This window comes from Pseudoxanthomonas kaohsiungensis (assembly GCF_010211765.1).
Classification (GTDB): Bacteria; Pseudomonadota; Gammaproteobacteria; order Xanthomonadales; family Xanthomonadaceae; genus Pseudoxanthomonas; species Pseudoxanthomonas kaohsiungensis.
In genome coordinates, this window is record NZ_PDWO01000003.1 from 57,672 (window position 1) to 114,340 (window position 56,669).

Here is a 56,669-nt window from a genome sequence, read left to right on the forward strand (position 1 = left end):
ATTCCGGCTCGACGACCTGTAGGTGTCCATCTTCATCGGCGACCCGGCATCGGGCCTGCGAGGCCGTCGCCCGGGCCGACGGCGCCGGGTCGCCGATGAATCGGCTCCGACAACGATGCGCCGCCGTGGCCCGGCCATGCCGGCGCCACCTACAATCGCGCCATGGCTTCCACGCTGCCCGCCCCGCTCGATGCCGCACTGGCCGCCCTGCTCGGCCCCGACAGCTGGCTGACCGGCGAGCAGATGCGCCGCGCGCACGCCGAGGATGATTCGCGCCTGTCGGCGATGCCTGACGCGGTCGCGTTGCCGCGCGATCGCGAGCAGGTCGCGGCGATCGTGCGGGCCTGCCGGGCGCATCGCGTGCCGGTGGTCGCACGCGGTGCGGGCACCGCCACGACCGGCGCGGCGGTGCCGTTCGCCGGCGGCGTGGTGGTGTCCTTCGCGCGCATGGACCGGATCGTCGAGATCCGCCCCGGCGACCGCTGCGCGGTGGTCGAACCGGGCGTGCTCAACGGCGACCTGCAGCAGGCGCTGCAACCGCACGGCCTGTTCTGGCCCCCGGACCCCTCCAGCGCCGACCGCTGCACGATCGGCGGCAACCTCGCCTGCAACGCCGGCGGCCCGCGGGCGGTGAAGTACGGCGCCACCCGCGACAACGTGCTCGGCCTGGTCGCGGTCACCGGCGAAGGCGAGATCATCCGCTGCGGTGGTCCGTGGACCAAGGATGCCACCGGCTACGACCTCACCCACCTGCTGGTCGGCAGCGAAGGCACGCTGGCGCTGGTGGTGGAAGCCACGCTGAAACTGGCCCCGCGGCCGAAGGCGCAGGCCGGGCTGCGCGCCTTCTACCGCGATGCAGCGGCCGCAGCGGCGGCGGTCGCGCGGCTGATGGCGCAGCCGCAGGTGCCGGCGATGCTCGAGTTCATGGATGCCAGCGCTATCGCTCTGCTGCGGCGCAACGGCAGCGACGTGCCCGACGCCGGCGCGATGCTGCTGGTGGAAGCCGATGGCGACGACGACACCCTGTTGCCGGCGCTGCAGGCCCTGGCCGACGCGGCCGAAGGCGACGGACTGGTCGCGCTGGACGTGGCCGTCGACGGCAGCGCACGCGATCGGCTCTGGGCGGCGCGGCGCGCGCTTTCGCCGGCGCTGCGCACGATCGCGCCGGGCAAGATCAACGAGGACGTGGTGGTGCCGGTGTCCCGCATCCCGGACCTGGTAGCGGGGGTCGAGGCGCTGTCGGCGGAGGCGTCGTTGCCGATCGTGGTGTTCGGCCATGCCGGCAATGGCAACCTGCACGTCAACATCATGTACCGCCCCGACGACGCGTCCGAAACCGCGCGCGCGCAGGCCGCGCTGCCCCGGGTGTTCGCACTGGTGCTGTCGCTGGGCGGCACCCTGTCCGGGGAGCATGGCATCGGCGTGGCCAAGCGCGACTGGATGGAACGCGCCTTCGACGCGCCGACCCTGGCGGCGATGCGGGCGATCAAGGCCGCCCTGGATCCGGACGGGATCCTCAACCCCGGCAAGGTGCTGCCGCCGTTGTAGGAGCCCATGCCCATGGGCGACAGGGCGACTCGGTTAGCGAGACGAGGCGGGCACCGACGGGGCATCGGGTCGCCGATAAGGATCGGCTCCTACAATGAGGGCGCAGACGGACGGAGAATGGCGCTGGACACCTCGGCATTCGACGCGATCACGCTGGACCAGCTGCGCGCCGGCGGCGGGCTGAAGTGGCGCGCCTTCCCGGACTGCATCGGCGCCTTCGTCGCCGAGATGGACTTCGGCATCGCGCCGCCGATCCGCGATGCGCTGCACGAGGCGGTGGAGCGCGGCCAGGTCGGCTACCTTTCCGCCCCGCCCTTGCGCGCCATGGCCGAAGCCTGCGCACGCTGGCAGCAGCGGCACCATGGATGGGACGTGCCGGCCGACATGATCCGCGCGGTTCCCGACGTGCTCGGGGCGCTGGAAGTCGCCTGCCGCCATTACCTGCCGGCCGGCGCGACGGTCGCGGTGCCGGTCCCGTGCTACATGCCCTTCCTGCCCCTGCTGGCACTGCTCGGCCATCCGGTGGTGCAGGTGCCGATGCTGCGCGGTGAAGGCGACTGGAGCCTCGACGAAGCCGCGCTCGACGCCGCCTTCGCCGCCGGCGCGCGCATGCTGCTGCTGTGCAATCCGCACAACCCGATCGGCAAGGTCTACGCGCGCGCGGAACTGCAACGCATCGACACGATCGCCGCGCGCCACGACGCGCGGGTGTTCGCCGACGAGATCCACGCGCCGCTGGTCTACCCGGGACATCGGCACGTGCCCTATGCCACCGTCTCGGCCGATGCCGCGCGGCAGGCGATCACCGCCGTCTCCGCCTTCCAAGGCCTGGAACCTGGCCGGCCTGAAATGCGCGCAATTGGTATTCACCCGGCCGGACGACCTGCAGCGCTGGCGCGAGGTGGGCCATTTCGCCGGCAACAGCACCTCGACCCTCGGGGTCGTGGCCCATACCGCCGCCTGGCGCGACGGCGATGCGTGGCTGGAACCGGTGCTGGGTTACCTGCAGGGCAACCGCGACCTGCTCGGCAGGCTGCTGCGCCAGCACCTGCCGCAGGTCGGATACATCGAAGCGCAGGGCACGTACCTGGCCTGGCTGGACTGTCGCGCACTTCGGCTCGATGGCGCGCCGCACCTGTTCTTCCGCCGGCACGCCCGGGTCGCGCTGACCGACGGCGCCGAATGCGGCGATGGCGGCGAAGGCCATGTACGCCTGAACTTCGCGATGCCGCGGCCGCTGCTGGTCGAGGCCGTCGAACGCATGGCGGCCGCCGTCGCCGCATTGTAGGAGCCGATTGATCGGCGACCCGACGCCGCCGGCACAGGCGACGCCCGGCTTCTCCAGACTCCCGGCCCGCCCCTCGATGGGCTCCAGCAGGCAAGCCGCCACGACGGTGGCGGGAGCCGATCCCATTGGCGACATGGGCATCGGGATACGTGCGAGTCGCGCGTGCCGACCGCGTCGGGTCGCCGATGAAATCGGCTCCTACAAGCGGGAGGCGCCGCGAAGGAGCAGGTCAGCCGAAATGCACGTATCCGGACTGCGGCGAGCGCCATTGCGTGCCGTCGGCCGCCAGCGCACGCACGCCTTCGCCGGCCACGATGCGACCGATCCGGGTGGCCTCGACGCCGGCCTGTTCCAGCGCCAGGCTGACCGGTTCGCGCAGGTTGGCCGGTGCGGTGAAGCACAGCTCGTAATCGTCGCCGCCGGTGGCCTGGAACGATGTCCGCCGCGCGCCGAAGGCGCGCTGCAGCGCCACCGACGCCGGCAGCCGCTCGAGCCACACTTCGGCGCCGACGCCGCTGCGCTCGCACACGTGACCCAGGTCGGCCAGCAATCCGTCGGACACGTCGACGCAGGCATGCGCCAGGCCCATCAGCGCACGGCCCGCGGCAACCCGAGGCAGAGGCCGCCGCAGGCGGTCGCCCAGCCAGGCGGCGATGGCTGGATCGACCGCCGGCAGCGGCTCGCCGGAGGCCGGCGGCACATGTCCGTCGAGCGCCAGCGAAGCCGCCGCGTCGCCCAACGTGCCGCTGACCCAGACGTCATCGCCCGGACGGGCGCGGTCGCGCCGCAGCGCCGCGCCGCATTCCACCCAACCCATCGCGGTGACCGCGATCGACAGCGGCCCCCGGGTCGTATCGCCACCCACCAGCGCGATGCCGTGCATCGCGGCCAGTTCCTGGAATCCGTCGACGAAGGCCGATACCCAGCCGGCGTCCTCCCGTGGAAGCGACAGCGACAACGTGCACCAGGCCGGCCGCGCGCCCATCGACGCCAGGTCGGACAGGTTCACCGCCAGCGCCTTCCAGCCGATGTCGGCCGGTGCCGTGCCGGCCGGGAAGTGCACGCCCTCGTTCAAGGTGTCGGCGGTGACCACCAGCTCGTGGCCGGCGGGCATGCGCAACAGCGCGGCATCGTCGCCGATGCCCAGGACGACGCCTTCGCCGCTTCCGGGCATGGAGCCCGCGCTGGCGGCGGCGCGCGAGCGGATGAGTGCGATGAGGTCGAATTCGGCCATGGCGCCATCTTGCCCGCATTCACCGGACGGGGGTGGCGGGCGTTCCCTGCCACCGTCGGCGGCGGGCGGAACGCGCGCCCCGGAGCGACGACCGCGGCCGCCGCGGGCAATCTCAGCCGCGGCTGTTGCGCCCGGCCTGCACCTCGACCGCGCGCCAGTCGGCGCTGGCCCGGTCCAGCACGCCGTTGACGTAGGTATGGCCGTGTTCGGAACCGAAGCGCTTGGCGATCTCGATGGCCTCGTTGAGGACCACGCGATAGGGCACGTCGGGACGGTGCAGCAGCTCGTAGGCCGCCAGCCGCAGCACCGCGCGCTCGATCGCGTCGACCTCCTCGACCGTGCGGTCCAGATGCGGCGCCAGCGCCGCGTCCAGGCCCGCGCGTTCGGCCAGCACGCCGCGGACCAGGTCCTCGAAGTACTCCAGGTCGGCCACTTCATGCGCCTGCTCGTGGGCGAACTGGGCGATCACCTGCTGGGTCGTGCCGCCGGAGATCTGCCAGGCATAGATGGCCTGCAACGCGCGGCGGCGTGCGCGCCCGCGCAGCACCGGATCGACACCCGTGCGCGGGCGGTAGGGACGGTTCATCGCAGGTGCTCCAGCAGGTTGACCATTTCCAGCGCGGCCAGCGCCGCTTCCTCGCCCTTGTTGCCGTGGCTGCCGCCGGCGCGCGCCTCGGCATCCTCGAACTTCTCCACCGCCAGCACGCCATTGAGCACCGGCACGCCGGTGTCCAGCGCCACCCGCATCAGGCCCTGCGCGCAGAGGTCGGCGACGTGTTCGTAATGGCGGGTGTCGCCGCGGACCACGCACCCGAGCACGATCAGCGCCCGATGGGCACCAGCGGTGGCCAGGCGCTGGGCGGCCAGCGGCAGTTCCCAGGCCCCCGGCAGCCGGACCACGTCCACCGCCTCGTCGGGCACGCCGTTCCCGGCCAGGCAGCGGCGGGCGCCGGCGACCAGGGCGTCGGTGATGCGTGCGTTCCAGCGGCTGGCCAGGATCGCGAAGCGGGCGTCGGCCGGCAGACGCAGGTCGCCTTCGTACAGGGTCATGGGGACGTGGATTCCTCGGGGGTCGGACAGTTTAACGGAGCCGGGCGCAGCCGTAGCGCGGCGCCCTGCCCCGCGGCCAGGTCCGGCGAGCCCGGCGTAGAGCCGGGCTCTGCCCGGCTGCGCACGTCCGACGGAGCGACGTCGTAGAGCCGGGCTCCGCCCGGCTGCCCACGTCCGACGGAGCGACGTCCCGGCAAGCAGCGGGGCAGAGCCCCGCTCTACAGGGTGACGTACTCGACGACCTCCAGGCCGTAGCCGGCCAGCCCGACCTGCCTGCGCGGGGTGCCCAGCACCCGCAGCCGGCCCAGGCCCAGGTCGGCCAGGATCTGGGCGCCGGCGCCGTTGCGACGCCACTGGCCGACGTCCTTGGTGTTGGTCTTCAGCTCCGGCTGCTTGCGCAGCCGGGCCAGCAGCGCTTCGGCGTTGCGCGGCTCGGACAGCACGACCATGACCCCCTGCCCTTCGGCGGCGATCGCCCGCAGCGCATCGGTGGCGTGCACGCCGAAATCGTCGCGGCGCCAGTGCAACAGGTCGCTGAGCGGGTTTTCCACCTGCACCCGCACCAGGGTCGGCACGTCCCGCCCGGGGGTGCCGCGGACCAGGGCGAAGTGCAGCTCGTGGGCGATGCGGTCGCGGTAGGTCAGCAGCCGGAACGGACCGAACTCGGTATCGATCTCGCGCTCGTCGATGCGCTCCACGGTGTGCTCGGTGGCCAGCCGCCAGGCGATCAGGTCGGCGATCGAACCCATCTTCAGGCCGTGCTCGCGCGCGAACACTTCCAGCTCCGGGCGCCGGGCCATGCTGCCGTCGGCGTTCATCACCTCCACCAGCACCCCGGCCGGCTCCAGCCCCGCCAGCATCGGCAGGTCGCTGGCCGCCTCGGTGTGGCCGGCGCGGGTCAGCACCCCGCCGGGCTGGGCGGCCAGGGGGAAGATGTGGCCGGGCTGGCTCAGGTCGGACGGCCTGGCATCCGGACGGACCGCGGTGCGGATAGTGTGCGCCCGGTCGTAGGCGGAGATGCCGGTGGTCACGCCCTCGGCCGCCTCGATGCTGACGGTGAAGTTGGTCTGGAACTGCGCGGTATTGGTCTGCACCATCGGCGCCAGGCCCAGCTGCGCGCAGCGCTCGCGGGTCAGCGACAGGCAGACCAGGCCGCGGGCGTGGGTGACCATGAAGTTGATGTCGGCCGGGCGCACCAGCTCGGCGGCCATGATCAGGTCGCCTTCGTTCTCGCGGTCCTCGTCGTCGACGATCACTACCATGCGGCCGGCGCGGATCTCTTCCAGCAGCTCGGGAACGGGTGCGAAGTTCATGCCTGCGCTCCCTCGCCGCCGACGGCATCGACGGCCGCGCGCGCGCCGAGCAGGCGCTCGACGTAGCGCGCAACCAGGTCGATCTCCAGGTTCACCGCATCGCCCACCGCCGTTTCGGCGAAGCGCGTGTGCGCCACGGTGTGCGGGATCAGCGCGACCTCGAACCCCTCGCCATCGACCGCGTTGACGGTCAGGCTGACCCCGTCCACGCAGATCGAGCCCTTCTTCGCGACGTACTTCAGCAGCGGCGCCGGCGCGGCGAAGCGCCAGCGCTGCGCACGCGCATCGTCATGCACCGCCAGCACCCGGCCGATGCCGTCGACATGGCCGCTGACCAGGTGGCCGCCGAGCCGGTCGCTCGGTCGCATAGCCCGTTCCAGGTTCAGCGCGGCGCCTTCGGCCAGCGTGCCGAGCGTGGTCAGCACCAGGGTCTCGGTGGACGCGTCGGCCTGGAACGAGCCGGCGTCGAACGCGACCACGGTCAGGCAGACGCCGTTCACCGCGATGCTTTCGCCCAGGCGCACGTCTTCCCCACGCTCGCCCAACCAAGGCAGCGATCCGGTGGCGAAGGTGAAGCGGACGTCGCCACCGCGCGGCTCGCGCGCGGCCAGGCGGCCGACGCCCTCGATGATTCCGGTGAACATCAGCAGGCCTCCGTGGCGACGACGGGCCTGGCGCGGTGCGGCCGGTCGGCCACGCGGACGGAGAAGGCAGAGGGGGCGAGGTACATGTACGTCTTCCGCTGGAGGGGGAAGACGTCCCAGGGACGCGCACGCGCCGCCCCGCACGGGCCGGGCGACGGTGTCTTCTTTCATCCGGACTCTAGGACGTGGCCAGGGGCCACGCCGCAACCGTCGGCTCCGGCATCGGACCGGATCTGCTGACCTCCCGGCGATGGCCGGGAGCGCTCGCGGGCTCGCGCCGCATCCCTCGCGGGACCGCGCCTACCGCCGGTGGGGAATTCCACCCCGCCCTGAAGACGTCTGGTTTTTTCTGGCATGCCGGCGAACCGGCGGCGGCATTCTACACCGCGGGCCAGGTACGCCCGAATTGTGAAATTACGGTTAAAATGTGCGCGCGGTCATGGGGATCGCCTGCCTCCCGGCAATCGGGCGGCTACAGGGACTTCACTTCGGAGATTCAAGCACCATGCGCAACCTGCTTCTGGCCGCCCTGCTGGGCGCGCTGCCGTTCACCGCGTCCGCCGCCGACGGCATCAGCTACGACTACATCGAAGCCGGCTGGACCCAATTCGAGATCAACGACGACTGGCTGGGCGACCCGGACGGCGACGGCGGCTACCTCCGCGGCTCGTTCTCGATCGCCCGCAACGTGCACCTGTTCGGCGCGTACGCGACGGTGTCCACCACCTACGACTACGACGACGCGCGGATCAAGTACGAGCTGGCGCAGCCGGAGTTCGGCATCGGTTACCACCAGGAAATGACCGGCAACCTCGACTTCACCGCCGACCTGGCCTGGGTGCGCGTGAACGGCGAGGTGAAGGTGTCCGGTACCGGCGACCCGGACCTCGATGGCACCTACAAGGACCACACCAACGCCGGCCGCGTGACCACCGGCGTGCGCGGCAAGCCTTCGCCGCGCACCGAGCTGTGGCTGAAGGGCGGCTACCTGGACGGCAGCGACCTGGATGGCTCGTTCGTCGGCACCCTCGGCGGCCAGCTGGCCTTCACCCCCGCCTGGGGCCTGGTCGGCGAAGTGGAAGTCATCGAAGACACCACCCGCTTCAACGTGGGCATCCGCGCCAGCTTCTGAGCCGGGCGCTTGCGGTATTGCGGCGACGGGCCCTGCGGGGCCCGTCGCTTTTTCAGGCCACCGGGCGCAGCAGCAGGCGGCGGTCGTCGCCGAGGCGGGCCTCGTCGACCAGGCTCAAACGCAGGCGCTCGGCCATCGCCTCGATGCCCAGCCCGGCGAACAGCGGCCGGGCGCCGTCGCCGAGCAGCAGCGGCGCCTGGTAGAGCAGCAGTTCGTCGACCAGGCCGGCCCGCAGCAAGGCCCCGCACAGCACCGGCCCGGCCTCGACCTGGACCTCGTTGATGCCGCGCCCGGCGAGCAGCTGCAGCGCCGCCGCCAGGTCGGGCCGGCCATCGCGCAGCGGCAGCGCCGCGAACTCGGCCGCGGTGCCGGGCGGCGGGAGCGCGCCCGGTCCATGCAGGTAGAGGGTGGGCGCGGCGGTATCGCGCACCCGTCCCCGGGCCAGGCTGCGCAGGCCGGTGTCGAGCACCACCCGCAGCGGCGGCACGAAATCGGCCGCCGGATCCAGGCGCACCGTCAGCGCGGGATCGTCGGCCAGCACGGTGTCGGCGCCGGTGAGGATGGCCGCGCTGCGCGCGCGCCAGCGCTGCACGTCGGCGCGCGCGGCCTCGCCGGTGATCCACTTCGATTCGCCGCTGGACATCGCCGTGCGTCCATCCAGGCTGGCGGCCAGCTTGATCCGCAGCCATGGCCGGCCACGCTCGATGCGCGAGAGGAAGCCGCGGTTGAGCTCGCGCGCCTGCGTCTCCATCAGGCCGGCGGCCACTTCGATTCCGGCGGACTGCAGGCGGGCGAAGCCGGCGCCGTCCACGCGCGGGAACGGGTCGCGCATCGCCGCCACGACCCGCGACACGCCCGCGGCGACCAGCGCTTCGGCGCAGGGCGGCGTGCGGCCGTGGTGGGCGCAAGGCTCCAGGGTCACGTATGCGGTCGCGCCGCGCGCACGGTCGCCGGCCGCGCGCAGCGCGAACACCTCCGCGTGCGGCTGCCCGGTACGCGGATGCCAGCCCTCGCCGACGACCTCGCCGTCGCGCACGATCACGCAGCCGACCATCGGGTTGGGGCGGGCGGTGTACAGGCCGCGCGCGGCCAGCGCCAGCGCATGCGCCATCGCCTGCTGGTCGGCAGGATCGAACCGGTTCACCGCTCCGGCCCTGCGCAGTCCACCGCCATCACCTGCACCTGCAGCGGACCGAGCACCACCGTGGCGTGGTCGCGCCAGCCCAGCCTGCGGTACCAGTCCGCCACGGTCCCGGTGCAGTACAGGTACAACCGGGCCACGCCGAGCGCGGCCGCCTCGGCGACGCAGCGGGCGACCAGCGCCGCGCCGACGCCCTGGCCGCGCGCCTGTGGCCGCACGTACAGGCTGGCCAGCCACGGCGAGTACTGGCGGATGTGTTCGTGGTCTTCCTGCAGCAGGCTGACCGAGCCGAGCCAGTCGCCGCTGGCATCCAGCGCCAGCAGCGTCGACGGGATCGCGCAGGCGCGGGTGTGGCTGCGCAGCTCGCCGGCCGCCTGGGCGAGCGTCCAGTCCGGCAGCAGCGCGCCGAACGCCTCGACGTGGGCGGCGGCCAGGGCGTCCACGTGCCAGGGATGGTCGCGCAGCCAGGCGATGCGCATGGCTGCGCTCAGCGCTTCTTCTGCCGGTCGGCGTGCTTGTCGATGGACACGACCTCGCCGCCCTGCAGCAGCGGCAGCTGGCCGCTGCCCGGCGGCAGGTCGCGCTCGAGCTTCTCGATCTCCTCGCGGAAATCGGCCACGTCCTCGAAGCTGCGGTAGACCGAGGCGAAGCGGACGTAGCCGACGTGGTCGAGCTTGCGCAACTCGTCCATGACGAACTCGCCGATCCGGCGCGAATTGAGCTCGCGCTCGCCGCTCATGCGCACCGCATGCACCACCGCGCGCACCGCCGCCTCGATCTGCTCCTCGGCCACCGGCCGCTTCTGCAACGCGCGGTCGAAGCCCACGCGCAGCTTGCGCGCGTCGAAGGCCTCGCGCCGGCCGTCGTTCTTGATGATCGCCGGCAGCTTGAGCTCGACCGTCTCCAGGGTGCTGAAGCGCTCGCCGCATGCCTCGCACTCGCGGCGCCGCCGGATGGTGGCGCCGTCCTCGGACACGCGCGAGTCGATCACGCGGGTGTCGGTGTGCTGGCAGTACGGGCAGTGCATGGGCTAGGCGGTCAGCCGTAGACCGGGTACTTGGCGCACTGGGCGGTGACCTTCGCGCGCACCGCCGCGATGACCGACTCGTCGGCCGGCGCGTCGAGCACGTCGGCGATCCAGTGGGCCAGGTCCACGCAGTCCTGCTCGGTGTAGCCGCGGGTGGTGACCGCCGGCGTGCCCAGGCGCAGGCCCGAGGTCACGAACGGCGAGCGCGGGTCGTTGGGCACCGAGTTCTTGTTGACGGTGATGTGGGCCTTGCCCAGCGCGGCCTCCGCGTCCTTGCCGGACACGTCCTTGCCGATCATGTCGACCAGCATCAGGTGGTTCTGGGTGCCGCCGGAGACGATCCGGTAGCCGCGCGCGACCAGCGTCTGCGCCATCGCCTGCGCGTTCTTCACCACCTGCTGCTGGTAGGCCTTGAACTCCGGCTCCAGCGCCTCCTTGAACGCCACCGCCTTGGCCGCGATGACGTGCATAAGCGGACCACCCTGGATACCGGGGAACACGATCGACTGCAGCTTCTTGACCAGGTCCTCGCTGGCGCCCTGGGCCAGGATGATGCCGCCGCGCGGGCCGCGCAGGGTCTTGTGCGTGGTCGAGGTGACCACGTGCGCGTGCGGCAGCGGATTCGGGTAGACGCCGGCGGCGACCAGGCCGGCCACGTGGGCCATGTCCACGAAGAAGAGCGCCCCGACCTTGTCGGCGATGGCGCGGAAACGCGCCCAGTCGATCTGCTGCGAGTAGGCCGAGAACCCGGCCACCACCATCTTCGGCTTGTGCTCCACGGCCAGGCGCTCGACTTCGTCGTAGTCGATCAGGCCCTGGTCGTTGACCCCGTACTGGACCGCGTTGAACAGCTTGCCCGACGCGTTCACCTTGGCGCCGTGGGTGAGGTGGCCGCCGTGGGCCAGCGACATGCCGAGGATGGTGTCGCCGGGCTGCAGCAGGGCGAAATAGACGGCCTGGTTGGCCTGCGAGCCCGAATGCGGCTGCACGTTGGCATAGTCCGCGCCGAACAGCTGCTTGACCCGGTCGATCGCCAGCTGCTCGGCGATGTCCACGTACTCGCAACCGCCGTAGTAGCGCTTGTGCGGGTAGCCCTCGGCGTACTTGTTGGTCAGCACGCTGCCCTGGGCCTCCAGCACGCGCGGGCTGGCGTAGTTCTCGCTGGCGATCAGCTCGACGTGGTCTTCCTGGCGGCGCGCCTCGCTGGCGATGGCCGCGGCCAGTTCAGGGTCGTAACCTTCGATACGGGCATCGCGCGGGAACATCGGGGCTCCAGGGTATGGGAATCGGGGGGTGGGGCCGCCAATTGTAGCCCTTCGGGCCGCGCCAGGCCCGCCGGACCAGGGCCCGCCCGGGCCTGGCGATTTGGCGCCCCGCCCCCATATCCGGGATAATCGCCTCCTTCCCGTCCTTCCCCGCGTGGCCCGTATACCGGCGGCCGCGCCGCCTGTCTGCGGAGCCAGCACCCCCATGTCGCAATACATCTACACCATGAACCGCGTGTCCAAGGTGGTCCCGCCCAAGCGGCAGATCATCAAGGACATCTCGCTGAGCTTCTTCCCGGGCGCCAAGATCGGACTGCTGGGCCTGAACGGCGCCGGCAAGTCCACCGTGCTCAGGATCATGGCCGGCGTGGACACCGACTTCGAGGGCGAGGCCCGCCCGCAGCCCGGCATCAAGGTCGGCTACCTGGAGCAGGAGCCGCGCCTGAACCCGGAGCACACCGTGCGCGAAGCGGTCGAGGAAGGCGTGGGCGAGGTGCTGCAGGCCCAGGCGGCGCTGGAGAAGGTCTACGCCGCCTATGCCGAGGACGGCGCCGACTTCGACGCCCTGGCCAAGGAACAGGAGCGCCTGGAGGCGATCCTGGCCAGCGGCGACGCCAGCACCCTGGAGCAGCAGCTGGAAATCGCCGCCGACGCGCTGCGCCTGCCGCCGTGGGATGCGGTGGTCGGCAAGCTGTCCGGCGGCGAGAAGCGCCGCGTCGCGCTGTGCCGCCTGCTGCTGCAGAAGCCGGACATGCTCCTGCTCGACGAACCGACCAACCACCTGGACGCCGAATCGGTGGAGTGGCTGGAGCAGTTCCTGGCGCGCTACACCGGCACCGTGGTCGCGGTCACCCACGATCGCTACTTCCTCGACAACGCCGCCGAGTGGATCCTGGAACTGGACCGCGGCCGCGGCATCCCGTGGAAGGGCAACTACACCGAGTGGCTGCAGCAGAAGGAAGAGCGCCTCAAGCAGGAAGAGAACCAGGAGAAGGCGCGGCAGAAGGCCATCGCCAAGGAACTGGAGTGGGCGCGCCAGAACGCCAAGGGCGGCCGTTCCAAGGGCAAGGCCCGCCTGGCGCGCCTGGACGAGCTGCAGTCGGTCGACTACCAGAAGCGCAACGAGACCAACGAGATCTTCATCCCGCCGGGCGAGCGCCTGGGCAACAAGGTCATCGAGTTCAAGAACGTCTCCAAGAAGTTCGGCGACCGCCTGCTGATCGACGACCTGAGCTTCTCGGTGCCGCCGGGCGCGATCGTGGGCATCATCGGCCCCAACGGCGCCGGCAAGTCGACCCTGTTCCGGATGATCACCGGCCAGGAGAAACCCGATTCGGGCAGCATCGACATCGGCCCGACCGTCAACCTGGCCTACGTCGACCAGAGCCGCGACAAGCTCGAAGGCAACCACAACGTGTTCCAGGAAGTCTCGGGCGGCCTGGACATCCTCAACATCAACGGCATCGAGATCCAGTCGCGCGCCTACATCGGGCGCTTCAACTTCAAGGGCCAGGACCAGCAGAAGCTGGTCGGCACGCTGTCGGGCGGCGAGCGCGGCCGCCTGCACATGGCCAAGACCCTGCTGCAGGGCGGCAACGTGCTGCTGCTGGACGAACCGTCCAACGACCTGGACATCGAAACCCTGCGTGCGCTGGAGGACGCGTTGCTCGAGTTCCCGGGCAACACCTTCGTGATCTCGCACGACCGCTGGTTCCTGGACCGCATCGCCACCCACATCCTCGCCTTCGAGGGCGACTCGCACGTGGAGTTTTTCCAGGGCAACTACCGCGAGTACGAGGAGGACAAGAAGCGCCGCCTCGGCGACGACGCGGGCCCGCACCGGCTGCGGTTCAAGGCGCTGAAGTAGGCTTCAAGCGCCTCAGTGTTCAGCACGACGCCCGCCGCAAGGCGGGCGTTTCGTTTCAGTGCCCAGGGTGGGATGCCGCCACGCACACGGTGTACCGGCATGTGGCTCCTCCACGGCGAGCATCACCTTAGGAGCGTCACCACCAAGGTCACCATCGCCGCGAAGGAGAGCAGTCCACCCAGCACGAGGTATGTGGTTACGCCGGCGAGCGTGCGCAGCAACGACTCCCAAAGGGGAAAGGTCCGCGAACAGCTGGACCAGCGAGTAGATCGTGTAGCAGACCCCCAGGCCGAGCGCGACAGCGGTAGCCTGCGGGAACCAGCGCTGCAAGGGTACCGACAGACCCCAGAACACGAACAGCTGCACCGTCAGCAGGGCGGTGACGACCAACCACTCCGGGTAATTGCGCCCTGTCCCGATGAAAGCCAGGCGGAAGACCAGCGCCTCCAGCGGGACCAGCAGCAGGGTGAGCAGCGCGAAATTCCGGTCGATCCAGTTCTGGACGGCAGGCTGCACCTGGAGGAACGCGGCCTGCACCGCCCGCTCCTCGACACTGGCACCGGTCGCCGGCAGCGCACCCATCTGGAATGCGAAGTCCATGACGTCGTCATCCAGCAGGAATTTGCCCAGGAACACGACTGCTGCCGCCGTGATCATCAGCAATGGGAACGGCCTGGCCTGGCGGGCCCGCCGCCCTTCCAGGTAATCCCGCATCAGGCGACCTGGCCGCAACATCAGCTCCTTGAGCGAATACAGGATGCCGCGGTCCATCTGCAGCACGCCGTGCTCGAACTCGTGCCGCATGAAGCGCCAGTCGATGCGGGGCGCCGGCGTGGGCTGGCCGCAGGCCGGACAGAAATTCTGCTCCACGCCGCCGATGCCGCGCCCGCAGTTGGCACACTCCCTTGCTTCCGTCATCGCCGTCGCCTGCCCGCAGCGCAAGGCATCATAGGGCGACGCCGCGGCCGCGCTCAATACCGCCGGCGCCGCGCGGACAAGGTTGCGACGCCGGCGCCCCGCACCCGCGCGGCTACGCCAGCACGTCGATGAAGGTGTTGATCGACAGGCGCCCGGTGATCGGGTCGGGCGGCGGCACGTTGGCGTTGTCGATCGTGGCCGAGTGCAGCGAGTTGCGCCGGTACACCAGCATGCGGTTGTAGACGCCATCGACCTTGTCGACGCGCTCGAACAGAGGGGTGTCTTCCCCGATATAGCCGGGACCCGGCGCGTCGGCGCCGCCGCTCTCCTCCTGCAGGCGGGTGAAGTACGGCAGCTCGCGCGCCTCGTCCACGTACTCGTAGCCGGTGCTTCGGTGGCGGTAGAACGCCGTTCCGCCCCAGCCCTGCCGGAACAGGTAGTGGACCGTGGCCAGGCCACGGCCGGTGGCCGAATCGATGTGCGGGATCCGCTGCAGGAACGCCAGCTGCTGCGGCGGCTGGGTCACCAGCGAGTAATGGCACATCGGGAACGACAGCCGCGCCTGTTGCGGCAGCCCGAAGACCTCGGCCATCAGCGGCCGGATCAGCCGCTCCAGGAACGCCTCGTACGACAGCGGCGCACGCACGCGGATCCCGGGGAACATCGCGCCCTGCGGCGCGAACTGCGAGCGCGCGGCCTTGCGCACCAGCCGATCGGGGTCGGCCACCAGCTGGTCGACGACCAGCAGCGGCGCACCCTCGGCGCCGATCCGCCACACCTGGAGGCGCAGTTCGGGGTGCGGCTGGATCAGCATCTGCGCATCACCGGGCCAGACCTCCGTCGAGGCCCGCGATCTTGCCGGTCACCCGCTCATGCTGCCGGGCGCGCGCGTACATCTGCTCCCAGGCCGAGGGCGGCGCCTTGCAGTAGCTGTCGATGAACTGCTCCTGGCTGGGCATGGCCGCCACAGCGGCATCGATCGGCTTGCGCACGCTCTCGAGCAGGCGCTTGAGATCGGCGTCCGACAGCGCGCGGGTCAGCGGATGGTGGGTGCGGGGCACCACGCCCTGGCCGAGCATGCAGTGGGTCCAGGAGTCGAGGCGGAACAGTTCGTCCTCCCCCTGCCACGCGTAGCCGGTCTCGCGGAACACCTGGATGCGCTCTGCCAGGCCCGGTGGCAGTTCCATTTCGCGGCACTGTTTCCACAGCGGCTCGTCGCGCTGGTTGAGGTGGTAGTGCATCACCACGAAGTCGCGGACGTGCTCCAGCTCCTGGCGGCTGACCTGGTTGAAGCGGTCCACCGCCGCCTGGCTGATGCCCTCGGAGGGGAAGAACTGCACCAGGCGGGTGACCGCGCTCAGGGTCAGGTGGATGCTGGTGGACTCCAGCGGCTCGATGAAGCCGCTCGCCAGCCCGAGCGCGACCACGTTCTTGTTCCAGGCCTTGCGCCGTCGCCCGGTGCGGAACGGGATGATCCACGGGTCGCGCAGCGGCTTCGACGGGTTCTCGGCGAGCAGTTTGGCCGTCGCCTCGTCGTCGGACATGTGCGCATCGGAAAACACGATGCCGCACCCGATCCGGTGCTGGAGCGAGATCTTCCAGTGCCAGCCGGCCTCGTGCGCGATCGCGCGCGTGTACGGCACCGCCGGTCCGTCGGCTTCGGTCTGCAGCGCCACCGCGCGGTTGCTCGGCAGCCAGTGGTTCCAGTCTTCGTAGCCGGTGTGCAGCGCCTGCTCGCTCAGCAGCGCGCGCGCGCCGGTGCAGTCGATGAACAGGTCGCCTTCGATGACCTGCCCGTCCTCCAGCACCAGGGCCTGCACGAAGCCGCTGTCCGGATGCTGGCGTACCTGGGCGATCTTGCCCTCGATGCGCTTGAGCCCGCGGCCCTCGCACTGGACGCGCATGAACGCCGCATACAGCCCGGCGTCGAAGTGGTAGGCGTAGCTCACGTCGCCACGGTTCATCGCCGTGGCCGCCTTGGTCCAGCGCATCGACCACTGCTGGGCATTGTGGCCGGTATCGAACAGGGCGAAGCGGTCATGGCGCGCGGCCACGGTCTCCAGGCAGTAGTCGCCCAGTTCGCTCTTCATGCCGCGGCGCAGGCTTTCCAGCCAGAACTGGTGGAAATCGCACGACCAGGTATTCACGCCGGTGGTGCCGAACGGATGGATGTAGCGCGTGCCCGGCCGGATCCAGTTCTCGAACGAGATCGCCAGCTTGAAACTGCCGGCGACCGAGCTGAGGAACTCGCGCTCGTCGATCTGCAGCAGCCGGTGGAACGTGCGGATGGTCGGGATCGTGGACTCGCCCACGCCGACGGTGCCGACCTGCTCGGACTCCACCAGGGTGATGTCGAGCAGGTCGCGGAACTGGTGCGTCAGCGCGCACGCGGCCACCCAGCCGGCGGTGCCGCCGCCGGCGATCACGACCTTGCGAATCCGGTTGTTCTCCAAGACGCACTCCCCATTTTCTCTGTCGAACCCGCCGCGGCAGCCGCGGCGGACCTGGCGGCGCGTGCGACATCCACGCGCCCTGTGATCCGAAGGCCCCGGCGCGCTGCGCCTGACCCTCAGCGATTGAGCTTGCCGATCAGCAAGGCGCGCATCCTGCGCGCCATGGTCTCGTCGAACGGCCCGAGCATGTCGCGCGCCTGCTCCGGCAGGTGCGCGCCGGCGCGGTCGGCCGGCCCGAACACGTAGTAGTCGAACACCTCCCGCCAGGCCAGTTTCTCCCGCTCGGGTCGGTCGCGGATCGCCCACAGCGCGTGGTACAGCGCGTGCATCGGCGTGGGGATCCAGGCGGGCATGCTGGCCCACCAGTAGTTGACCAGCACGGTGAAAGGATCCAGCCCCTGCACGTGGTGCCACCACATGCTCGGGATGAAGATCGCGTCGCCCGGTTCGAGCACGACCGTGCGCGCCGTCTCCAGGGCCTGGCGGAAGCGCGGGTAGCGCTCGAAGTCCGGCGCGGTGAAGTCGACCACGCTGACCGCCTGCCCGCCCGGGGTGGGCTCCAGCGGACCCGGGTACAGGTTGCCGATCTGGTCCGGCGGGAACACCGTGAACCGCCGCCGCCCCACCGTGCAGCAGGCGATATTGTTGGGTGCGTCGTAATGGCAGGAGGCGGTGACCCGGTTGCCGATCCAGATCGCCGGCGGCGCGTCGACCCCGTGCGCGGCGAAGTCCAGGTCGTTGCCGGCGCGCAGCCCGGGCAGGCAGCTGTCCACCAGCAGCGAGGCCACGTAGTAGGTGGGCGGGTGCGGATCGTCCAGGTACGAGGCCAGCTCGTCGAGCACCTGGTCCAGCCCGCCACGCCGCACCTCGCAGTTCAGCGCGGTGAATCCTTCGTTGTAGAACGGGCGCCCGGCGGTGGCCGGCTCGCCCCAGGAGTAGTGGACGGGGCGGCCGTTGTAGTGCGCGCGCAGCTGCGCCATCGCCGCCTGCGGCGACTCCAGGCCGGCCCGCACCAGGCTCCAGTCCCGGGCCAGGCCCCTGAGCACGGTGGGTTCGGCTTGCTGCAGCAGCGATTCGATCGGCAGTGCATCGGGCGTGCAGCCCTCGAGGACGCGGACGCTGGCGAGCCCCTCGAACATCGCCTCAGGCCGCCCTGCCCTGTCCGCCGGCGTCCTGCTCGCGCAGGCGGCGCTGCTTCTCGGCGATGAGCCTGCGCATGTTGTACAGCGAGGCCAGCACCAGGTAGGCACCCTCGAGCCAGCCGGCGCGGTGCAGCTCGTGCAGCGAGGCGGCATCCAGCCCGGCGAGGCGTTCGCGGTCGATGCCGTACAGGCCGGTCAGGTTCACGCCGTGGTTGTCGTCGAAGCGGACGTCGAGGGTCATCGGCTGGATCAGCTCCAGCGCCTGGAAGGCGGCGAACATGGCCTTGCCGGCCTGGACGCCGTCGTTGATGCCGCGCAGCACCGTGATGATGTGCTCGAGGTAGGGGCTGTTGCCGCCCTGTGCCAGGAACACCGGCTCGCCCTGCCCGGTGATCACGCGCGGGTGGTCCAGGTCGACGTGGATCACCGGCTCGTTGCGCACCTGGCCGTCGACCTGCTGCTCCTGGAAGCCGATCAGGAAGGGGCCGCGGGCGACCGCGCCCGGCAGGTACGCGGCATTCCAGCCGCCGCCCTGCAGGAACAGGTTCTCGTGGTGGTCGAAGCCCAGCAGCGCTGCCGCCTGGAACTCGCCGCTGGAATCCTTGCGGAAGAAGATCGGGTACTCGCGCTGGAGCTCGGCGAACTCGGTCGGGAAGGCCTGGACCATGCCGAGGTTGTCGCCGAATTCGGTGCCGAAGCGGGTGGAGACGCGAAGGTCCTTGTGGGTGATGTTGTTGAGCAGTTCGTAGCGGGCCATTTCGGCTCCAAGGGGGTCCGGATCCGGCGCGGGTCGCGCCGGGCGCCGTCGACCGACGATTCCAGAAACGCCGGGCGCCCGCAAGTCGGCGCGCGCCCGGCCAGCTGCAAAAAAAGGGACCGCTGCGCGAGCAGCGGTCCCGGCCAATCAAAGCAAAGCCTGGAAGTACATCTCCGGGAGTATGCCTCTTAGAACTCGTAGCGGACGCCCACCATGTAGCGCGGCGACTGGTCGACCAGGCGAACCATCTGGTTGTAGCTGCGCGCGCTCCAGCGTACGTCCTCGCCGGTCAGGTTGATCGCTTCCAGCGACACCGTCAGGTTCGGGTTGAAGCTGTACGCGACGGCGAAGTCGAACTGCTTGTACTCCTCGACGAAGTACGGGTTGCGGTTGTTGCCGTTCTGGTTGGCGGCCAGCAGGTACTCGTCGCGCCAGTTCCAGGCCAGGCGGGTCGACCAGCCGTACTTCTCGAACATCAGCACCGCGTTGGCCGTATCGCTCAGCCCGGTCAGCGCGAACACATCCGAGCCCGGGTCGGCGGCGCGGTCGATGCCCACGTCGCCATCGACGATGGTGTAGTTGGCCAGGATGCCGAAGCCGCTGTCGCCGAAGAAGTACTGGCCACCGATTTCCCAGCCGTCCAGCTTGGCCGACTGCTGGTTGATCGGGCGGTTGACGTCGAACTGGTACAGCGGGTCGTCCGCCTCGCCGAAGATGTCGAAACGGGTCTCCATGTCGATGACCTGGGCGTTGCTGCCGTTGTACGCCGCCAGGCCGCCGGTGGCCGCCTCGTTGCGCAGCAACGCCAGCGCGGTGAACAGCGTGGTGTAGTTGCCCACGCAGCCTTCCGCCGGGTCGTTGCCAGCCCCAGTGACCTGGGCCTGGCACGCAGCGCTGTTGATGAACGCCAGCGCCGCCTGCGCATCCGGGCCCGAGGTCGGGTCGGTGATGCCGTACAGGTTCTCGCGGACGACCGTGTTGCCGATGAAGTTGTCGACCTTCTTGTTCCAGTACGTGATGCCGATGAAGCTGGACGGGGCGAAGTACCATTCCAGGCCGATGTCGAAGTTGACCGACTCCAGCGGCATCAGCGACGGGTTCTGGGCGTCGCCGGTGGCGCGGAACTGCTCGCCGAACAGCACCGAGCCGCTCGGGGCGCCCGGGTTCGGGCCGGCGTACAGGTTGCCGTACGGCGGACGGGCGATGGTCTTGCTGGCGGAGAAGCGGCCCTTCAGGTCATCCATGAAATCGATGCTGAAGTCCAGGTTGGGCAGCAGGTAGTCGTACTCGTTCTTCTCGGAGAACGGCAGCGACTCGTCGGAACGCACGACGGTGAAGTCGTTGTTCGACATCCAGCGGATGGAATTCGGCACCTGGATGACGGAGGTCGAGGTCAGCTCGGTCTCCTCGTAGCGCAGGCCGACGACGGTGTAGGTCGGCATGCTGCCCAGCTGGCCGTCCATCGACCACTGCACGTAGACCGCGTTGGTCTTCTCCTCGACCATGTTGTCGTTGTCGTAGGTGGTACGCACCTTCGAGCTGACCGTGTCGCACTCCGGCCAGACGGCCGGGGCGCTGCCGTCGGCGCAGGCCTGTTCGGCCCACTGCGCCAGCTGGCTGGCCTGGCCCCACCATGCGCCACGCGGCGCGCCGGCGGTGCCGTAGTCCTTGAACAGGTCGACGATGCTCAGCTGGTCCAGCAGCGCGGTCATGCCCGGCACCTGGCCCACGTCGCTGACGCCCCAGTTGCCCAGGGTCATCAGGTGCGCGTGGCCGTCCACGTTCAGGCGGCGCATCGACACCTTGGAAGAGTCGACGCCGAACTGGAAGCGGCCGGCGTCGAAGTCCAGGATGCCGTCGATGCGTCCCTGCTTGACCTGGCTTTCCTGCCGGGTCGACCAGATGCGCAGGATCTGCGAACCCAGCTGCTCCGGCGCGAAATCGGGGTTGACGACGCCGTTGGTGTTGGCGATCGCATCGCCCACGGTCGGGAACAGCGTGCGCGTCATGATCGGCAGCCCGCTGTTGAACCAGTACTCCTGGGTCCAGTTGTTGACCGCCGGATTGGGCGCCAGGCCGGCGAAGCTGAAGGCCGTGGAGCTGCCGCCGGTGATCGGGTCGTTGGGCAGGCTTTCGACCTTGGTGTCGTGCGCGTCGAAGTTCAGCGAGAAGCGGTCGTTGACCTGCCACTTCGCGTTCAGGCCCAGCGAGCCGAGCTTGTACTTCTGCTCGTCGCGCTGCTGCTCGAAGCCGAAGTCCTTGCTGCCGCCGGCGATGTCGCGGATGTAGACCGGGGTGGCGACGTCGGCGTTGTCGTCGAACGTCACGTGGCTGAGGCTGTTCTGCAGCCACATGGTCTGCTCGCCGCGGTTCTGGGCGATCTCGTTGGTCGAGTAGGTGTAGTCGAGGGTGAAGGTGAACGCGTCGGACGGCGCGAACTGCAGCACCGCCTGGCCGTTGATGCGCTCGCGCTCGAAGTCCTGGAAGGCGTAGCGCAGGTCGTTCGGCATGCTGTAGAGCTGGCCGATCTCGGGCGCGTTCTCGACCACCGCGCCCGGGCGCAGGCGCGAATCCGTACCCGTCCAGCGGGCGACGTTCCAGGTGTTCTCGGTGGCCTGGATCGAGCCGCCGTGGCGCTTCTGGTAGCTGGCGTTGACGCCCACGCCCCAGGTCTTGTCCGCGTTGGCGTAGCTGAAGATGCCCGAGATTTCCGGGGTGGCGTCGCTGCCGAACACCTGCGACTGGTCGGAGACGACCTTGGCGCCGGCGCTGGCGACGATCTCGCCGCCGGCGTGGTTGAACGGACGGTCGGTCAGGATGTCGATGGTGGCGCCGATGCCGCCGCTGGGCACGTCGGCGCGGCCGGTCTTGAAGACCGTGACGCCGCTGATCGCCTCGGAGGCCAGCTGGGCGAAGTTGAAGGCGCGGGTACCGGAGCCGACGCCGCCGATCTCGAGGCCGCCGCTGCCGAAGCCGTCGGCGCCCGGCACCTGGCGGCCATTGAGGGTGACCATGTTGTACTGCGGGCCGAAGCCGCGCGCGGTGACCGTGGCGCCCTCGCCGTCGCGGCGCTCGATCGAGATGCCGGTGATGCGCTGCAGGGATTCGGCCAGGTTGGTGTCGGGGAACTTGCCGATGTCCTCGGCGCTGATCGCGTCGACGATGCCGGGCGTGTCGCGCTTGAGGTTCATCGACTGGTCGAGGCTGCTGCGCATGCCGGTGACCACGACGGTGTCCAGCGTGGTCGCGTCGTCCTGCGCCGGGGTCTGGGCGAACGCCGGATTGATGATGATGACGCCGCCCACGATGGTGAACATCGCCCGCGACTTGAAACGCTTCAACTTGGAATTCATGGACGTGTCCTCAGCTGCGCTGTTGTTGGTTGGCCCGGGGCACCCGGTACCCCATCCCCGGCACGGCTTTCGCCGGCGCGGCCCTTGACAGCGCGAGATACTGCGACCTGCTGCTCATCTGCCTACCCTCCCCTCTTGTTGCTTCGATTTATGGATGTCGCCCTCTTCGGGCGTACTCGGATCGCGGTCGACGACCCGTACAGCCGTACACGAACCAGGCCCGTCCCGCCTGCCGGTGATGCGGTTTTTCCCCGGCACAAATCGGATCGGCATACCTTCTGGCAACGCTGCGGTCGACGAGTTCGCCGGCACGCACCGCGGCGGCCGCCCTCCTGGCGGACCACCCAAACTGACAGCGCTATCATTCTTTGGTGGCGCAAGACATAACACGCGTGTATCGACGCTGTCACAGTGCAGCGCAGCAGAAATCCCGTTGCCCCGGCAACGGCCACGCGGAGCCGGAATAAGTTTCCTGCCAGGCATATGGAAACGGAATTCCACACGGACGCGTTTACTCGCACCGGAAAGCACAGTCGGGACGTTCTGGTCGTATTACCGACGCCGTTGGCGTCAACCGCTCCATTTGTCAGCGCTGTCCGTCCGTCGTACGCGGCGCGGATTGATACCGGTTACCTTCGGAGCGAGTCCCGGTAGGCGGCCAGGAACTGCGCCAGCTGCGCGCGCGTGCGCTCGTCGACCAGCCGGCCATCGGCGTCGAATGCCTGGCCCGCACGGGACACGAGCAGACGGCCCCCGGCCCAGAACCGGCTGCCCAGCGTGCGCAGCACCGGCAGCCACGCGTCCTGGGCCAGGATCGTGCCGAAACCGCCGGCCGACGCGCCCACCAGCGCGACCGGCCGGTCACCGAAGACGGCCGGGATCTCCGCGGGCGGTCGCGACAGCCAGTCGATCGCGTTCTTGAACACGCCGGGGATGCCGTTGTTGTATTCGGGCGTCGCCAGCAGCAGCGCATCGCTGGCCAGCACGCGCGCCTTCAGCGCCTGCACCGCCGGCGGCAGCCCCTCGCGCGCCTCGAGATCGCCGTCGTACAGCGGGACCCCGTGCAGCGTCGCCAGCTCCAGCTCCACGCCGGGAACGGCCAGCTCCTGCGCGGCGCGCAGCAGGGCGGTGTTGAACGAGCCAGCCCGCAGGCTGCCGGAAATGCCGAGGATCCTGGCCATCGCATGCCTCCGCCGGTTCGCCGCGCGCGCCCGGATGGGCCGCAGCATAGCCGACGCGGCAACGTCCTCATTGGCGCGGGCTCGCCGCGGCGGAGGCCAGGCAGCAGCGGAACCTGCGCCCGCAGCGTTCAGCGCGCGCGCAGCGCGGACGGCAGGCGAACGAAGAAATGCGCCCAGATCGCCGCCAGCACCGCCGCGCGCGTGGCGACGCCGCGGCGCGGGGCCTCGAACTTGCTGAAGTAGCGCCACAGGCCGCGATGCTTGTGCCATTCGACGAACAGCGGCCGCGAGCGGCTGGACACGCCACGCACGTGCAGGACCGGCACGTCGTTGGCCACCGCGACGCGGGCACCCGCCTGCCGCGCGCGCCGGCACAGGTCCAGGTCCTCGGCGTGCAGGCGGTAGCCTTCGTCGAACCCGGCGATGCGCGTGAACAACGCCCGCGGAACCATCATCAACGCACCCGACACCGCGTCGACCTCCTGCAGGGGTTGCGCCGGGTCCATCGCCACGTCCAGGCGCGCGGCGGCCGCCGGGGATCGCAGCATCGCCGCGAAATCCGGATCGCGCCGGCGCGCGGCGCCATCGCGCTGGCCGTCCTCGCCGTGCAGGTCCGCGCCGACCACCGCTTCGCCCCCCAGTGCCTGGACGTGCCGGCGCAGCCGCTCCAGCGAGTCGGGCCGGACCTGGAGGTCGGGGTTGACGAACGCCAGCCAGGGCGCGTCGCTGTCGGCCGCGCCCTGGTTGCAGGCGACCGAGAACCCCGGGTTGTCGGGATTGGCGACGAAGCGCAGGCGCGGATCGGCCAAGGCATGCCGCTGGAGGATCTCGAGCGTGCCGTCGTCGGAACCGTTGTCGACCACCCGGATCTGGGCCACGTCGCGCGCCGCGCGCAGGCGCAGCAGGCAGGCGTCGAGCGTCGACGCGCTCTGGTAGCTGACCACGACGGCGGCGATCGCCTCGCCTTCGCTTCCGCTCATGGACCCGCCTCCCCCGCCGGCGCGCCGAACAGGTCGTGCTGGGGGCTGTCGCGCAGCTGCCCGTGCAGGGCCAGCAGCTTCGCGCGCGCTTCCGCCAGCGGATCGTGCATCAGGAATGCGGCCAGGCGCGAATGCCAGGCCGGCCAGCGGGCGGCCAATGCGTCGAGGTCGCCGTCGGCCGGCCCGCCTTCGCCAAGGCGGGCCACGAATGCGGTTTCGCACAGCGCGTTGCGCCACCCCAGCCCGGACAGGCGCAGCGAGAGGTCGGTCAGCGCGGCATACCAGGAGCCGAAGCTGGCGGTGTCGAGGCCGCCTGCCCGCAGCCGGGCGCTGCCACGCAACGCCACCGCGTGGCCGACGGCGGCCGGCAGTTCGGGATGCCGGGGCGGCATCGCCGCACAGGCCTGTGCGGTCAGCGCCGGCTCGGGCGGCGCAGGCGAGATCTCGCCGAGCCGCGGCCAGGCCGCGGTCTCCCCGGCATTGCACCACGGCGTCGCGGTGGCGATCGCGGCGTCGCGCGCGAGGCAGGCGGCCAGCTGCGGGAGCCAGCCCGGCAGGGGCTGCGCATCGGGCGACAGCACGACCACGTCGGCATCGCCGCACGCGTGCAGCATCTCCTGCAGGTGCGCCGACTCGGCGACCGGTTGGCCGCGGCGCGTGTACTCGGCCTGCAGGCGGGTCCGCTGCAGCCAGCGCTCGACGATGGCGATGCCGCGTGGACCGGCCTGGGCCCCGTCGCCCAGCCACACCCGCGTGCCGGCCGGGGTCGCTGACTCCAGCGCGGCCAGGCAGGCATCCAGTGCATCCTCGTCGGCGCCGAGCGGCAGCAGCACGATGGGCAGGTCGCTCACGATTCGACGTGGACTCGTTTCGGTAACGGCGGTGACTTTAGCAGGGGCGCGACCCGGAACGCGCGGCAGCGGCGGCGGCAAGGCGCGGACGCCTCTACCCGCGAACCCAGGGCAGACACGCGGTCGCTTGCATGCGGTCGCGCGCATGCATGCGCCCCTGCCCGCGTCAATGCCGCCCGGCTGCCTGCCGGCGGGCGCGATTCGTCGATCGAGCCCCGCTGCATCGGCGCCGGCACGCGCGCGCATGCGCGAGATCTGCTACCTGCAGAGCGCGCGCCTGGCGAGCGTGGATGCAGGCCGTCAGCCGACCCACACCCGCGCGTTGCGGAACATGCGCATCCACGGCGAATCCTCGCCCCAGCCGGCCGGATGCCAGCTCAGGTTGACGCTGCGCGCCACCCGCTCCGGGTGCGGCATCAGGATAGTCGCGCGCCCGTCCTCGCTGGACAGGCCGGTGATGCCGTCGGGCGAGCCGTTGGGATTGAGCGGGTACTGCGTCGCCGCGCGGCCGTCGCCGTCGACGTAGCGCAGCGCGACCCGCGCGGCGGCCTGGTCGACCGGGTTGTCGAACTCCGCGCGGCCTTCGCCGTGCGCCACCGCGACCGGAATCCGCGAGCCGGCCATGCCACGCAGCAGGATCGAGGGCGACTCGACCACCTCGAGCAGGCTGGTGCGGGCCTCGAACTGCTCGCTGGCGTTGCGCAGGAACTTCGGCCAATGGGTCGCGCCGGGGATGATGTCCTTGAGCTGGCTCATCATCTGGCAGCCGTTGCACACACCCAGCGAGAAGGTGTCGGCCCGCGCGAAGAACGCGGCGAACGCCTCGCGCAGCGTCGCGCGCTCCAGGATCGAGGTGGCCCAGCCGCGGCCGGCGCCGAGCACGTCGCCGTAGCTGAAGCCGCCGCAGGCCGCCAGGCCGGCGAACCCCTCCAGCGACGCGCGGCCGGCGACCAGGTCGCTCATGTGCACGTCGAACGCGCTGAAACCGGCGCGCTCGAACGCGCGGGCCATCTCGATGTGGCTGTTGACGCCCTGCTCGCGCAGGATCGCCACGCGCGGCCGCGCCCCGGTGTTGACGAACGGGGCGGCGACGTCATCGGCTGGATCGAAGGTCAGGCCCGGCTTGAGTCCCGGCGCGGCGAAGTCGCGCGCGACCGCCCGCTCCTGGTCGGCGCTGTCGGGGTTGTCGCGCAGCTTCTGCATGGCGTGGGTGACCGACCACCAGGCGTCGAACAGCTCCTCCCAGCGCCACTCGGCCAGCAGCCCGCCCTCGCGCCGCACCCGCACCCGCGGCACCGCGGTGGGGCGGGCGATGCGCTGGGTGTATTCGGTCAGCGCGTGGCGCTCGACCAGGTCGGCGAAGGCGGCGCGATCCTCGTCGGCCACCTGCACCACCGCGCCCAGCTCCTCGTTGAACAGGGTGCGGAACGGGTCGTCGCCCCAGGCATCCAGGGTGATGTCCAGGCCGCGGCGCGATGCGAACGCCATCTCGCACAGCGTGGCGAACGCACCACCGTCGCCGCGGTCGTGGTAGGCGAGCAGCAGGCCGGCCTCGCGCGCGTCGCGGATGAGCTCGAAGAAGCTGCGCAGGCGGGACGGATGGTCCAGGTCCGGCACGTCGCCGCCGAACGCCGGCATGGCCTCGTCGCCGGCGTGCACCTGGGCCAGCACCGAACCGCCGAGGCGCTGCTTGCCACCGCCCAGGCCGATCAGCCACAGCTCGCTGTCGTCGCCGTCGGCCAGCAGCGGGGTCAACTGCCCGCGCACGTCCACCACCGGGGCGAACGCCGACACGATCAGCGACACCGGCGACACCGACTTGTGGGCCTGGCCGTCGGCGTGCCATTGCGCCTGCATCGACAGCGAGTCCTTGCCGACCGGGATCGAGATGTCCAGGTCCGGGCACAGCTCCATGCCGACCGCGCGCACCGCGTCGTACAGCAGCGCGTCTTCGCCCGGATGCCCGCAGGCCGCCATCCAGTTGGCCGACAGCTTGACCGTGTCGAGCGCCTCCACCGGCGCGGCGCACAGGTTGGTGATCGCCTCGCCCACCGCCATGCGCGCGGCGGCCGCCGAATCGAGCAGCGCCAGCGGGGTACGCTCGCCGATGCTCATGGCCTCGCCGGCGACACCGTCGAAATCGGCCAGTGTGATCGCGCAGTCCGCCAGCGGCAGCTGCCAGGGACCGATCATCTGGTCGCGCGCGGTCAGGCCGCCGACGCTGCGGTCGCCGATGGTGACCAGGAAGTTCTTCGACGCCACGGTCGGATGCGCGAGCACGCGAAGCCCGGCCCGGTGCAGGTCCAGCGACGCGGTGGACAGCGCCGGCCAGGGTGCCGCGCCCGGGTGCGTCGTGTCGCGGTGCATCTTCGGCGGCTTGCCGAACAGCACGTCCATCGGCAGGTCGATGGGGTGAGCGGAGGCGCTGGCGGACCACTGGTCCGCGCCTTCGCGAACGCCCGCAGGCTGCGCCTGCGGGCCGGGCACCGGTGCTTCCGCTTGCGCGGCACTGCCGCGCGGCGCATCCGGACCCCCGGCGCGCTGCACCGGGCCGGAGGGATCCGCCGCGATACCGTAAACGCTCTCGACCGTCGCGCCGTAACCCACCACCAGCCGCTCCTCGGCGGTGGCCACGCCGACGGCGGCGAACGGGCAACGCTCGCGCGCGCAGATCGCGGCGAACTCCTCGAGCCGGTCGGCCGGCACGCCGAGCACGTAGCGCTCCTGGGATTCGTTGCACCACAGTTCCAGCGGCGACAGCGACGGGTCGTCGGTCGGCACCTTGGCCAGGTCGATGACCCCGCCCACGCCGGAATCGTGCAGCAGTTCGGGAATGGCGTTGGACAGGCCACCGGCGCCGACGTCGTGGAAGAAGTGGATCGGGTTGCGCTCGCCCATCGCCACGCAGCGGTCGATGACCTCCTGGCAGCGGCGCTCCATCTCCGGGTTGTCGCGCTGGACGCTGGCGAAATCCAGGTCCTCGGCACTCTCGCCGGAGGCCACCGAACTGGCCGCGCCGCCGCCGAGGCCGATCAGCATCGCCGGCCCGCCCAGCACGATCACCGCGTCGCCCGGCTGCAGGCGGATCTTGTCGACCTGGATGCGGTCGATCGCGCCCAGGCCGCCGGCCAGCATGATCGGCTTGTCGTAGGCGCGGCTGAGGGGGCTTCCATCGGCCGCGTGGCCTTGCGCCAGCTCGAAGCTGCGGAAGTAGCCCAGCAGGTTCGGCCGGCCGAATTCGTTGTTGAACGCGGCGCCGCCCAGCGGGCCGTCGAGCATGATCTCCAGCGCCGGCGCCATGCGCGGGTTGAGCGCGCGTGGCGCCTCCCACGGTTGCGGCAGGGTGGGGATGCGCAGGTGCGACACCGTGAAACCGGTCAGGCCGGCCTTGGGCTTGCCGCCGCGGCCGGTCGCGCCCTCGTCGCGGATCTCGCCGCCGGCACCGGTGGAGGCACCCGGGAACGGCGCGATCGCGGTCGGGTGGTTGTGGGTCTCGACCTTGATCTGGAACGCCGAGGGAACCGCGGCTTCGGTGCGGTACTGGCCGGTCGCCGGATCCGGGCGGTAGCGCGCGGCGAGGTGTCCCTCGATCACCGCGGCGTTGTCGCTGTACGCGCTCAAGGTATGTTGAGGCGTCTTCTGGTGGGTGTTCTTGATCATCCGGAACAGGGAGCGCTCCTGCTCCTGCCCGTCGATGGTCCAGCTGGCGTTGAAGATCTTGTGCCGGCAGTGCTCGGAATTGGCCTGCGCGAACATCATCAGCTCGACGTCCGACGGGTCGCGCCCCAGCTCCGAATAGCGCGCGCGCAGGTAGTCGATCTCGTCGTCGGCCAGGGCCAGGCCCAGGCGGCGGTTGGCGCTTTCCAGGTCGGCGAGCGCGATGCGCTCCAGCGGCTTGCGCGCCGGGCTGGCGAACAGCGCCTGCGCCGCGTCGCGCGACTCCAGCAGCGACTGGGTCATCGGGTCGTGCAGCAGCTTGCCCACCGCCGCCTGCGTCGCCGCGTCGGCCGGCCAGCCGGCGACGTCCAGCCGCAGGCCGCGCTCGACCCGCGACACCGCCAGTCCGGCACCCTGCAGCAGCTCGGTGGCCTTGCTCGACCAGGGCGAACGCGTGCCCAGGCGGGGCACCACGAAGTACGAGCGCGCGCCCCCGGCCAGCGGGGCCTGGCCGTCGCCGGCCTGGAGGATGCGGTGCAGCGCGGCCGGATCGGGCGCGGCGTCGCCGGGCTGGACGAAGTAGACGTGCCAGGCGCCTTCGATGCGAAGGCCGGGGACCAGGGACTGCAGGCGGGATTGGAGCCGCTGCCGGCGGAACGGCGAAAGGGCGGGCGCGCCCTCGAGGACGATCATGTCCGGTGAAGTCGCAGGGGGAAAGGCCGGCCATTGTACCGGAGCCGGCCGCACCGGGACCGGACGGACGGGAAGGAGCGCCAGGCGGGGCCGGAGCCGCCCCCATCCCGGCACCGCGGACGCGTGACCCCCTTGGTGATCAGGCGCTCCACTGTTGCAGGAACCGGGCTGGCCCGCGACGCGAGGGCGTTGGCACAGGCAACGTCCTCGTTCTACCGGGGCGCGTGTCGCCGGCTAGCTGCGCTCCTGCAGGCCATCCCGGCAGCGACCCCACGGCGCGCGTGCCGCCTGGCCGGATGCAGACCCTCAGCGCGACCCTCCGGCCGCCTCCGCGCCGCCACCTTCCAGGGCCTGCAGCAACTGCTGCGGGGGCAGGTAACCGCCCAGCTGGGTGCCGTCGGCGGCGAACACCGCCGGCGTGCCGTTGACCCCGACGCGCTGGCCGATGTCGAACTGCATCGCCACCGGGCTGGTGCATCGCTGCTGCTTGACCGGCTGCCCGGCCTTGGCCTCGGACAGCGCGCGCTTGCGGTCGCTGGCGCACCAGACCGATTCCATGTCGACGAAGTCCTTGCTGGCCGGGCCCATGCGCGGGAAGGCCACGTACTCCACCGCGATCCCGAGCCGGTTGTAGTCGGCGATCTGCTGGTGCATCCGCCGGCAATAGCCGCATTCGACATCGGTGAAGACGGTGACGGTGTGCTTGGTGTTCGGCGGCGCGAAAATGATCCGGTCCTGCGCGGGGATGCTGGCAATCAGCTCGCGCCGGTGGGCCATCAGGCCGGGGCTGGCGGCCGGCTTGCGCGCCTGCAGGTCGAACGGCTGCGACTGCATCAGGTAGCGGCCATCGTCGGAGACGTACAGGACCTGGCCGCCGAGGAGCACTTCGCGGAAGCCGGGGAAAGGCGCGGCGCCGACGTACTCGGGGGCCAGGTCGGGCGCGATCGCGCGCAGGGCGTCGCGGGCGCGCGACTCGGGCGTGCCGGTGCCCGCCGCCGCGGTCGCGGCCGGCTTGCCTGCCGGCTTGGCGGCAGGCGCCGTGGCCGTGGACGGGGCCTGCTGGGCACAGGCGCTGAGGCTGATGGCGCCCAGCAGCGCGGCGACGAGGATTCGGGACATTGAAGGGGCCGTCCTGGGGGGATAGATGCGGAATGTTCGCACAGTGGCGACATCGCCCCGTGGCCGAGGGTGCATGCGCCGCCCCGGCGTTCATCCCCGGTCCGGGGTGGCAGAGCGGACCGGCCACGCGGCAGTGCCACGCACTCACGCACTCGACGGGGCGCGCCTGCCATCCATGGCGGGACGGCGTCGGCGCCGGATCGCCCGGCCCGGCTTGCCGGCCCGGCGCAGCGCGCCGGGCGCTCAGCCGGCATGCGAGGCGATGCCTCGCAAACCATGCCGGCCTCGCCCTTGGCCGGGCGTGAGGCAGGCCGCGCGGCAGTGCCGCGCACTCACGCACTCGACGGGGCACGCTTGCCATCCATGGCGGGACGGCGTCGGCGCCGGATAGCCCGGCCCGGCCATACTTGGCCGGGCGTTCGGCAGGCCGCGCGGCAGTGCCGCGCAAGCGGCCTGCCTCACCCCCTCGGGTGGTGGCGGGCGTGGAGGCGCTGCAGGTGCTCGCGCGCCACCAGGGTGTAGATCTGGGTAGTCGACAGGCTGGCATGGCCGAGCAGCAGCTGCAGCGCGCGCAGGTCGGCGCCGCGGTTGAGCAGGTGGGTGGCGAAGCTGTGCCGCACGCCATGCGGGGTGACCTTGCGCGGGTCGATCCCGGCCACGGCCGCGTAGCGCTTCAACCACTGCCAGAAGGCCTGGCGCGTGGGCGCCTGGCGCTGCGCGGCCAGGAACAGCGGCACCTGGCCCTGCGCATCGGCCGGCACCGGCCTGCCGCCGGCCAGCTGCGGGCGGGCCTGGGCAAGGTAGCGTTCGAGCCAGTGCTGGGATTCCTCGCCCAGCGGCACCAGCCGCTCCTTGCCGCCCTTGCCGAGCACCCGGACCACGCCCTGGCGCAGGTTGACGGCGTTCGCCGGCAGGCCGACCAGTTCGCTGACCCGCAGTCCGGCCGCGTACATCAATTCGAGCATGGCGCGATCGCGCAGGCCTTCCGGCGCGTCCACCTGCGGCGCCGCCAGCAGCGCGTCGACCTGGGATTCGGTCAGCGCCTTGCGCAGGGGCCGCGGCAAGCGCGGCGGATCGAGCAATGCGGCCGGATCGTCGCTGCGCCGGCCCGCCCGCACCAGGTAGGCGTAGAACGCGCGCAGGCTGGCCCGCAGCCGCGCGTTGCTGCGGGGCTGATAGCCGGCGGCGTGGCGCCAGGCCATGTAGCGGAACAGGGTCTCGCGGTCGGCGCCCTCGATGCCGCCGCCGGCGCCGTCGCGCCAGCGGGCCAGCTGCTCCAGGTCGCGGCGGTAGGCATCCTGGGTCTGGCGGGCCAGGCCGTGCTCGGCCCAGGCCGCATCGATGAAGCGCCCGATCGCGCGCGCGTCTGCATCGCGCAGCGCCGGCAGGCGGCCCGCCAGGCGGCGACGATCGGCGGCGGTGGCGATGGCGGGGGTGTCGCGCGGCATGGCGCAAGGATAGCCGCCCGGCCCCGGTATCCTGTGCCCCCTATGGACCCTGCACGCCCCTCCCCGACCGCAGCGCCGGCACCGGCGCCGACCACCCGGCCGCGCGCGCTCGTCGGCTGGCGGATGCTGGCGCTGTTCTACGACTTCTGGCCGGTGGCGGCGCTGTGGATGCTGCTCGGGCTGCTGTTCAACCTCGGCTATACGTACCTGGGCCATCACGCGCAGCGCGAGAACATCCCGCCCGGCAGCCTGCCCAGCGTCCTGCTGTTCCTGTCCTGCATGCTGGTCACCGGCCTCTACGCGACGCTGAGCTGGCGCCGCGGCGGCCAGACCCTGGGCATGCGCCCGTGGCGGCTCAAGCTGGTCGCCGCCTCCGGCAACCCGGGCTGGACGGCGCTGTGGCTGCGCTACGCGGTGGGCCTGCTGTCGCTGCTCGCCGGCGGACTCGGCTTCTGGTGGGCGTGGCTCGACCGCGATGGACGGGCCTGGCACGACCGCGCCAGCGGCACGCGGCTGGTGCGGGTGCCGAAAGCGTAGGAGCCGATCCTCATCGGCGACCGGACCCCATCGGCACAGGCGACCCACCATCGGAGCCCGACGCACGGGTCGCCGATGAAGATCGGCTCCTACACAGTCGGGTTGATCCCGGCCAGGGCCGGGATCAACCCGACTTGCGCCGGAACAGCCACCAGGAAACGACCAGCATCAGCACCGGCGGCAGCGTATAGGCGAAGCGGTAGTCGATGCGGGTCGCCCCGGCGAGGCGCCCGAACAGCATCTGCAGCAGCATGAAGGCCAGTGCGAACACGATGCCCAGGAACAGGCGCTTGCCCATGCCGCCGCTGCGCAGGCTGCCGAACGCGAACGGCACGGCCGCCAGGCACAGCGCCAGCACGTTGATCGGGTAGAACCAGCGGCTCCAGTAGATGTCCTGGTACTCGCGCGCGTCCAGGTTGTTGCGGGTGCGGTAGTCGATGCTCGCGCGCAGTTCCGCCGCCGAGAGGTTGCGGGCGCGGGTCACGCCCGCGGCCAGCGCGTTCGGGTCCAGTTCCGAGGACCAGCGCTCCTCGGCCACGCGCTGCTCGGTGGCCGCGCCGGGGGTGAAGCCGAAGCGGATCCGGCGCACGTCGCGCAGGCGCCAGCCGCTGGCATCGTGTTCGGCCACCGCGGCACGGGTCAGCGAGTCCAGGCTGCCATCGTCGGCAAGCTTGTACAGGCGCACGTCGCGCAGCTCCAGCGTCCGCTGCCCGTCGACGACCCGCTCCTGGCCATCGATGGCGTTGAGGAAGGTGTCGCCCTCGCGCGCCCACAACCCCTGGTAGCGGGCGATGGCGACGTTGTTGGTCTTGGCGGCGAGCTTGATCTGGTCGGACTGGCGCTGGCCCCAGGGCGCCAGGGTCTCGCCGTTGACGACCATCAGGGTGGTCAGGATGACCAGCGCGGCGGCCACCGAGGCGCTCAACCGCCGGCGCGACAGGCCCAGCGCGCGCAAAGCGGTCAACTCGGAGGTCGCCGCCAGCTGGCCCAGTCCCATCAGCGAGCCGATCACCGCCGCGTAGGGGAATATCGTGTACGCGCGCCGCGGCACCGTATACGCCACCACCGCTAGCGCGGTCGGGAAATCGAAACTGCCCTTGCCCAGGTCGCCGACCTGGCCGGACAAGGCCATCACCACGTCGAAACCCAGCAGCACCATCCAGGTCAGCAGGACCGTGACCAGGACCACCCGGCCGACGTAGAGGTCGTGCAGGCGCGGTTTGAGGAAGTTCATGCCGCCAGCCTCCTTGCCCCGGGCAGGCGTCCGTCGCGCAGGTACAGCCAGACCGCCAGCGCCAGCAGCGGCAGGGTCAGCCACCACAGGCCCAGGATCGGCGGCAGTTCGCCCTCGGCCAGCATGCGCGTGCCGATGAAGACCAGGTTGACGCTGACCAGGTAGGCGAGGAAGCCGAGCATCAGCCGGCCGTAGCGCTGCTGGCGCGGCGAGCTGCGCGCCAGCGGCAGGGTCAGCAGGGCGAAGGCGAGCGCCAGCAGCGGCGGCGCCAGGCGCGCATGCAGCTCGGCCACCGTCTCCCGGTCGCCCTTGCCCAGCAGCTCGCTGGTCGCCTGCAGCCGCGGGTCGTCGCTGTCGCGCACCTCGGCGCGCTCGGGCAACGCCACTTCGTTGATCGCGTAGCGCATGAGGCGGAAGTCGAGAGCGCCGTCCAGCGGCCCCTCCAGCCGATGTCCGTCGCGCAGCTGCAGGTAGCGCCCGCGCTCGCCTTCGAACTGGAGCTCGCCCTCGCTGGCGGTCATGACGTCGATCCGTCCCTCGCGCTCGCGCTGCAGGAACACGCTCCTCAGGCCGGCGCCGTCCTCGGTCATGCCGTCGATGTAGACGATGCCGCCGCCATTGGGCAGCGAGGTGAAGCGCCCTGGCTCCAGTCCGGCCACGATCAGGCTGCGATTGGCCTGCTCGACCAGCCGCGCGGCGGTGCGCTGGGCCCAGGGACCCAGCCACAGCGAGCACAGCGCCACCGCCAGCACCACCGGCAGGGAGGCCATCAGCAGCGGTCGCAGCAGGCGCCGCGGACCGACCCCGATGGCGTTGATCACCGCCATCTCCGAGTCCCGGTACAGGCGCACCAGCGACAGCATCAGCCCCAGCATCAGCGCCAGTGGCAGCACCAGCGGCAGGTACACCAGCAGCTGCAGCCCCAGCTGGGACAACAGCAGGCGGGCCGGCAGGCCGCCGTCGGCGATCTCGCCGAGCACGTCGACCAGCACGCCTCCCAGGCTCACCGTCAGCAGGACGATCAGGGTCGCCAGGAAGCTCTGGATGAAATCGCCCAGCAGGTATCGGTCGAGCTTCGGCATCAGGCTGGGCAGTCCTATAAAATCCCGGGTTCGCTTGCGGGCGTCGCCGGCCGGGCTGTGAAGCAGCCGCCGGCGGTCGTTCCGCGATTTCGATCCACATTGTAGTTACCTGCCGCCGGAATCTGATCAATGGCCCTGCAATTCACCCTGAACCGCGACGCCGCCCCCGCGGCCGCCTTCGATTGCGTCGTGGTCGGCGCCTTTGCCGACAAGACGCTCACGCCCGCGGGCCAGGCGATCGACGAGGCCAGCGGCGGACGCCTGCGCGCCCTGCTCGAGCGCGGCGACCTCAGCGGGCGCACCGGCCGCAGCCTGGTCCTGCACGACCTGCCGGGCGTGGTCGCGCCGCGCGTGCTGGTGGTCGGGCTGGGCGAAGCGGCCAAGTTCGGCGTGCCGCAGTACCTCAAGGCGGTGGCCGACGCGGTCCGCGCGCTCAAGACCGGACCGGTCGGCAAGGCGCTGTTCACCGTCAGCGAGCTGGCCGTCGCCGGCCGCGATGCCGCCTGGGCGATCCGGCAGGCGGCCATCGCCGCCGACCACGCCGCCTACCGCTACACCGCCACGCTGGGCAAGAAGAAGGACGAGCCCGGCCTGCGCGAGCTCGCCATCCACGGTGACGACGCCACCGCCCTGGCCCAGGGCGAGGCGATCGCCGCCGGCGTGGCCTTCACCCGCGAGCTGGGCAACCTGCCGCCGAACATCTGCACCCCGGCCTACCTGGCGGCGCAGGCGCGGGAGTTCGCCGCCGCCCACGACGGCGCCGAGGCGGAGATCCTGGACGAGCAGCAGATGGAGGCCCTGGGCATGGGCTCGCTGCTGGCCGTGGCCCGCGGCTCGGTGAACCGCCCGCACCTGGTGGTGCTGAAGTGGTCGGGCGGCGGCGATGCCAAGCCGTACGTGCTGGTCGGCAAGGGCATCACCTTCGACACCGGCGGCGTCAACCTCAAGACCCAGGGCGGCATCGAGGAGATGAAGTACGACATGCTCGGCGCCGGCAGCGTGCTGGGCACCTTCGTGGCCGCGGTGAAGATGAAGCTGCCGCTGAACCTGGTGGTGCTCGCCCCGGCGGTCGAGAACGCGATCGACGGCAACAGCTACCGCCCGTCCGACGTGATCACCTCCATGTCCGGCAAGACCATCGAGGTGGGCAACACCGACGCCGAGGGCCGCCTGATCCTGTGCGACGCGCTGACCTACGCGCAGCGCTTCGAGCCGGCCGCGCTGGTCGACGTGGCCACCCTGACCGGCGCGTGCATGGTCGCGCTGGGCAAGTTCGCCTCCGGCCTGATGAGCAAGCACGACGACCTGGCCGGCGAGCTGCTGGCGGCCGGCGAGACCGTGTTCGACCGCGCCTGGCGCCTGCCGCTGTGGGACGAGTACCAGACCCTGCTGGAGTCCAGCTTCGCCGACGTCTACAACATCGGCGGCCGCTGGGGCGGCGCGATCACCGCCGGCTGCTTCCTGGCGCGCTTCGCCGAAGGCCAGCGCTGGGCGCACCTGGACATCGCCGGCTCGGCCAGCGACGAAGGCAAGCGCGGCATGGCCACCGGCCGCCCGGTCGGCCTGCTGAGCCAGTGGCTGCTCGATCGCGTGGCGGAAGGACGCGCCGCGTAAGCGGCCCGCCATGCCCCGCGCCGACTTCTACCTGATCGCCAAGCCCCGTTTCGCGGAGCAGCCGCTGTTGCTGGTCTGCGAACTGGCCCGGCGCGCCTGCGACAGCAACCAGTTCACCGTGGTCCTGGCGCGCGACGCGGCGCAGGCCGATGAGCTGGACGACCTGCTGTGGGCGTTCGATCCGGACGCCTACGTCCCGCACCAGATCGCCGGCGACGAGGAAGACGAACTGGCGCCGGTGCTGATCGTGCCGCCGGGCACCGAGGCGCCGTCCCGCCCGCTGGCCATCAACCTGCGCGACGACGCCTGGACCGCGCCGTGCGAGCGCGTGCTGGAAGTGGTGCCGGCCGACCCGGCCGCGCGCGGCCCGCTGCGCGAGCGCTGGAAGCAGTACCAGGCGCTGGGCTACGACCTCAACAAGCACGATATGTAGGCAGGGGTCAGTGTGGGTTTTCGTCCCGACGATCGTCCCGCCTGCCACTGCCGCTGCACGAAAACCCACTCTGACCCCATCCCCGTCCCCATGACCACCCTGCCCTCCGGCTACGAACCCAAGTCCTTCGAATCGCGCCTGTATGCCGAGTGGGAGGCCAGCGGCTGCTTCCAGCCCAGCGGCCAGGGCGAGCCGTACTCGATCCTGCTGCCGCCGCCCAACGTCACCGGCACGCTGCACATGGGCCACGCCTTCCAGCACACGCTGATGGACGCGCTGGTGCGCTACCACCGCATGCGCGGCTTCGACGTGCTGTGGCAGATGGGCACCGACCATGCCGGCATCGCCACCGAGATGGTGGTCAGCCGCAACCTGGCGCTGGAAGGCAAGGGCGAAACCCGCGATTCGCTGGGCCGCGACGGCTTCGTCGCCAAGGTGTGGGAGTGGAAGGGCCAGTCCGGCGACATCATCGAGCGGCAGATGCGCCGCCTCGGCGCGTCGGGCGACTGGTCCCGCAGCACCTTCACCATGGACCCGCAGCCGTCGGCGGCGGTGGTGGAGGCGTTCGTGCGCTGGCACGAGCAGGGCCTGATCTATCGTGGTCAAAGGCTGGTCAACTGGGACCCGGTGCTGAAGACCGCGATCTCCGACCTGGAAGTGGAGAACGTGGAGGAAGACGGCTTCCTCTGGTCGATCCGCTACCCGCTGGCCGACGGCGTGACCTACGAGCACGTGGAAGTCGACGCCGACGGCAACGAGACCCTGCGCGAGGTCCGCGACTACCTGGTGGTCGCCACGACCCGCCCGGAGACCATGCTTGGCGATACCGCGGCGATGGTGCATCCGGGGGATCCGCGCTACACCGCGCTCATCGGCAAGGAGGTCCAGCTGCCGCTGGCCGGCCGCCGCATCCCGGTGATCGCCGACGACTACGTCGACCGCGCGTTCGGCACCGGCGTGGTCAAGGTGACCCCGGCGCACGACTTCAACGACTACCAGGTCGGCCAGCGCCACGGCCTGCCGATGATCAACCTGTTCACCCCGGTGGCCGCGCTCAACGACAACGCTCCGGAGAAGTACCGCGGCCTGGACCGCTACGACGCGCGCAAGGCGGTGCTCGCCGACCTCGAAGAGCTGGGTCTGCTGGTCGAGACCAAGCCGCACAAGCTGCAGGTGCCGCGCGGCGACCGCACCGGCCAGGTGATCGAGCCGTACCTGACCGACCAGTGGTTCGTGAAGATGGACGCGCTGGCGCAGCGCGGCCTGGAGCTGGTCGAGCGCGGGGACGTCCAGTTCGTCCCGCCGAACTGGATCAACACCTACCGCCACTGGATGGAGAACATCCAGGACTGGTGCATCAGCCGCCAGCTGTGGTGGGGCCATCGGATTCCGGCGTGGTTCGACCAGGATGGTCACTGCTACGTGGCGCGGAACGAGGAAGAGGCCTACGCGCAGGCCGTTGCACGTAGAGCGGGGCTTGCCCCGCTTGGCGACAAGGACACGGGCAGCGGGGCGAGCCCCGCTCTACGACGGGACGAGGACGTCCTTGAAACCTGGTTCTCCTCGCAGCTGTGGCCGTTCTCGACCCTGGGCTGGCCCGACACGCAGGCGATGGCGCAGCGCGGCTTCGACCGCTACCTGCCGTCGTCGGTGCTGGTCACCGGCTTCGACATCATCTTCTTCTGGGTGGCGCGCATGATCATGGCCACCGACAGCTTCACCGGCAAGGTGCCGTTCCGCGACGTCTACATCACCGGCCTGATCCGCGACGCGCAAGGGCAGAAGATGTCCAAGTCCAAGGGCAATGTCCTCGACCCACTGGACATCATCGACGGCATCGCCCTGGAGGACCTGGTGGCCAAGCGCACCAGCGGGCTGATGCAGCCCAAGCTGGCCGAAAAGATCGAGCGCGCCACCCGCAAGGAGTTCCCGGACGGCATCATCGCCCACGGCGCCGACGCGCTGCGCTTCACCATCGCCGCGCTGGCCGGGCATGGCCGGGACATCAAGTTCGACCTCGGCCGCGCCGAGGGTTACAAGAACTTCTGCAACAAGTTGTGGAATGCCAGCCGCTTCGTGCTGATGAACACCGAGGGCGCCAGCTTCTCCGGCGTGCCGCAGCCGCAGACCGATGCGGAGAGGTGGATCCTCGCCCGCCTGGCCGCGGTGACGGCGCAGGCCCAGGCGCAGTTCGCCGCCTACCGCTTCGACCTGCTGGCGCAGGCCCTGTACGAGTTCGCCTGGAACGAGTTCTGCGACTGGTTCGTGGAGCTGGCCAAGCCGGCGCTCAATGGCGAGGATCCCGGCGCCGCCGCCAGCACCCGCCACACCCTGCTGTACGTGCTCGAATCCCTGCTGCGCCTGCTGCACCCGCTGGTGCCCTTCGTGACCGAGGAACTGTGGCGCCAGGTCGCCCCGCGCGTAGGCGTCGCCGGCGATTCGATCTCGCTGCGGCCGTACCCGCTGCCCACCGACTTCGCCGGCCAGGACTACGCCTCCGCCGAGGCGGACATCGAGTGGTTCAAGTCGATGGTTTCGGCCCTGCGCCGCGTGCGCAGCGAGCTGGGCGTCTCGCCCGGCAGGCAGGTCCGCCTGCTGCTGCAGGGTGGCGGCGGCAACGACCGTACGCGCGTCGGGCGCTTCGACTCGCAGCTGCGCTTCCTGCTGCGGCTGGAATCGGTGGCGTGGCTCGATGCGGGCGCGCCCGCGCCGGCCGCCGCCGCGGCCATCGTCGGCGAGCTCAAGCTGCTGGTGCCGCTGGAAGGCCTGGTCGACCTGGACGCCGAACGCGCGCGCCTGGACAAGGAGATCGCGCGCGTGGCGGCCGAGAAGGACAAGAGCGAGGCCAAGCTGGCCAGGTTCACCGACAAGGTGCCGGGCGCGGTGGTCGAGCAGGAGCGCCAGCGCCTGGTCGACTGGAGTTCGCAGCTGGAAGGCCTGCGGGAGCAGCGCGCGCGGCTCTGAGCGCGCGCGCCACCGCCGGTGTCCGCACCGCGTCGCCTCGCTTTCGTAGAGCGGGGCTTGCCCCGCTGCTCTGGATACGTCGGCGCAAGAGCAGCGGGGCGAGCCCCGCTCTACGCGGACGCCAGGAAGCCAAGCCTGGGCAAGCCACCGCTCACAGCGGCGGCATCTTCTCCACGTCGCCGGCGACCAGTTCCATCGCCATCACGATCGCGTCCTCGCGGCCCTGCACCGCAGGGTAGTAGCGCGGGCGCCGGCCGATCTCGTTGAAGCCCTCGCTGTGGTACAGGGCGATGGCCTGCGGGTTGGACGGCCGGACTTCCAGGAAGATCCGCTGCGCACCCCGGTCGCGCGCGGTGCGCAGCAACGCACGCAGTAGGTGCCGGCCGAGTCCGCGCGACTGCCGTTCCGGCGCGGTGCACAGGTTGAGCAGGTGCGCCTCGTCGGCGGCGATGCTCATCACGCCATAGCCGGCCGGCCGGTCGTCCTCCAGGGCCAGCAGCGCCGGATAGCCGGCCGCCAGGCAGTCGCGGAAGATGCCACGGGTCCAGGGAAACGGATAGGCGCGCTTCTCGATCGCCATCACCGCATCGAGGTCGCCTTCGCGCAGCGCGCGCAGCCGCCAGGCGGGGGCCAGTTCGCGGTACGCAGCCACGCTCACGGCCGCCTCCGCAAGGCGCGCAGCTGCGGCCAGAACGCGCGCTTGGCCGCGCCGTCGCCGCGCAACCGGTCCACCGGCCACTGCGCCATCGTCTCCTGCGCCGCCGGATCGGACGGGTCCAGCCCGGAGGCGCGCAGCAGGGCCAGCTGCAGGCGGTCGGGCAGCCGCTGCGGGCGGCGCATCGCGCCGCGCGCGGCGGCCGCATCCGGCCTGGCGGTATCCGTCGCTGGCGGTGGCGGGCGGCGCACCGGCGTCGACGGTGGCGAGGCGGTCGAAGGGCGCTCCGGCACGGGCGCCGTTCGCGCCGCCGCCACGATGCCTGGCCGCTGGTCCACGGCGGCTGCTGCCGCATCGCTCTCCGGCGGGGCGTCGACCGCGTCCCCGCCCACGCGCAGCACGGCGTGACCCAGCGCCTGCAGCCAGCGTCGCTGCTGCGGACTCCAGGGCGAGGCGCCGGGGTTCATGCCTTGGCCGCCGGCCGCCTCGCGCGCAGCCACAGCGCCATCAATGGCCCGGACAGCGCGTACAGCACCCCCACCGCAAGCAGCACCCGCGGCAGGTCGATCACCAGCACCGCGATCGCCACCGGCACCACCAGCAGCACCGCGAACGGCACGCGGTCCGCGCGCGGACCGCCCTCGCCACTGCCCTTGAAGCTCCAGTAGCGGATCTGGCTGACCATCAGCAGCGCCGCCGCCAGGGTCACGCCGAGGGCGACATAGCGGAGCTCCTCGCCGCTCCAGCCCAGCTCGCCGTCGGCGAAGGCCCAGACGAAGGACATCATCAGGCCCGCCGCCGCCGGGCTGGCCAGGCCGACGAACCAGCGCTTGTCGACCACCCCGACCTGGGTATTGAAGCGGGCCAGGCGCAAGGCCGCGCACGCCGCGTACAGGAAGGCGACCGCCCAACCGACCCGGCCCAGGGTGCCACCGTCGAACTTCAGCGCCGACAGCGACCAGTGGTACATGACCAGCGCCGGCGCCAGGCCGAAGCTGACCAGGTCGGCCAGCGAGTCGTACTGGACGCCGAAGGCGCTGCTGGTCCCGGTCAGCCGGGCCACCCGGCCGTCGATGCCGTCCATGATCCCGGCCACGAACACGGCGATGGCCGCCGCCGTGAACTGGCTGTTGGCCGCGGCGATGATCGCGTAGAAGCCCGCGAACAGGCCGCAGGTGGTGAACAGGTTGGGCAGCAGGTAGATGCCGCGCGAGCGCGCGGGCGGGTGTTGGGGGTCCATGGCGCCAGTGTACGGGGCGCCCGGCCGACAGAGAAACGTGACCTGGCGACTTGCCAGCCCCGCGGCCGGGTGCTGGAATCGGGCCTCCGCCCACCGCCGCCCCGCTGGAGACCCGCCGATGCGCTTCCCGACCCGGTCCTGCCTGCTGCTCCTGGCCGCCGGCCTCTGCGCCAGCGCCACCGTCGCGGCGACCAACGTCTACCAGTGGAAGGACGCCCAGGGCGTCACCCATTCCTCCGACAAGCCGCCGCCGGGCCAGAAGTACGACACCCGCCGGATCGACGCCAGTGCGCAGACGGTGGAAACCGCGGCGCCTGCGGCTGCGGCGCCCTCGCCGCAGTGCACGACGGCCCAGCAGAACCTGGCGCTGCTGTCGCGCGATGTGGCCGTCCAGCAGGACACCGATGGCGACGGCAAGCCGGACAAGACCCTGGGTGCGGACGAACGCGCGGCGCAGAAGAACCTGGCCGAGGCCGCGGTGAAGGCCTACTGCCCGCCCGCCGGCTGAGCCATGCGCGCCACCTGGGCGATCCTGGCCGGTCTCGCCCTCGGTGGCGGGCTGGCCTGGTGGCTGGCCCGCGACCAGGCGCCGCAGCGCTCGCCCGAAGCGCGCCTGCGCGCGGAACAGGCCGCCGCGGCCAACGCGGAGGATGCCCAGCGGCCCCTGTACCGCTGGCGCGACGACGCCGGCAACCTCCAGATCACCGAGAGCCCACCCAAGGGGCGCCGGTACGAGCGCATCGCCCGCGAGCCGGAACCGGGCATCCGGGTCCGCAACACCCCCTGACGCGCGCCCCAGGGCGGTCCCCGCCCCTTGCTGGCAGAATGTCCGGCTCCCCGCCTCCCTGACATCCCCACGATGCGCCTGTCCCGCTTCCACCTGCACACCACCAAGGAAACCCCGGCCGACGCCGAACTGGCCAGCCACCGGCTGATGCTGCGCGCCGGCATGATCCGCAAGCTCGCCGCCGGCCTGTACACGTGGTCGCCGCTGGGCCTGCGCGTGCTGCGCAAGGTCGAGGCGGTGGTGCGCGAGGAGATGGACCGCGCTGGCGCCATCGAACTGCAGCTGCCGACCATCCAGCCGAAGGAGCTGTGGGAGGAAACCGGGCGCTGGGAGAAGTTCGGCGGCCAGCTGCTGAAGATCCGCGACCGCAAGGAGGCCGAGTACTGCTACAGCCCCACCGCCGAGGAAGCGGTCACCGACTTCGCGCGGCAGGAACTGGGGAGCTACAAGCAGCTGCCGGTGAACTTCTACCAGATCCACACCAAGTTCCGCGACGAGATCCGCCCGCGCTTCGGGGTGATGCGCGCGCGCGAGTTCCTGATGAAGGACGCCTACTCGTTCCACGTCTCCGACGCCGACCTCGCGCGCGAGTACGAGAACATGAAGGCGGCCTACACCCGGGTGTTCACCCGCCTGGGGCTGCGCTTCCGCGCGGTGCAGGCCGATTCGGGCGCCATCGGCGGCGACGCCTCGCAGGAGTTCCACGTGCTGGCCGATTCGGGCGAGGACGCGCTGGCCTTCTCCACCGGTTCGGACTACGCGGCCAATGTCGAGGCCGCGCAGGCCGCCGAGCCGCCGCCGCGCCCGGCCGCGGCCGAGGCGCTGCGCAAGGTCGACACGCCCACCCAGAAGACCTGCGAGGACGTGGCTGCGCTGATGGGCATCGCGCTGCAGCGCACGGTCAAGTCGGTGGCGGTGATGGGCACCGGCGGTTTCGTGCTGGCGCTGGTGCGCGGCGACCACACGGTCAACGAGATCAAGCTGGGCAAGGTCGCCGGCCTGGCCGACTACCGTCCGGCCACCGAGGCGGAGATCGCCCAGCACCTGGGCAGCGAGCCGGGTTTCCTCGGACCGGTCGGCCCGAAGGCGCCGATCAAGGTGGTCGCCGACCGCGAGGTGGCGGCCATGGCCGATTTCGTCGTCGGCGCGAACGAGCGCGGCTTCCACCTCGCCGGCGTCAACTGGGGCCGCGACCTGCCCGAGCCGGACCTGGTCGCCGACATCCGCAACGTGGTGGAAGGCGACCGCGCCGCGGACGGCGGCGAAATCCGCCTGGCGCGCGGCATCGAGGTCGGCCACGTGTTCCAGCTCGGCCGCAAGTATTCCGAGGCGATGGGCTTCACCGTGCTCGACGAGACCGGCAAGGCCGCCGTGCCGGCGATGGGCTGCTATGGCATCGGCGTGTCGCGGATCGTGGCGGCGGCGATCGAACAGAACCACGACGAGGCCGGCATCGTCTGGCCGGTGCCGATGGCGCCGTGGGCGGTGGCGGTGTGCGTGATCAACCCGAAGAAGGACGCGGCGGTGGATGCGGCGGCCGAAGCGCTGCTGGCCGACCTGCAGGCCGCGGGCCTGGATGCGGTGCTCGACGACCGCGGCCTGCGCCCGGGCGCGATGTTCGCCGACATTGAACTGATCGGCATTCCGCACCGGGTGGTGGTTTCCGAGCGCGGACTGGCCGCAGGCACGTTCGAATACCGCGCACGCACCGCGACCGAGGCCGAATCCCTCGACCGCGCGCAGCTGCTGGAGAAACTGCGCGGCTGAGGGCCTGGATCGCGCAGGTCGCAGCCGCGGCCCGGCCGTCGCAAGGCGGCCGGGCCGCTTGTTTTCACATCGCTTCGATTGGCGGAGTTAATGCCCGTGGATTATCCTGCGGCTCACGCGTGTCCACGGACGGACATATTCCCCCGCCATGGAAACCGGAGATTTCGATGTCGATCGACCTCAGCACCCTCTCGCCGCGCGAACTCGGCAACCTGATCACCACCGCGAAGAAGCGCCAGGCGCAGCTGTCCAAGCGTGCCCCGCTGGCGCAGGTGCGCAGCAAGCTCACCCGCCTGGCCAAGGCCGAGGGCTACACCATCGAGGAACTGTTCGGCACCGCCAGCGCCGCCAGGTCGGGGTCCGGCAGCGGCAAGTCCGCGCCGCGCGCCGGGCGCAGGCTCGGCAAGGTCGCGCCGAAGTACCGCAATCCGGAGAACCCGAAGGAAACCTGGACCGGTCGCGGCAAGCAGCCGCGCTGGCTGGCCGCCTATACCGCCAAGGGTCGCGACCTGGGCGAATTCCTGATCCCGGGCACCGCGAAGCTGACGCCCAAGCCGCAGGCCGCGGGCAAGAAGCGCGTGGTCAAGAAAGCGAAGAAGTAAGCCGCCCGGATCGGGGCCGCCAACGGAACGCCGGCACAATGCCGGCGTGTTCTTTTGGCAGTTTCCGTGGGATCCGGAGACCGGACATACGTCCGTGGAAAAGCGCCCGCGGCGCGAGCGCGCCGGCACAGGCGAGGTCTTCGTGATCTGACGCCCGTGACGCCCATGAAAGGGCTTTACAGAAGAGCAGCGCCGCGGCGTTGTAGGAGCCGATTCATCGGCGACCCGACACCGTCGGCACAGGCGATGACCTCGCAGTCCTGGCGCCCATGTCGCCGATGAATCGGCTCCTACAGGTTCTTGCGGGCGGGGATCAGCAGGTTGCCGAACAGCAGGCCGGCCACCAGCGCCATCACGATGTTCATGACAAGCAGCAGCGCGCTCTGGCCCGCGTCCACGTCCTGCTGCTGGACGAGGGTCAGCAGGCCGCGCAGGCTCGCGCTGCCCGGTACCAGCATGATGATGCCCGGCAGGCGGATCAGTGCGCCGGGCCGCTGCACCCAGCGGCCGAAGGCGTTGCCCGCCGCGGTGAGTACCAGCGCCGAGAGGAAGATGCCCGCGGGCGAACCCCAGGCCTGGCCGGCGAAGCGGGCGATGAGGTAGCCGGCGATGGCCGCCCCCATCACCCAGGGATAGTCGCGGCGACTGGCCTTGAACAGCACCGCGAAGGCGAAGGCGGCCAGCACCATCGCCGACCATTCCACCCATTCCGGCTGCGGGCGGGCGGCACGCACCTGGGGCTCCAGTCCCATGATGCCCAGGATCTCGATGGCGATGATCGCGCCCACCGTGAGCTTCATCACCGTGGTAAGCGCGCCGGCGAAACGGACGGTGCCCGAGACCCAGTGCTGGCTGCTGAGCTCGTTCATCGCGTTGGTGATCGCCATGCCGGGGAGCAGCACCACCAGCGAGGCGATCACCACCGTGTTGAGGTTGAGCGGACCGACCAGCGCGGCCACCAGGCTGATCACCGCACCGGCGATCAGCGCCGCCAGCGCGTCGGAAGCCTCCTTCATCGCCGGGCGCGGGCTGGTGTACTGGTCGAGCAGCCCGATCAGCAGCCCGGTGGCCGCCGCGGTCGCGATGTCCAGCCACGGCAGCCGCCACAAGCCCGCCACCGCGGCCGCGGCGAGTCCGAACGCCAGGACCTGCATCACCCGCGCGCGCCGGGTGGGCGCGCGGTCCAGCGTGCGCAGCGCGGTATGGCCCTGGGCGATGCTCATCTGGCCGTTGGCCACCGCTTCGGCGATCCGGTCGGCCTCGCCCAGCTTGTGCAGGTCGTTCTCGCCAGGTGCCAGCCGGATCACCCGGGTGGTGTCGCTGCTGCCGAGCGGCTTGCCGGGGTCGTTGAAGCTCAGGATGAGGCCGGTGGGGTTCGACCAGGCCTCGCACTCCAGGTCGAGCCGCTGCGACAGCGCGGTCACGGCCGCCTCCAGCCGCTGCGCGGTCGTCCCGTACCGGTGCAGGCGCGCGGCCATCTCCGACACGAAGGCGATGCGCTGCGCGTAGCTGGCGGAGGGGCGGGTGGCGGCATCCATCTTCCTAGTATCGCCCGAGATGCGACCGCGACAACGGCACCGCGCGGGCGCCGGAGCGGAGGACGACGGCACCTGCACATCGCTTCCGGGTATGCTCCCGCCTCGGAAGCGCCCATGACCGAAGAGACCGGATCCCCTCCCCGCTGGCAGCAGGCACAGACCGGACCCGGCAGGATCGTCCTGACCGGGCAATGGACGCTGGCCCATGCGCTGGCCATTTCCGACCAGCTGCGGGCGATCCCGGACGACATCACCGCGGTCGATGCGTCGAAGATCGGCCGGCTCGACTCGGCGGGCGTGATGCAGCTGATGCGCTTCGCCCAGCGCCGCGGCCTGGACGGCGAGCACCTGCAGTTCAGCGCCGAGCACGCCGCGCTGGTGCAGGTCATCGAGGACGTGTCCGACGACCGGCCGCCGCGACGGCGCGACTACGGCTTCGCCGCCGCGCTGGAACGGCTGGGGCGGGCCACGGAGTCGGTCATCCGCTCGGTGGTCGGGCTGGTCGGGTTCACCGGCGAGAACCTCAGCAAGATGCTGCGCATGGCGCGCGAGCCGCGCCGCTTCCGCCTGACCGCCACCGTCTCGCACATGGAGCAGGTCGGCCTGGATGCGGTGCCGCTGGTGGCGCTGCTGTCCTACCTGGTCGGCGCGGTGATCGCCTTCCTCGGCTCGACCATCCTGCGCGACTTCGGCGCGGAGATCTACGTGGTCGAGCTGGTCGGGATCGCCTTCCTGCGCGAATTCGCCGTGCTGCTGACCGCGATCGTGCTGGCCGGCCGCACCGCCTCGGCCTTCACCGCGCAGATCGGCGCGATGAAGAGCCGCGAGGAGATCGACGCGATCCGCACGCTCGGCCTGGATCCGGTCGACCTGCTCGTCATCCCGCGCCTGCTGGCCTTGCTGGTGATGCTGCCGCTGCTGACCTTCATCGCGATGATGGCCGGCCTGGCCGGCGGCGTGACCGTGGGCGCGTTCGACCTGGACATCCCGCCGCAGATGTACCTGTCGAGGATGCACGAGACGGTGGAGGTGCGGCATTTCCTGGTCGGCATGTCCAAGGCCCCGGTGTTCGCCCTGGTCATCGGCCTGATCGGCTGCCTGGAAGGCCTGCGCGTGGAAGGCACGGCGCAGTCGGTCGGCGAGCGCACCACTTCCAGCGTGGTGCAGACCATCTCGCTGGTGATCATCCTCGACGCGCTCGCCGCGTTGTGGTTCATGCACATGGACCTGTGAGATGGCCGTGAACGAAGACATCGCCATATCCGTGCGCGGCCTGGCCAACCGCTTCGGCGAACAGACCGTGCACGAGGGCCTGGAACTGGACGTGCGCCGCGGCGAGATCCTCGGCGTGGTCGGCGGCTCGGGTACCGGCAAGTCGGTGCTGATGCGCAGCATCCTGGGGCTGCAGCGGCCGGCCGAGGGTCGGATCGAGGTGCTGGGCGTCGACGCACTGTCCGAAGACCCGGCCGACCGGCTGCAGATCGAGCGCAACACCGGCGTGCTCTTCCAGGACGGCGCCCTGTTCTCCTCGCTGACCGTGGGCGAGAACGTGCAGGTACCGCTGAAGGAACACCATCCGGAGCTGCCGGAGAGCTGGCGCTACGAGCTCGCCCTGCTCAAGGTGAAACTGGCCGGCCTGCCCGCGGATGCGATCGACAAGCTGCCCTCGCAGCTGTCCGGCGGCATGCGCAAGCGCGCCGGACTGGCGCGCGCGCTGGCGCTGGACCCGCCGCTGCTGTTCCTCGACGAGCCCACCGCCGGCCTGGATCCGATCGGGGCGGCCGCCTTCGACCACCTGCTGGCCACGCTCCAGCAGGCGCTGGGCCTGACCGTGTTCCTCATCACGCACGATCTCGACACCCTGTACGCTATCTGCGACCGCGTGGCCGTGCTCGCCGACCGCAAGGTGGTGATCAACGCGCCGCTGGCGGAAGTCGAACGCTTCGACCACCCCTGGGTGCAGGACTATTTCCACGGCCCACGCGCGCGCGCCGCGCGCCGGGCCGGAAGCGGCCGCGAGGCGGCCACCGCGACGGAGGCGGACTGAACATGGAAACCCGCGCCAACTACGTGCTGATCGGCGCCTTCACCCTGGTGGTGTCGATCGCGCTGCTGCTGTTCGGCCTCTGGGCCGCGAAGTACTCGTCCGAGCGCAGCTGGCAGCGCTACATGATCGTGTTCGATGAGGCCGTCACCGGCCTGTCGGTGGGCAGCCCGGTCCAGTACAACGGCATCTCGGTCGGCTCGATCGAGAAGCTTTCGCTCGACCCGCAGGATCCGCGCCGGGTGGTGGCGATCATCCGCGCCGACGCCAGCACCCCGATCAAGACCGACACCCGCGCCAAGCTGGCCATCACCAGCCTGACCGGCCCGGCCATCATCCAGCTCTCCGGCGGCACGCCGGGCGCGCCGATGCTCACCGCGGTCGACCAGCGCGAGCCGCCGGTCATCCAGACCTCGCCGTCGGCGCTGCAGAACATCACCGACACCGCCAACCGCATCGTCGAGCGGCTGGACCAGGTGCTCAGCGACGAGAACGTGGCCCGGGTCGGCACCACCCTGGAGAACATCGAGAAGATCAGCGGCTCGCTGGCCGCACAGGATCAGGGCATGGAGGCGCTGCTGGTCAGCGCGCGCGACGCCGCGCGCAGCCTGGACGCGACCCTGCAGACCACTAACGCGACGGTGCAGCGGGTGGACCAGAACCTGGTGCGCGAGCTGCCGGGCCTGATCGAGAAGCTGGATTCCACCCTGGCGCGGCTGGATTCGGCCGCCGGCAACGCCGATGGCATCCTCAGCGAGAACCGCGCGGCCATCAACAGCTTCGCCAACGATGGTCTGGCCCAGCTCGGCCCGACCCTGACCGAACTGCGCGGCCTGATCCGCGACCTGCGCCAGATCAGCGACCGCCTCGAGAACAACCCGTCGCGCTACCTGCTCGGCCGCGACGCGCCCAAGGAGTACGAGCCGCAATGAAGCCCCCTGTGCTCCCCGCCCCGCTGCGTGCCCTGGCGTTGCTGCCGCTGCTGGCGATGCTCGCCGGTTGTTCGATCCTGGGCGGCAAGCCACGCGATCCGGTCACCATCTATTCGCCGCAGGCCAGGGCCGCGGCCGATGCGGCCTGGCCGCAGGTGGACTGGCAGCTGGCGATCGCCAAGCCCACCGCCACCCGCCTGCTCGACAGCCCGCGCATCGCGGTGCGCCCGATCCCGGGCGAACTGCAGGTCTACCGCGGCGCGTCCTGGGCACAACCGCCGACCGAGATGCTCGAGGCCAGCGTGCTGCGCGTGCTGGAGGATTCCGGAAGGATCGCGGGGGTCGGCCGCCTGGCCACCGGCATGCGCTCGGACTACCGGCTGGCGATGGACGTGCGCCGGTTCGAATCCGATTACCAGGGCGGCGCCTTGCCGGTGGCCACCATCGAGATCAGCGCGACCCTGCTGAACAACCGCGACCAGCGTATCGTCGCCCGCCGCACCTTCCTGCGCGAGGAAACGGCGGCCACCACCGACGTGGCCACGGTCACCGACGCGTTCGGTCGTGCGCTGGCGTCGATCGCCGGCGAGATCGCCGGCTGGACGTTGGCCCAGGGCCAGGACGACGCGCGCACCCACCCGCCGTTGTAGGAGCCGATCTTTATCGGCGACGCGGGCGTCGGGATCACGAAGGCGTCGCCTGTGCCGACGGCGTCGCGTCGCCGATAAAGATCGGCTCCTACAAGGGCTGCACGTGCCGGTAGGTCAGGTTGATCCGCTCACCGGCCAGCCGTGCGGTGCGCGGCAGGGCGTGCTTCCAGTAACGCTGGGTACGCCCGGCCATCAGCAGCAGGCTGCCGGGCTCCAGGTCCAGCGAGAGCCGCCGGGCTGGATCGTGGCGGTGACGCAGCAGGAAGCGCCGGGTCGCGCCCAGGCTGACCGAGGCGATCAGCGGCTCCGGGCCCAGCTCCGGCTCATCGTCCGCGTGCCAGCCCATGGCGTCGGCGCCGCTGCGGTAGCGGTTGGCCAGCACGCTGTTGAACGGATGTTCCAGCTCCGATGCCAGGCGTTCGCGCAGCGCGGCCAGCGCCGGCAGCCACGGTCGTGGCTCGAAGCGGCTGCCTGAGTACCGGTACGCGGCATCGGCATCGCCGATCCAGCAGCTCAGCCGTGGCGAGGCCACCTCGCGGCCGAACATCCGGATCCGGTGCACCTCCCAGGGCACTTCGCGCAGCAGGCGCTCCATCAGCGCGGAAGCCGCCCCCGGATCCAGCCAGCCTCGGGCCAGCCGTACCTGCGCGTCGGGAAGCTCGAAATCGACCCACTCCATGCGCCATTGTGTCGGAGCCCATCCTCATGAGCGACCCCAGCCGGCTTGACGATAGCTGACGCGTTCACCTCACGTAGATGCCGGGACCGACGCGACCGGCGGCGGGATCGGGTCGCCCATGAGGATGGGCTCCTACCAAAGGGGCGCCGCGCGGCGCATTTGCCCCATCCGCGCCGAACCCCGAAAATGGCTGGCAAGCCACAGCAGCCAGCCGGAGCCGGGAATGACGGAGCACCCCACCAGCACGATCGCCGCCGACGCCGTCGAGCGCGACGTGATGGAGTACGACGTCGTCACCGTCGGCGCCGGCCCGGCCGGCCTGGCCTTCGCCATCCGCCTCAAGCAGCTCGACCCGGACATCTCGGTCTGCGTGATCGAGAAGGCCAGCACCGTGGGCGCGCACATCCTCTCCGGTGCGGTGATCGAACCCGGCCCCTTGGACGCGCTGCTGCCCGGCTGGCGCGACAACCCGCCGCCGGTGTGCGTGCCGGCGCGCGAGGACGAGTTCTGGTTCCTGACGAAAGATGGCGGGTTCAAGTCGCCGCTGGTCCCGCCGGGCATGCGCAACCACGGCAACTTCATCGTCAGCCTCGGCGCGATGTGCGCCTGGCTGGCGCCGCAGGCCGAGGCCCTGGGCGTGGAGATCTACGCCGGCTTCGCCGCCGCCGAGACGCTGCACGCCGACGACGGCACCGTGCTGGGCGTGCGCATCGGCGACATGGGCGTGGCCCGCGACGGCTCGCACAAGCCCGGCTATACCGCCGGCATCGACATCAAGGCCAAGGTCACGGTACTGGCCGAGGGCGCGCGCGGCCACCTGACCAAGCGCCTGGTCAAGCGCTTCGGCCTGGACGCGGACAGCGACCCGCAGAGCTATTCGATCGGCATCAAGGAACTGTGGCAGGTGCCGGAAGGCCGGGTGGTGCCCGGCAAGATCGTGCATACGCTGGGCTGGCCGGCCGACAACCGCACCTACGGCGGCAGCTTCCTCTACCACCTGGACAACCACCAGGTCGCGCTGGGTTACGTCAGCGGACTGGACTACGCCGACCCGCACTACAAGCCGTGGGAAGCGTTCCAGCAGTGGAAGAACCACCCGCTCATCAAGCCGCTGCTCGAGGGCGGCAGCATCCTGTCGGCGGGCGCGCGCGCGATCGTGACCGGTGGCTGGCAGGCGCTGCCGAGGGTGGAGATGCCCGGCGCCCTGCTGGTCGGCGATACCGCCGGCCTGCTCAACGTGCCGAAGATCAAGGGCACCCACCAGGCGATCCGCAGCGGCATGCTCGCCGCCGAGCACCTGGCCGCCAGCGGCCTGCAGCCGGCCGGCTTCGACGCGAAGCTGCGCGATTCGGAGGCGATGGCCGAACTGAAGAAGGTGCGCAACATCAAGCCCGGCTTCAAGAAGGGCCTGTGGTTCGGCCTGGCCAATGCCGCCTGGGAGACCGCGCTCGGCGGCGCCTCGCCGTGGACGCTGCGCGGCAAGCCGGACTGGTGCTCGCTCGACAAGGTGGGTGAACACGAGTCGCCGAAGCGCGACTACGTCGAGCGCACCCTCCCCCCGCGCGACCGCCTGCAGGGCGTGTACTACGCCGCCACCGAGCACGACGAGGACCAGCCGGTGCACCTCAAGGTCGCCGACACCTCGATCTGCGTGGATCGCTGCACGGCCGAGTACGCCAACCCCTGCACCCGCTTCTGCCCCGCCGGCGTCTATGAAATGGTCGAGGACGCGGCCGGGCGCCGCCTGCAGATCAACGCCGCCAACTGCGTGCACTGCAAGACCTGCGACATCAAGGACCCGTACGAGATCATCACCTGGGTGACGCCGGAGGGTGGTTCGGGACCGAACTACCAGAACCTGTGACCGCTCCACGCCCGGAGTGGACAGTCGCGCTGCGTGCCTGGCGGTGGCGGATGGCGATGCGCCGCGTGCGCGGCCTGCCCCACAGCCTCGCGCAGCGCGGCCTTCGGTCCACGATTGCCCGTGCCTGGGTCCTGCTTGCCCGCCGCCACGATCCGCCGGCGACGCACGCGACGCACGCGACGCTCGCCGCGCCGCCCGGAGCCGGTGCGGATGCACGCCGGATCCTGGTGATGGACGCGCTGATGCCGGATCCTACGCGAGACTCGGGCTCGGTGCGCATGCGCGAGATCCTGCTGCTGCTGCGCGAGCTGGGATGGTCGGTGGTGTTCGCGCCCGACAGCGGCCAGGCGACCGCCGGCGAGCAGGCCGCGTTGTCGACCGATGGCATCGAGGTGGTCGGCATCGCCGGCGCGCCCGCGTTGCCCGGCTGGCTGCGCGAGCACGGTGGCACGCTCGCCGCCGCCATGCTCTGCCGCCACGAGGTCGCCGCCATGCACCTGGACCTGGTACGTGCGGCGGCCCCGCGCGCGCGCATCCTGTTCGACACCGTCGACCTGCACGGGCTGCGCGAGGAGCGCACCGCCCGCCTCGAAGGAAACCGGGCCCTGCTGCGCAAGGCCGCGCGGTCGTGGCGGGTCGAGCTGGGCATCGCGGCCCGCAGCGACGTCACCTTCGTGGTCAGCCCGGTCGAACAGGCCTTGCTGAGCCGCGAACTGCCGCAGTCCCGGATCGAACTGCTGTCGAACATCCACGCGGTAGTCGGCCGCATCGCGCCGTTCGAAGGCCGCCGGGGCGTGCTGTTCGTCGGTGGATTTGCCCACCCGCCCAATCGCGACGCCGCACATTGGCTGGTCGAGGAAATCATGCCGCGCCTGCATCGCGAACTGCCCGGCATGCCCCTCCACCTCGTGGGATCGATTCCCGACGACGAGCGCGCCTCGCTCCAGCGCGAGCACGTCCATGTCCATGGCCAGGTGGCCGAGCTCGGGCCGTGGATGGAATCGTGCCTGGTCGCCGCCGCGCCGCTGCGCACCGGGGCCGGCGTCAAGGGCAAGGTCAACAGCGCCATGAGCCACGGCGTACCGGTGGTCGCCACGCCGATGGCCGCCGAGGGCATGCACCTGGTCGATGGCCATGATGTGCTGGTGGCCGAGACCGCCGGCCAGTTCGCGGCCGCCATCGTGCGCCTGGCGCGGGAACCGGAATTGTGGGAACGACTGTCGGCCAACGGCCAGGAGAACATCCGGCAGCACTTTTCGCGGGACCGGGCACGCGAGGCGTTGCGCCGCGCCCTGGGCACGTCGGGGTGAACCCCGGGTCCGCGGCGACGCGGGCCCGATGGGGTGTTAGGCGTTTCCGCCCGCGTGCACCGGAACCGCCGGCGCGTAGCGTGCGAACCAGAGGCGATAGCGCGCCAGCCGGCGCTCGTCCGCCACTTCGACGCCGTCGAACCGCGCGCCGTGGCGACGCACCCAGCCGCGCGGGAACGCACTCCAGGAGCCCTGCCACACCTCCACTCCGTCGCCCTCCAGGCGACGGGTGACGGCGGGCGGGAACTGCCCGCGTTCGACCAGCACGCTCGTGGCGCGCCCAGCGCCGCCAATGCGGCGAAGCGCATCCAGCCGTTCCAGGCCATCCGGGTCCGCCGCAGGCAGCACCAGCAGCACGCGCTCGCCGCGCTTCACCGCCAGGTCGCGCGGCGTGCCCCACGCCGGGAACCACTGCAGCTCGGCGGCCCAGCGCTCCGCGAACTTGAAGCGGTTGGTCCGCTGGTAGGCCTTGACCCCACCCTCCTCGGAAACGCCGGACGTCATCCCCTCCAGGTGCACGACCCTGGAATGCGGCTGGTACCGCACGGCCAGGCCGGCCTGGCGGATGCGCATCGCCAGGTCGGCGTCCTCGTAATAGGCGGGGCGGTAGCGCTCGTCGAAACCGCCCAGGCGGGCGAACAGGGCCGCCGGCAGCGCGATCGCCGCGCCGGAACAGTAGTCGGCATCGCGGACGCATCCGTAGCGCGGATCGAGCGCGGCATCGAGGCGTCCGTAGTTCCCGGCGCGGCCGTCGGAGAAGATCACGCAGCCCGCCTCCTGCAGCGTCCCGTCCGGATATAGCAGGCAGGCGCCGGCCAGGCCGGTGTCCGGGTGGCGGTTGAACGTATCGAGCAGGGCATCGAGCCAGCCGGGCTGTACCAGGGTGTCGTTGTTCAACAGCACCAGGTACTCGCCGCGGGCCTGGGCCGCGCCCGCATTGCAGGAACGGATGAAGCCGGAGTTGACCGGGTTGCGCAGGTAGCGGAGCCCTGGCACCTCCCCCAGCGCCGCGCCGGTGCCGTCGCCGGACGCATCGTCGACCACGATCACCTCGAACCGCGTGGCATCACCGCAGGCGGCGATCGACCGCAGGCAATCGAGCGTGCAGGCCAGGTTGTTGTAGACGGGGATGACGATACTGGCGAGCGGCGCCGCCTCGTCCGGCAGGCCCAGCGGCACGCGGGACATGTCGAGCTGCAGCTCCGGCCGTGGCGCGAACCAGCGGCGGCGCGCGAAATCCCATGCCCGGTCCAGGGTCGGCACGACGCCGTCCGAGCGCAGGCCCAGCCAGGCATTGCGGAGCGGGAACGGCACCGCCGTGATCCGCGACTAGAACGCCACCCCGGTGAGGCTGCGCAGTTCCCCGATGTCCACACCCGGCGCGGTCTCGACCAGCTCCAGTCCGCCGGGCGTCACGTCGAACACCGCCAGCTCGGTGATGATGCGGTCGACCACGCCGACGCCGGTCAGCGGCAGGGTGCATTCAGGCAGGATCTTGTGCTCGCCGTTCTTGGCCGTGTGCTCCATCAGCACGACCACGCGCTTGACGCCGGCCACCAGGTCCATCGCCCCGCCCATGCCCTTGACCATCTTGCCGGGCACCATCCAGTTGGCCAAGTCGCCCTTGTCGGTGACCTGCATCGCGCCCAGGATCGCCAGGTCGATGTGGCCGCCGCGGATCATCGCGAACGAGTCGTGGCTGCCGAAATAGCTGGCGCCCGCGCGCGCGGTGACGGTCTGCTTGCCGGCGTTGATCAGGTCGGCGTCGACCTCGTCCTCGGTCGGGAACGGGCCGATGCCCAGCAGGCCGTTCTCCGACTGCAGCCACACGTCCACCCCATCGGGTATGTGGTTGGCGACCAGGGTCGGCAGGCCGATGCCCAGGTTGACGTAGGCGCCGTCGGTCAATTCGCGGGCGGCGCGCTGCGCCATCTCGTCGCGGGTCCAGGCCATCACTTGTTCTCCTGCTGGCGGACGGTGCGCTGTTCGATGCGCTTCTCGGGCGTCGGGTTGTGCACGATGCGGTCGACGTAGATGCCCGGCAGGTGCACGTGGTCCGGATCGATCGCGCCGACCTCGACCACTTCCTCGACCTCGGCCACGCAGACCTTGCCGGCCATCGCGCAGGCCGGGTTGAAGTTGCGTGCGGTCTTGCGGAACACCAGGTTGCCCGCCCTGTCGGCCTTCCACGCCTTGACCAGCGAGACGTCGGCGACCAGCGCGGTCTCCATCACGTAGTGCTTGCCGTCGAACTCGCGTGTTTCCTTGCCCTCCGCCACCACCGTGCCGTAGCCGGTGGCGGTGAAGAACGCCGGGATGCCCGCGCCGCCGGCCCGCAGGCGCTCGGCCAGGGTGCCCTGCGGGTTGAACTCCAGCTCCAGCTCGCCCGCCAGGAACTGGCGCTCGAACTCCTTGTTCTCGCCCACGTAGGACGAAATCATCTTGCGGATCTGGCGGGTGGCCAGCAGCTGGCCGAGGCCGAACCCGTCGACGCCAGCGTTGTTGGAGATCGCCGTCAACCCCTTGACCCCGGAGTCACGCAGGGCGGCGATCAGCGCCTCGGGGATGCCGCACAGGCCGAAGCCGCCCACCGCCAGCGTCTGGCCGTCGGCGACGAGGCCGGCCAGCGCGGATTTCGCGTCCGGATAGAGTTTGGAAGCGGCCATGCGTGCCCTC

50 protein-coding genes, 1 pseudogene and 1 riboswitch (1 of these 52 only partly in view) are annotated in these 56,669 nt (G+C 71.0%); of the genes and pseudogenes, 20 read left to right on the forward strand and 31 right to left on the reverse strand.

Features of this window, described 5'->3' with window-relative positions; genetic code table 11:
• The 4 genes and pseudogenes from CSC66_RS04560 to CSC66_RS17575 all read left to right on the forward strand — a co-directional run.
• Positions 1-22, forward strand: the final stretch of a protein-coding gene (locus tag CSC66_RS04560) for a YraN family protein (RefSeq protein WP_162376212.1). Its footprint begins 377 nt before the window's first position; only the last 22 of its 399 coding nucleotides appear in the window; the start codon falls outside the window, past its left edge; the stop codon is at positions 20-22.
• Between the two features lie 140 nt (positions 23-162).
• The gene (locus CSC66_RS04565) at positions 163-1,548 is read left to right on the forward strand and encodes an FAD-binding oxidoreductase (protein WP_162376213.1); all 1,386 of its coding nucleotides are present in this window, start codon (positions 163-165) and stop codon (positions 1,546-1,548) included.
• Positions 1,549-1,776: 228 nt separating this feature from the next.
• Positions 1,777-2,277 (forward strand): annotated as a pseudogene (locus CSC66_RS17570) (aminotransferase class I/II-fold pyridoxal phosphate-dependent enzyme); the annotation flags it as partial.
• 130 nt (positions 2,278-2,407) lie between these two features.
• Complete coding sequence (locus tag CSC66_RS17575) at positions 2,408-2,836, forward strand: beta C-S lyase family protein (protein WP_238394298.1); 429 nt, start codon at positions 2,408-2,410, stop codon at positions 2,834-2,836.
• Positions 2,837-3,065: 229 nt separating this feature from the next.
• On the opposite strand, the gene thiL is transcribed toward CSC66_RS17575, so the two are convergent.
• The 5 genes from thiL to CSC66_RS04595 form a co-directional block, all read right to left on the reverse strand.
• The gene (gene thiL, locus CSC66_RS04575) at positions 3,066-4,070 is read right to left on the reverse strand and encodes a thiamine-phosphate kinase (RefSeq protein WP_162376214.1); all 1,005 of its coding nucleotides are present in this window, start codon (positions 4,068-4,070) and stop codon (positions 3,066-3,068) included.
• 112 nt (positions 4,071-4,182) lie between these two features.
• Positions 4,183-4,656 (reverse strand): transcription antitermination factor NusB, encoded by a 474-nt coding sequence (gene nusB / locus CSC66_RS04580; protein WP_162376215.1) that lies wholly within the window; start codon positions 4,654-4,656, stop codon positions 4,183-4,185.
• Positions 4,653-5,120, reverse strand: a complete 468-nt coding sequence (ribH, locus tag CSC66_RS04585) for a 6,7-dimethyl-8-ribityllumazine synthase (RefSeq protein ID WP_162376216.1) — start codon at positions 5,118-5,120, stop codon at positions 4,653-4,655. The genes nusB and ribH overlap by 4 nt, the downstream gene beginning before the upstream one ends.
• Before the next feature lie 218 nt (positions 5,121-5,338).
• Positions 5,339-6,433: a 3,4-dihydroxy-2-butanone-4-phosphate synthase gene (ribB, locus tag CSC66_RS04590; protein ID WP_162376217.1), complete on the reverse strand. Its 1,095-nt coding sequence runs from the start codon at positions 6,431-6,433 to the stop codon at positions 5,339-5,341.
• Positions 6,430-7,077 (reverse strand): riboflavin synthase, encoded by a 648-nt coding sequence (locus tag CSC66_RS04595; protein WP_162376218.1) that lies wholly within the window; start codon positions 7,075-7,077, stop codon positions 6,430-6,432. Before CSC66_RS04595 ends, ribB begins: the two co-directional genes overlap by 4 nt.
• Positions 7,078-7,232: 155 nt before the next feature.
• Positions 7,233-7,418, reverse strand: a riboswitch (FMN riboswitch).
• Positions 7,419-7,582: 164 nt separating this feature from the next.
• On the opposite strand from CSC66_RS04595, the gene CSC66_RS04600 reads away from it, so the two are divergent.
• Entirely contained in the window at positions 7,583-8,209 is a 627-nt protein-coding gene (locus tag CSC66_RS04600; protein WP_162376219.1) for a hypothetical protein, read from the forward strand.
• 52 nt (positions 8,210-8,261) lie between these two features.
• On the opposite strand, the gene ribD is transcribed toward CSC66_RS04600, so the two are convergent.
• The 4 genes from ribD to glyA are packed head-to-tail and all read right to left on the reverse strand — an operon-like array spanning position 8,262 to position 11,642.
• Entirely contained in the window at positions 8,262-9,320 is a 1,059-nt protein-coding gene (gene ribD, locus CSC66_RS04605; protein ID WP_162376415.1) for a bifunctional diaminohydroxyphosphoribosylaminopyrimidine deaminase/5-amino-6-(5-phosphoribosylamino)uracil reductase RibD, read from the reverse strand.
• Positions 9,321-9,349: 29 nt separating this feature from the next.
• Entirely contained in the window at positions 9,350-9,829 is a 480-nt protein-coding gene (locus CSC66_RS04610; RefSeq protein ID WP_162376220.1) for a GNAT family N-acetyltransferase, read from the reverse strand.
• Between the two features lie 8 nt (positions 9,830-9,837).
• Positions 9,838-10,377: a transcriptional regulator NrdR gene (gene nrdR, locus CSC66_RS04615; RefSeq protein ID WP_162376221.1), complete on the reverse strand. Its 540-nt coding sequence runs from the start codon at positions 10,375-10,377 to the stop codon at positions 9,838-9,840.
• Between the two features lie 11 nt (positions 10,378-10,388).
• Entirely contained in the window at positions 10,389-11,642 is a 1,254-nt protein-coding gene (glyA, locus tag CSC66_RS04620; protein ID WP_162376222.1) for a serine hydroxymethyltransferase, read from the reverse strand.
• Between the two features lie 205 nt (positions 11,643-11,847).
• On the opposite strand from glyA, the gene ettA reads away from it, so the two are divergent.
• Positions 11,848-13,509: an energy-dependent translational throttle protein EttA gene (ettA, locus tag CSC66_RS04625; protein WP_162376223.1), complete on the forward strand. Its 1,662-nt coding sequence runs from the start codon at positions 11,848-11,850 to the stop codon at positions 13,507-13,509.
• Positions 13,510-13,521: 12 nt separating this feature from the next.
• On the opposite strand, the gene CSC66_RS04630 is transcribed toward ettA, so the two are convergent.
• The 12 genes from CSC66_RS04630 to xerD form a co-directional block, all read right to left on the reverse strand.
• Positions 13,522-14,484 (reverse strand): DUF3667 domain-containing protein, encoded by a 963-nt coding sequence (locus tag CSC66_RS04630; RefSeq protein ID WP_162376224.1) that lies wholly within the window; start codon positions 14,482-14,484, stop codon positions 13,522-13,524.
• A gap of 55 nt (positions 14,485-14,539) precedes the next feature.
• Positions 14,540-15,241 (reverse strand): DUF6445 family protein, encoded by a 702-nt coding sequence (locus tag CSC66_RS04635; protein ID WP_162376225.1) that lies wholly within the window; start codon positions 15,239-15,241, stop codon positions 14,540-14,542.
• 7 nt (positions 15,242-15,248) lie between these two features.
• The gene (locus CSC66_RS04640; RefSeq protein WP_162376226.1) at positions 15,249-16,880 is read right to left on the reverse strand and encodes a tryptophan halogenase family protein; all 1,632 of its coding nucleotides are present in this window, start codon (positions 16,878-16,880) and stop codon (positions 15,249-15,251) included.
• 116 nt (positions 16,881-16,996) lie between these two features.
• Complete coding sequence (locus CSC66_RS04645; RefSeq protein WP_162376227.1) at positions 16,997-18,019, reverse strand: cupin-like domain-containing protein; 1,023 nt, start codon at positions 18,017-18,019, stop codon at positions 16,997-16,999.
• A gap of 4 nt (positions 18,020-18,023) precedes the next feature.
• Positions 18,024-18,779, reverse strand: coding sequence for a SapC family protein (locus CSC66_RS04650; RefSeq protein ID WP_162376228.1), 756 nt, complete (start codon positions 18,777-18,779; stop codon positions 18,024-18,026).
• 188 nt (positions 18,780-18,967) lie between these two features.
• Positions 18,968-22,132, reverse strand: a complete 3,165-nt coding sequence (locus tag CSC66_RS04655) for a TonB-dependent receptor (RefSeq protein WP_162376229.1) — start codon at positions 22,130-22,132, stop codon at positions 18,968-18,970.
• 629 nt (positions 22,133-22,761) lie between these two features.
• On the reverse strand, positions 22,762-23,313 hold the full coding sequence (locus CSC66_RS04660) for an NADPH-dependent FMN reductase (RefSeq protein WP_162376230.1): 552 nt from the start codon (positions 23,311-23,313) through the stop codon (positions 22,762-22,764).
• Between the two features lie 128 nt (positions 23,314-23,441).
• Positions 23,442-24,293: a glycosyltransferase family 2 protein gene (locus CSC66_RS04665; protein ID WP_162376231.1), complete on the reverse strand. Its 852-nt coding sequence runs from the start codon at positions 24,291-24,293 to the stop codon at positions 23,442-23,444.
• A complete protein-coding gene (locus CSC66_RS04670; protein WP_162376416.1) occupies positions 24,290-25,147 on the reverse strand; it encodes a glycosyltransferase family 2 protein in 858 nt (285 codons plus the stop codon). Before CSC66_RS04670 ends, CSC66_RS04665 begins: the two co-directional genes overlap by 4 nt.
• A 297-nt stretch (positions 25,148-25,444) precedes the next feature.
• Complete coding sequence (gene purL / locus CSC66_RS04675) at positions 25,445-29,494, reverse strand: phosphoribosylformylglycinamidine synthase (protein WP_162376232.1); 4,050 nt, start codon at positions 29,492-29,494, stop codon at positions 25,445-25,447.
• A 306-nt stretch (positions 29,495-29,800) separates the two neighbouring features.
• Positions 29,801-30,613: a DsbC family protein gene (locus CSC66_RS04680; protein WP_162376233.1), complete on the reverse strand. Its 813-nt coding sequence runs from the start codon at positions 30,611-30,613 to the stop codon at positions 29,801-29,803.
• Between the two features lie 458 nt (positions 30,614-31,071).
• Positions 31,072-32,061 (reverse strand): site-specific tyrosine recombinase XerD, encoded by a 990-nt coding sequence (gene xerD, locus CSC66_RS04685; protein ID WP_162376234.1) that lies wholly within the window; start codon positions 32,059-32,061, stop codon positions 31,072-31,074.
• Positions 32,062-32,103: 42 nt separating this feature from the next.
• On the opposite strand from xerD, the gene CSC66_RS04690 reads away from it, so the two are divergent.
• Entirely contained in the window at positions 32,104-32,598 is a 495-nt protein-coding gene (locus CSC66_RS04690; RefSeq protein WP_162376235.1) for an RDD family protein, read from the forward strand.
• A 124-nt stretch (positions 32,599-32,722) separates the two neighbouring features.
• Here CSC66_RS04690 and lptG read toward each other — a convergent pair whose 3' ends face one another.
• Both lptG and lptF read right to left on the reverse strand, forming a co-directional pair.
• Positions 32,723-33,832 (reverse strand): LPS export ABC transporter permease LptG, encoded by a 1,110-nt coding sequence (gene lptG / locus CSC66_RS04695; protein WP_162376236.1) that lies wholly within the window; start codon positions 33,830-33,832, stop codon positions 32,723-32,725.
• Positions 33,829-34,914 carry an LPS export ABC transporter permease LptF gene (gene lptF, locus CSC66_RS04700; protein ID WP_162376237.1) on the reverse strand — a complete coding sequence of 362 codons (1,086 nt, stop codon included), beginning with the start codon at positions 34,912-34,914 and terminating at the stop codon, positions 33,829-33,831. Before lptF ends, lptG begins: the two co-directional genes overlap by 4 nt.
• A 129-nt stretch (positions 34,915-35,043) precedes the next feature.
• Between lptF and CSC66_RS04705 the strand changes: the two genes are divergently transcribed.
• The 3 genes from CSC66_RS04705 to CSC66_RS04715 all read left to right on the forward strand — a co-directional run bounded on the left by CSC66_RS04705 (position 35,044) and on the right by CSC66_RS04715 (position 39,925).
• Positions 35,044-36,528 carry a leucyl aminopeptidase gene (locus CSC66_RS04705; protein ID WP_162376238.1) on the forward strand — a complete coding sequence of 495 codons (1,485 nt, stop codon included), beginning with the start codon at positions 35,044-35,046 and terminating at the stop codon, positions 36,526-36,528.
• A gap of 10 nt (positions 36,529-36,538) precedes the next feature.
• Entirely contained in the window at positions 36,539-36,961 is a 423-nt protein-coding gene (locus CSC66_RS04710; protein ID WP_162376239.1) for a DNA polymerase III subunit chi, read from the forward strand.
• 90 nt (positions 36,962-37,051) lie between these two features.
• Entirely contained in the window at positions 37,052-39,925 is a 2,874-nt protein-coding gene (locus tag CSC66_RS04715; RefSeq protein ID WP_162376240.1) for a valine--tRNA ligase, read from the forward strand.
• 151 nt (positions 39,926-40,076) lie between these two features.
• Here the strand turns inward: CSC66_RS04715 and rimI are convergent, their stop codons facing one another.
• The 3 genes from rimI to pssA are packed head-to-tail and all read right to left on the reverse strand — an operon-like array spanning position 40,077 to position 41,820.
• The gene (gene rimI, locus CSC66_RS04720; protein WP_374318894.1) at positions 40,077-40,583 is read right to left on the reverse strand and encodes a ribosomal protein S18-alanine N-acetyltransferase; all 507 of its coding nucleotides are present in this window, start codon (positions 40,581-40,583) and stop codon (positions 40,077-40,079) included.
• Positions 40,580-41,047: a hypothetical protein gene (locus tag CSC66_RS04725; protein WP_162376241.1), complete on the reverse strand. Its 468-nt coding sequence runs from the start codon at positions 41,045-41,047 to the stop codon at positions 40,580-40,582. The genes rimI and CSC66_RS04725 overlap by 4 nt, the downstream gene beginning before the upstream one ends.
• A complete protein-coding gene (pssA, locus tag CSC66_RS04730) occupies positions 41,044-41,820 on the reverse strand; it encodes a CDP-diacylglycerol--serine O-phosphatidyltransferase (RefSeq protein ID WP_162376242.1) in 777 nt (258 codons plus the stop codon). The genes CSC66_RS04725 and pssA overlap by 4 nt, the downstream gene beginning before the upstream one ends.
• 118 nt (positions 41,821-41,938) lie before the next feature.
• On the opposite strand from pssA, the gene CSC66_RS04735 reads away from it, so the two are divergent.
• The 4 genes from CSC66_RS04735 (at position 41,939) to CSC66_RS04750 (ending at position 44,976) form a co-directional block, all read left to right on the forward strand.
• On the forward strand, positions 41,939-42,328 hold the full coding sequence (locus tag CSC66_RS04735; RefSeq protein ID WP_374318899.1) for a DUF4124 domain-containing protein: 390 nt from the start codon (positions 41,939-41,941) through the stop codon (positions 42,326-42,328).
• A gap of 3 nt (positions 42,329-42,331) precedes the next feature.
• Positions 42,332-42,607, forward strand: coding sequence for a DUF4124 domain-containing protein (locus tag CSC66_RS04740; protein ID WP_162376243.1), 276 nt, complete (start codon positions 42,332-42,334; stop codon positions 42,605-42,607).
• A 72-nt stretch (positions 42,608-42,679) separates the two neighbouring features.
• Positions 42,680-44,374 (forward strand): proline--tRNA ligase, encoded by a 1,695-nt coding sequence (locus CSC66_RS04745; RefSeq protein WP_162376244.1) that lies wholly within the window; start codon positions 42,680-42,682, stop codon positions 44,372-44,374.
• 167 nt (positions 44,375-44,541) lie between these two features.
• Positions 44,542-44,976, forward strand: coding sequence for an H-NS histone family protein (locus tag CSC66_RS04750; RefSeq protein WP_162376245.1), 435 nt, complete (start codon positions 44,542-44,544; stop codon positions 44,974-44,976).
• Positions 44,977-45,266: 290 nt separating this feature from the next.
• Here CSC66_RS04750 and CSC66_RS04755 read toward each other — a convergent pair whose 3' ends face one another.
• Entirely contained in the window at positions 45,267-46,514 is a 1,248-nt protein-coding gene (locus CSC66_RS04755; protein WP_162376246.1) for a threonine/serine exporter family protein, read from the reverse strand.
• Between the two features lie 114 nt (positions 46,515-46,628).
• Here CSC66_RS04755 and CSC66_RS04760 point away from each other — a divergent pair, with 114 nt between their 5' ends.
• Genes CSC66_RS04760 through CSC66_RS04775 form a run of 4 tightly spaced genes read left to right on the forward strand, consistent with a single transcriptional unit; the run spans position 46,629 to position 50,140 of the window.
• Positions 46,629-47,747, forward strand: a complete 1,119-nt coding sequence (locus CSC66_RS04760) for an ABC transporter permease (RefSeq protein ID WP_162376247.1) — start codon at positions 46,629-46,631, stop codon at positions 47,745-47,747.
• Position 47,748: 1 nt separating this feature from the next.
• The gene (locus CSC66_RS04765) at positions 47,749-48,561 is read left to right on the forward strand and encodes an ABC transporter ATP-binding protein (protein WP_162376248.1); all 813 of its coding nucleotides are present in this window, start codon (positions 47,749-47,751) and stop codon (positions 48,559-48,561) included.
• Between the two features lie 2 nt (positions 48,562-48,563).
• A complete protein-coding gene (locus CSC66_RS04770) occupies positions 48,564-49,490 on the forward strand; it encodes an MlaD family protein (protein ID WP_162376249.1) in 927 nt (308 codons plus the stop codon).
• Positions 49,487-50,140, forward strand: coding sequence for an ABC-type transport auxiliary lipoprotein family protein (locus tag CSC66_RS04775; RefSeq protein ID WP_162376250.1), 654 nt, complete (start codon positions 49,487-49,489; stop codon positions 50,138-50,140). Before CSC66_RS04770 ends, CSC66_RS04775 begins: the two co-directional genes overlap by 4 nt.
• Positions 50,141-50,228: 88 nt before the next feature.
• Here CSC66_RS04775 and CSC66_RS04780 read toward each other — a convergent pair whose 3' ends face one another.
• A complete protein-coding gene (locus CSC66_RS04780; RefSeq protein ID WP_162376251.1) occupies positions 50,229-50,819 on the reverse strand; it encodes an alpha-ketoglutarate-dependent dioxygenase AlkB family protein in 591 nt (196 codons plus the stop codon).
• A 223-nt stretch (positions 50,820-51,042) separates the two neighbouring features.
• On the opposite strand from CSC66_RS04780, the gene CSC66_RS04785 reads away from it, so the two are divergent.
• On the forward strand, positions 51,043-52,683 hold the full coding sequence (locus tag CSC66_RS04785; protein WP_162376252.1) for an electron transfer flavoprotein-ubiquinone oxidoreductase: 1,641 nt from the start codon (positions 51,043-51,045) through the stop codon (positions 52,681-52,683).
• Positions 52,684-52,913: 230 nt separating this feature from the next.
• Positions 52,914-53,993, forward strand: coding sequence for a glycosyltransferase (locus CSC66_RS04790; RefSeq protein WP_162376253.1), 1,080 nt, complete (start codon positions 52,914-52,916; stop codon positions 53,991-53,993).
• A gap of 36 nt (positions 53,994-54,029) precedes the next feature.
• Here the strand turns inward: CSC66_RS04790 and CSC66_RS04795 are convergent, their stop codons facing one another.
• Genes CSC66_RS04795 through CSC66_RS04805 form a run of 3 tightly spaced genes read right to left on the reverse strand, consistent with a single transcriptional unit; the run spans position 54,030 to position 56,659 of the window.
• Positions 54,030-55,307, reverse strand: coding sequence for a glycosyltransferase family 2 protein (locus CSC66_RS04795; protein WP_238394281.1), 1,278 nt, complete (start codon positions 55,305-55,307; stop codon positions 54,030-54,032).
• 15 nt (positions 55,308-55,322) lie between these two features.
• On the reverse strand, positions 55,323-55,946 hold the full coding sequence (locus CSC66_RS04800) for a CoA transferase subunit B (protein ID WP_162376254.1): 624 nt from the start codon (positions 55,944-55,946) through the stop codon (positions 55,323-55,325).
• Entirely contained in the window at positions 55,946-56,659 is a 714-nt protein-coding gene (locus CSC66_RS04805; protein ID WP_162376255.1) for a CoA transferase subunit A, read from the reverse strand. The genes CSC66_RS04800 and CSC66_RS04805 overlap by 1 nt, the downstream gene beginning before the upstream one ends.
• Positions 56,660-56,669 lie beyond the last annotated feature (10 nt).

Coding starts and splice junctions, on each gene's coding strand:
- CSC66_RS04595 (WP_162376218.1), bottom strand. CDS start 7,077: ATGTTCACCGGAATCATCGAGGGCGTCGGCCGCCTGGCCGCGCGCGAG.
- CSC66_RS04750 (WP_162376245.1), top strand. CDS start 44,542: ATGTCGATCGACCTCAGCACCCTCTCGCCGCGCGAACTCGGCAACCTG.
- CSC66_RS04660 (WP_162376230.1), bottom strand. CDS start 23,313: ATGGCCAGGATCCTCGGCATTTCCGGCAGCCTGCGGGCTGGCTCGTTC.
- CSC66_RS04645 (WP_162376227.1), bottom strand. CDS start 18,019: ATGTTCGAGGGGCTCGCCAGCGTCCGCGTCCTCGAGGGCTGCACGCCC.
- ribD (WP_162376415.1), bottom strand. CDS start 9,320: ATGGCGCATGCGCTGGCGCTGGCCGCGCGCGGCCTGTACACCGCCCGC.
- ribB (WP_162376217.1), bottom strand. CDS start 6,433: ATGAACTTCGCACCCGTTCCCGAGCTGCTGGAAGAGATCCGCGCCGGC.
- CSC66_RS04755 (WP_162376246.1), bottom strand. CDS start 46,514: ATGGATGCCGCCACCCGCCCCTCCGCCAGCTACGCGCAGCGCATCGCC.
- CSC66_RS04705 (WP_162376238.1), top strand. CDS start 35,044: ATGGCCCTGCAATTCACCCTGAACCGCGACGCCGCCCCCGCGGCCGCC.
- CSC66_RS04790 (WP_162376253.1), top strand. CDS start 52,914: ATGGACGCGCTGATGCCGGATCCTACGCGAGACTCGGGCTCGGTGCGC.
- nrdR (WP_162376221.1), bottom strand. CDS start 10,377: ATGCACTGCCCGTACTGCCAGCACACCGACACCCGCGTGATCGACTCG.
- CSC66_RS04775 (WP_162376250.1), top strand. CDS start 49,487: ATGAAGCCCCCTGTGCTCCCCGCCCCGCTGCGTGCCCTGGCGTTGCTG.
- CSC66_RS04610 (WP_162376220.1), bottom strand. CDS start 9,829: ATGCGCATCGCCTGGCTGCGCGACCATCCCTGGCACGTGGACGCCCTG.
- CSC66_RS04655 (WP_162376229.1), bottom strand. CDS start 22,132: ATGAATTCCAAGTTGAAGCGTTTCAAGTCGCGGGCGATGTTCACCATC.
- CSC66_RS04635 (WP_162376225.1), bottom strand. CDS start 15,241: ATGCTGATCCAGCCGCACCCCGAACTGCGCCTCCAGGTGTGGCGGATC.
- CSC66_RS04680 (WP_162376233.1), bottom strand. CDS start 30,613: ATGTCCCGAATCCTCGTCGCCGCGCTGCTGGGCGCCATCAGCCTCAGC.
- ribH (WP_162376216.1), bottom strand. CDS start 5,120: ATGACCCTGTACGAAGGCGACCTGCGTCTGCCGGCCGACGCCCGCTTC.
- CSC66_RS04770 (WP_162376249.1), top strand. CDS start 48,564: ATGGAAACCCGCGCCAACTACGTGCTGATCGGCGCCTTCACCCTGGTG.
- CSC66_RS04665 (WP_162376231.1), bottom strand. CDS start 24,293: ATGAGCGGAAGCGAAGGCGAGGCGATCGCCGCCGTCGTGGTCAGCTAC.
- CSC66_RS04740 (WP_162376243.1), top strand. CDS start 42,332: ATGCGCGCCACCTGGGCGATCCTGGCCGGTCTCGCCCTCGGTGGCGGG.
- CSC66_RS04725 (WP_162376241.1), bottom strand. CDS start 41,047: ATGAACCCCGGCGCCTCGCCCTGGAGTCCGCAGCAGCGACGCTGGCTG.
- ettA (WP_162376223.1), top strand. CDS start 11,848: ATGTCGCAATACATCTACACCATGAACCGCGTGTCCAAGGTGGTCCCG.
- CSC66_RS04780 (WP_162376251.1), bottom strand. CDS start 50,819: ATGGAGTGGGTCGATTTCGAGCTTCCCGACGCGCAGGTACGGCTGGCC.
- nusB (WP_162376215.1), bottom strand. CDS start 4,656: ATGAACCGTCCCTACCGCCCGCGCACGGGTGTCGATCCGGTGCTGCGC.
- CSC66_RS04565 (WP_162376213.1), top strand. CDS start 163: ATGGCTTCCACGCTGCCCGCCCCGCTCGATGCCGCACTGGCCGCCCTG.
- CSC66_RS04690 (WP_162376235.1), top strand. CDS start 32,104: ATGGACCCTGCACGCCCCTCCCCGACCGCAGCGCCGGCACCGGCGCCG.
- CSC66_RS04765 (WP_162376248.1), top strand. CDS start 47,749: ATGGCCGTGAACGAAGACATCGCCATATCCGTGCGCGGCCTGGCCAAC.
- CSC66_RS04710 (WP_162376239.1), top strand. CDS start 36,539: ATGCCCCGCGCCGACTTCTACCTGATCGCCAAGCCCCGTTTCGCGGAG.
- CSC66_RS04600 (WP_162376219.1), top strand. CDS start 7,583: ATGCGCAACCTGCTTCTGGCCGCCCTGCTGGGCGCGCTGCCGTTCACC.
- xerD (WP_162376234.1), bottom strand. CDS start 32,061: ATGCCGCGCGACACCCCCGCCATCGCCACCGCCGCCGATCGTCGCCGC.
- lptG (WP_162376236.1), bottom strand. CDS start 33,832: ATGAACTTCCTCAAACCGCGCCTGCACGACCTCTACGTCGGCCGGGTG.
- pssA (WP_162376242.1), bottom strand. CDS start 41,820: ATGGACCCCCAACACCCGCCCGCGCGCTCGCGCGGCATCTACCTGCTG.
- CSC66_RS04745 (WP_162376244.1), top strand. CDS start 42,680: ATGCGCCTGTCCCGCTTCCACCTGCACACCACCAAGGAAACCCCGGCC.
- CSC66_RS04735 (WP_374318899.1), top strand. CDS start 41,939: ATGCGCTTCCCGACCCGGTCCTGCCTGCTGCTCCTGGCCGCCGGCCTC.
- thiL (WP_162376214.1), bottom strand. CDS start 4,070: ATGGCCGAATTCGACCTCATCGCACTCATCCGCTCGCGCGCCGCCGCC.
- lptF (WP_162376237.1), bottom strand. CDS start 34,914: ATGCCGAAGCTCGACCGATACCTGCTGGGCGATTTCATCCAGAGCTTC.
- CSC66_RS04760 (WP_162376247.1), top strand. CDS start 46,629: ATGACCGAAGAGACCGGATCCCCTCCCCGCTGGCAGCAGGCACAGACC.
- CSC66_RS04785 (WP_162376252.1), top strand. CDS start 51,043: ATGACGGAGCACCCCACCAGCACGATCGCCGCCGACGCCGTCGAGCGC.
- CSC66_RS04800 (WP_162376254.1), bottom strand. CDS start 55,946: ATGGCCTGGACCCGCGACGAGATGGCGCAGCGCGCCGCCCGCGAATTG.
- glyA (WP_162376222.1), bottom strand. CDS start 11,642: ATGTTCCCGCGCGATGCCCGTATCGAAGGTTACGACCCTGAACTGGCC.
- CSC66_RS04805 (WP_162376255.1), bottom strand. CDS start 56,659: ATGGCCGCTTCCAAACTCTATCCGGACGCGAAATCCGCGCTGGCCGGC.
- purL (WP_162376232.1), bottom strand. CDS start 29,494: ATGATCGTCCTCGAGGGCGCGCCCGCCCTTTCGCCGTTCCGCCGGCAG.
- CSC66_RS04715 (WP_162376240.1), top strand. CDS start 37,052: ATGACCACCCTGCCCTCCGGCTACGAACCCAAGTCCTTCGAATCGCGC.
- CSC66_RS04650 (WP_162376228.1), bottom strand. CDS start 18,779: ATGGCCCGCTACGAACTGCTCAACAACATCACCCACAAGGACCTTCGC.